The sequence below is a fragment of the Mucilaginibacter sp. P5_A6 genome (assembly GCF_056400585.1).
In genome coordinates, this window is record NZ_JBFUKZ010000006.1 from 173015 (window position 1) to 230685 (window position 57671).

Below are 57671 nucleotides of genomic sequence, written 5' to 3' on the forward strand. Positions count from 1 at the left end.
GAGTAGCGGCGACCATCCAATACACGGCCTGTTTGCTCATCAACAATTTTCACCTTGCCTTCGTCCAAAATGTATTCGGTATCTTTTTCGAACAAGGTATAAGCCTTTAATAACTGGTTAACCGAGTGGATCCGTTCAGATTTGATAGAGAAATCGCGCATCAGCTCATCCTTACGGGCAATTTTTTCTTCGGTGCTCAGGGTTGATTTTTCAATCTCAGCAATTTCGGTGCCTACATCAGGCATCACAAAGAAATGTGGATCCTCGCCGGATGAGGTGATCAGTTCGATACCTTTTTCGGCAAGTTCAACCTGGTTGTTTTTTTCGTCAATAACAAAGAACAGTTCGGCATCTACCTTAGGCATATCCTTACCCTGATCCTGCATATAGTGGTTCTCTACCTTTTGCAGGGTACTCCTGTTTCCGCCTTCACTTAAAAATTTTATAAGCGCCTTGCTTTTGGGTAAGCCCCTGTAGGCCCGCAATAAAGCCAAACCACCACCCTCTGCGTCGGTATTACCATCGTTAATCGCTTTTTTGGCTTCGTTTAATACGGTGTTTACATAAGCTTTTTGTGCGTTAACCAAACGTTCAATGCGTGGTTTCAGCTCATAAAACTCATGCTCATCACCACGTGGGATAGGGCCAGATATAATTAAAGGTGTACGGGCATCATCAATTAAAACTGAATCGACCTCATCCACCATTGCATAATGCAGTTTGCGTTGTACCAACTCTTCGGGGCTACGTGTCATGTTGTCACGCAGGTAATCAAAACCAAACTCATTGTTAGTACCAAAGGTAATGTCTGCAAGATAAGCAGCGCGGCGTTCTTCAGAATTTGGCTCATGTTTATCAATACAATCAACTGATAAGCCGTGGAACTCATATAAAGGGCCCATCCACTCACTATCCCTGCGTGCCAGATAGTCATTCACCGTTACGATGTGTACTCCCTGGCCAGCCAATGCGTTCAGGTAAGCAGGCAGTGTAGCTACCAGCGTTTTACCTTCACCTGTTGCCATTTCGGATATTTTACCCTGGTGCAAAACTATACCACCTATAAGCTGTACATCGTAATGAACCATGTTCCAGGTAACCTCGTTACCAGCAGCAAGCCAGGTATTCGCGTGAAATGCTTTTTCGCCTTTTATAGTAACATTGCTTTTACTTGCGGCAAGATTACGATCAAACTCGGTTGCAGTAACTTCAATGGTTTTATTTTCAGAAAAGCGCTTAGCAGTTTCTTTTACAACCGCGAAAGCTTCTGGCAATATATTGATCAATATGTCTTCCAGTTCTTTGTTACGGTCTTTTTCCAGCTTATCAAGTTGAGTATACAGATCAACTTTTTCGGCTACATCCATATCAAGTTCGTTTTCGGTACGATCTTTTATAGCCTGAATCTCGCTGTCGATGCCCGAAAGGCCTTCGGCGATGGTTTGTTTAAAACCTATTGTTTTAGCTCTAAGCTCATCATTACTGATGTTATCGAGTTTTGCAAATTCAGCCTTTACTTTTTCAACTATCGGCTTAATACTTTTTACATCCCGTTCTGATTTGCTTCCAAAAAGCTTACTGATAAAATCTAACATATTATTTTGATATGATCCTACAAACTCAATAATTACGCCACAGCGACAATTAGAGCCATATTGACAGGCAAAGGTACGAAACCCCCTCTAAACGGCGAAGCTTCATGAGCATCAATATCAATTAATTAATTACATAGCGAATAATCTCTCCCGGGTTGGTGAGACTTTAATTTTTCAGAAGCTTATTGGACCTGGTTTTATTAAGCCTTCGCTTTTAGAGAGGGGTGGGATGAGGCTAAAGCAGTGCCAGCACATCCACTTTATCCTGCCCTAACTGCATCTTAAGTTCATCAAGCGATGCAAACTTCACATCCCCGCGAACATAGTGATGAAATTCCATTTTAATGGGCTGATTGTAGATCTCCCGATCAAAATCAAATATGTTTACCTCGATATTGCGGGTAAGGCCATTTACCGTTGGGCGGCTGCCAATGTAGGCCATGCCTTTGTAGGTTTCGCCGGCAATAATTACAGTTACGGCAAAGATCCCATCGGATGGGATGAGTTTATATTTTTCTTCTACTACGATATTGGCTGTTGGATAACCTAATTGTCTGCCTATCTGGTCGCCGCGGATCACTTTACCGGTAATAAAGAAAGGGTAACCTAAAAAGGCATTTGCCAGGTCGATCTGGCCGTTTAACAGCGCCGTTCTGATGCGGGTTGAGCTAATGGCGACCTCATTGATATCCTGTTCAGGGATCTCTACAACATCAAACCCGTAAACCGGACCAAGTTTTAACAGATCATCCAGGCCACCCAGCCGGTCTTTACCAAAGCGATGATCGTACCCTATCACTATTTTTTTTGTGCCGATCTTGTTTACCAGCACATCACGGATGTAACCTTCGGCAGTTTGGTTACTAAAATCTCTTGAAAATGGAGTGATGATCAAATGATCTACGCCCAATTGCTCCATCAGCTGGGCTTTTTCGGTAATAGTGGTTATCAGCTTCAAACTTTCATCCTCGGGATGCAATATCATCCGTGGATGCGGAAAGAAGGTAAGAATAACAGTTTCGCCATTGATCTCGCCGGCAAGTTCTTTTATACCTGCAATAATTTTGCGATGGCCAATATGTACCCCATCAAATGTACCGATGGTGACAACCGCATTTTCTATCGCTGTAAATTCATCAATATTGTGATATATCCTCATTTTATGAGTAAAACGCAAATTTAGTTTTTTAATCTACCCGGCTATACCCGGCATAATATTTTGACCGGGAAATGGTTAATGATCAACCCTTATCATCTACCGGCTCAACCGGCGCTTTTAAAGTTCTGATCATATTTACCAGTTCCATCACTTCCCAAGCATCATCTATCCGGTAATTTCCGCTCCGTGTACGCCTTAATTTGGATAAATAAGCCCCGTTATTTAAAGCTGCTCCAAAGTCGTTCACCAGCGAACGGATGTAGGTCCCTTTACTGCACACCACCCTGAAATCAACTTCCGGCAATTCAATGCGTGTTAGCTCAAACGCGCTGATGGTTACGTTACGCAGGCGCAGTTCAACTTCCTCACCCCGACGGGCCTTTTCGTATAAACGTTCGCCATCAATTTTTATAGCCGAATGCGCGGGTGGATATTGCTGAATATCCCCGATAAACCGTTCGCAGTTATTACGCAGCTGTTCCCCGGTAAGTTGGCTGATGTCGAATTTATTATCGACGTCCGTTTCCAAATCGTATGATGGCGTGGTTGCGCCAAGCACCATAGTGCCGGTGTATTCCTTTTCTTCGGCCTGGAAAGTATCAATCTGCTTGGTCATTTTACCGGTACAGATGATGAGCAGGCCGGTAGCAAGCGGATCAAGCGTGCCGGCATGACCAACCTTTAACTTAAGCGGCTTAAACGAATTGCGGATTTTGCCCACCACATCAAAGCTCGTCCAGTTATAAGGCTTATTAACCAGCAAAAGCTGACCTTCGGCAAATTCTTCTAATTTAGTATAGGTATTCTTCAATTATTGCTATTAAAGCCGCAAAGGTAGGGAAATAACAGCAACAAGCCCCCTCTTAATGGCGAAGCGTGCATAAACGCCATTATTGTGTGATTAACTGTTGCGAATAATCTCTTCTGGTTGAGGAGACTTAAGAAAATCTTTAAAGCCCTCCCTTCAGGAGAAGGTTTGGGCGGCTGATCCTATATCGTTTCCAACTGATGTCCGCTCACTATCAAACCGATAATCACAATACCTATAACGATACGATACCAACCAAAGATCACGAAGCCTTTGCGCTCCAGGAACGTAATGAATGTTTTGATAGCCAGCATAGCTACCACGAAAGCTATAACATTACCTATAGCCATTAACTTAATTTCTTCGCCGGTGAAAGTGTGACCTTCCTTATAAAAATCATATAGTTTTTTTGCTGTGGCAGCAAACATAGTTGGTACAGCTAAAAAGAAAGAGAATTCGGCAGCGGCAGTACGGGTAAGCTTTTGCGACATGCCACCTACTATAGATGCAGCCGAGCGTGAAGTACCCGGGATCATGGCCAGGCATTGAAAAAAACCGATCTTCAATGCTGTTAAATAGCTGATATCTTCTTCTTCTTTTACTGTGGGTTTGTTAAACCATTTATCAACAAACAGCAAAATAACACCACCTATTAATAAGGTAATGCCCACCGTAAGTGCGCTCTCCAGCAAAGCATCAATTTTTTTGCTAAACAGCACACCAAACACTGCTGCCGGTATAAATGCCACCAATAGTTTAATATAGAAATTGACGGTTTGAAAAAACCGTTTCCAGTACAATACCACAACCGATAAAATAGCGCCTAACTGTACGGCGATGGTAAACAATTTTATAAAAGGATCAGCAGCTATACCCATTATGGATGAGGCTATTATCATGTGCCCGGTTGATGATACCGGTATAAACTCGGTTATTCCTTCAATTATAGCAAGTACAATTATGTGTATAAGTTTTATGGTATCCATTGTTTTTAGGGGAGCGGTTGGATTAGAGGATTGGTAGATTAAGTTGGAATGGCTATTAAGCTATCATGTTAAAATTGGGTTAATTAAGCCGGGAGTTGAAGGACAATCCAATCAACTACTCACTTAATCAACCTCATTAACTAAAAACCTTACTTTACTTCTGGTTTCTTTAATATCGCGTAAAAGCCCAACCCAAAGCCAGCCAATACTACTACAGGGGCAATAACTATTTTGGTGTTGCTATAAATATCTGTAGTACCAGACATCAGCACAAAGCCGAAAGCAACCACCAGTACACTGATGATTAAAAACTTGTAATTCCCCTTATCAAATATAAATTCAACCGGCGCGTTGCTGGTAGTTTTAAGTGTTGGTTTAGCTGCCTGTGCCGATGTTTTTAAAGGCGTAGTTGGTTTAAATTGCTGTGCCATGTATATTTTAATGATTGATTTATTGATTTATTGATTTAGCCCCAAAGTATAAAACCTTTCAGTTTTAACCTTTCGCCTTTAACCTATCTATACAGATCGTATATTTTTAAACGTAAAAACTTATTAACTGCCAGAAATGTACTGAATGCGGATATAAATATCCCAGCTCCGATAACGCCTAAAAATACGATGCCAAATTCTGTATAATCCTGCAGAATCACCAAATCCGGCACCTCCTTGTAGGCGAAGTATAGTGAGGCAATTAATATAATAATGGCTATTAAACCGCCTAACAAGCCATGCCAGATTCCATAAAATAAAAACGGCTTGCGGATAAATCCTTTTGTGGCCCCTACCAGTTGCATCGATTTTATCAGAAATCTTTGCGAGTAAATAGCAAGCCTGATGGTATTGTTTATAAGCGCTACCGAAAGCACAACAAATATGCCCGCAAATACCAGGATGATCAAACTGATTGATGTTAGGTTCTGATTCATCTGATCAACCAATGATTGCTGATATTTTACCTCTTTAACCAGGGGGTTCTTTAACAGATCGGCCTTAAATTTCTCAATATCCTTATTATTTGCAAAATCGGCCTTAAGGTAAACATCAAGCGATTGTGAAAGTGGGTTATATCCCAGGAACTTCACAAAATCCTCGCCCAGGTCCTTTTGAAGGTTACGGGCGGCAAGTTCTTTACTTACATATTGGGTTTGCTTAACTATAGGGTTACCATCCAATTGTTTTTGTAGCTGCAATACATCGGTTTCATGCGCGGCATCATCAACAAAAATATTCAGCACAATATTTTCTTTAACATAGCGCGAAAGATTTTTGGCATGCACCAAAAGCAGTCCCAGCAGCCCTATCATTAATAATACCATGGCAATACCAAATACGGTAGAAATGTATATGGTTTTGGTTTTTTTTGCCGATGCACTTGCTTCAAATTCTTCCATGTTGTTTAGATATGAGACATGAGTTTGAGATGTGAGATTAAAAAAACAGCCACATTTTGGAGCTTATCTTACGTCTCATATCTTAATACCTCACATCTATATTCGTGCGAAATTAAGAAACACGCCTTAAAGGTAAAAGTTTATTAGTTATAAATATTGTTTAATGGTGTAATAGTGTGGTGGTTTTAACATTTATTAACTATTGCATCAGAATTTACAGAAGTAAAGAATGAGCAGATTGCTAATCCGGCGACCGGGTCATTTCTGTAAATTTTAAAATCCGACAAATTCTGATTCAGGCGAAATAAACAAAAGCCAGCCACTACCTGTTATACCACTATGACAAAGCCAGCAAACGATAAAGGCAAACCATCACCTTCAGATACACCAACCCGCCGGCCAAACGATAACGGTGGTAAAAGCAAGGTAAAAACAGAAGACGAGCAATACCACGCCGATGAACCCCATGGTGGCGACATTGCCAAAAAACACGAAAAAGAAGAACAACCTGTACATTCGGTTAAAGCGGTTCCTAAAAATTGAGTCACGGGGAGCGGGGTTCGGGTTGCGGGTAGATGACAGTTAGCTGTCAGAATAAACATCCCGCCCCAGGCAACGTGCAACTTGACTACCTTGCTATCCCCGCCGAATTAAACTGCAGATCATACAGCTTTCTGTAATGGCCGTTCTCTATTTTTAACAATTCCTGGTGGGTACCGGTTTCCATGATCTCGCCATGATCGAGCACGATGATCCTATCAGCATTTTGGATGGTTGACAGGCGGTGGGCTATCACGATGGCTGTGCGGCCCTGCATTAATTTATTGATAGCGTTTTGGATCAGGATCTCGGTTTCTGTATCCACCGATGAGGTTGCTTCGTCTAAAACCAAAATTGCCGGGTTGTATACCAGGGCCCTGATGAAGGAGATCAGCTGAGATTGTCCTGCCGAAAGGGTTGCTCCACGTTCCATTACATTATAATCGTATCCGCCGGGCAGACGTTCAATAAATTCGTGTGCGCCTACGTCCTTAGCCGCAGCAATAATTTGCCCGCGTGTTATGGATTGGTTATTGAGGCTGATGTTATTAGCAATGGTATCGGTAAACAAAAACACGTCCTGTATAACGGTAGCGATTTGTGATCGCAGGAACTCTACCTCGTATTCGCGAATATCGTGTCCGTCAACCTTTACACTTCCCTGCCCTATTTCATAAAAACGGTTCAGGATATTGATGGTTGATGATTTACCGGCACCGGTAGCGCCAACCAGGGCCAAGGTTTCGCCGGGTTTTACGTGGAAACTGATATTTTTAAGCACCCAGTTTTCATCGTTGTAGGCAAACCAAACTTTATCAAACGCTATATCCCCTTTTAACCTGCCAGTTTTCAGCGTTCCGTTATCAACGGCCACTTCATCGGTATCCAGCACTTTAAAAATCCTGTCGGCCCCAACCATGCCCATTTGCAGGGTGTTGAATTTATCGGCCAGCTGACGAATAGGGCGAAAAAGCATGTTCAGTAACACAATAAACCCGGTAATTACCCCAGGAGTAATACCTTTTTTTGATGCCGATAAAGCTGCCAGCTGATTATCAGACAGCATCCGTTTACAGCCATACCATACCAGCAAACCAATACAAATGGCAAACAGGATCTCAACCACCGGAAAAAATATAGAGTAATACCAGTTTGAACGAATGTTTGCATCCCGGTATTTAAGGTTTACGGCTTTAAATTTGCGCATTTCCTGGTCTTCGCGCGCAAATAGTTGAATGATGCTGATTCCTGAAATATGCTCGGCCAGGAAAGTATTTAGCTGCGCCACCTGCGTGCGCACTTCCTGGAAGGAGGATTTAATGGCCTCCTTAAATACATAGGTTGATGCAAACAGGAAAGGCATCGGGATCAGGGTGATCAGGGCCAGTTTCCAGTCCTGGTAAAGCATAAAACCAATAACGGCAAATACCAGCAGCATATCGCCCATGATAGATATGAGCCCTTCAGAAAATATATCAGCAATGGTTTCCAGGTCGGATACCGTACGCGTTATCAGCATGCCAATAGGTGTACGGTCAAAATACTTTAACCGAAGACTGGTGATATGATTAAAAATATCTATCCGCAGATCGCGGATCACGGATTGGCCAAGCGAGTTGGTTAAGTAGGTTTGGTAATACTGTGCCACAGTTTGAATAAGCAACTGGGCTATCATCAGTGCCACCATAAAAACCAGTCCGTTGTAATCATCATTCAGGATATTAACATCCAGCGTGCGCTGGATCAGGATAGGCTGCAACAAGGCGCTAACTGCCAAAAAAACAGTTAAAAGCCCCGCCACAACAAACGTGGTGTTGTACGGTTTTACATAACGCATCACCCGCTTTAACAGTTTCCAATCAAGTGCTTTCCCGGTAACTTCAGACATATGGCCCCCCAGCCCCCTAAAGGGGGAGTTTTTTGATTTGCTAATCTATTACTAATTTATAAATCATTACTACACTTTCCTTCCCGCTATTGTTCCCCCTTTAGGGGGTTAGGGGGCTACTACTATATAAGGATACTTTACCTCCGTTAAATACAGCCCGCAGGCAGGTACACTCATACCGGCGTTTGAGCGGTTTTTGCTTTCAATTATCTCCCTGACAGTTTCAGGAGGTATTTCGCCTTTGCCAACCATCATCAGGGTACCAACTATTGCCCTTACCATGTTGCGTAAAAACCTATCTGCCGAAATATGGAACACCATACCCTGCTCCGTTTGCACCCATTCGGCCCGGCTAATTTTACAGTTGTTGGTTTTTACCTGTGTATTTGACTTACTAAAGCAGCTAAAATCAATATAATCCATGATCATAGCCGCTGCCTGGTTCATCAGCTCCAAATCGGGCACATCGCGTACCTGCCAGGAGTATCCCCTCAAAAAAGGATCTTTATTAAAATGAATATGGTACTGGTATGATCGCAGCGTGGCATCAAACCTGGCATGCGCATCCTCATGAACGGGGAGGATGTTTTTTATGGCGATGTCGGGGGGTAATATAGCGTTGAGCCCCCCCCGCCCCCTGAAGGGGGTGCTTTCTAACGCACTTACTCCCCCTTCAGGGGGTTGGGGGGCATCAAAATGTGCAAAAAACTCCCTCGCGTGTACGCCGGTATCGGTGCGGCCGCATCCTGTTGTTTCAATTGGCTGGCGTAAAATTGTTGCCAGCGCTTTGTTAAGCGCTGCCTGAACGCTGCGGGCATTTTGCTGCACCTGCCAGCCATGGTAGGCTGTGCCATCATAAGCCAGTTCAATAAAATAGCGTTGTTTACCCGTCACGCGGCAAAGTTAATTATTATGCCGGGCTTGGGAATTCATAATTTGGTCAAAGTATTCATGCTGTTTTGTCACTGGTATCGGTTTACAAAAGCGTTCCGCTGGAACACTGGTACGCCCCGAACGGCGTGGAACGCAATTTATGCTGACAGTCAACACTTTAGCTATTTTCAAAAACACAGCATGGAACACCTTTGTGCCTGATAATAAACAAGTTAGCGTATCGTAATTTTATGCCAAAATACTAAATTTACCCGCCTGAAGGTTCGCTGATATATTCTTTATAAATAGATTCAAACATAATTTTATCCTCCACAGCCTGGTTAAAGGGCTTATCTAAAAAAGTATTACTGTACCCTATGGCCCTGGCCAGGTTTTTTAAAACCTTAAAATAAGTAACCTCAATACCTTCAACCAACTGCAGGTAAAAAACTATAAAAACATCGCGTTCCATAGGAGTTTTACCGGCTTTAATAGCCGATAGGTATGCTTCTAGCGTCATGGCTTTCATCCCCAGTACACTTATTTTTGCCTGATCTTCATTAATGCTGTTAAATATACCTTCTATATGCTCTAATTGATTTTGGGCGTCATCGCAACAATCCTGTATGGCATTTTTTAAATACTGTAAAGATGCAAGCGCTTTTATCTCCTCAAAAAAAACCACCAGGTGCTGTTTACCACAGTAAATACTGTTTAAATGCTCCAGGAATATTTTTTTCAGATGGGCATCTTCAAACTTCACTTCCTGGGGGGATAAATTATTATTCTGGATCGGGATCATCGCTAAATGGTTAATTGGAAAATTAGTTTAAATATAGTATATTAATTATCATAAAAGGCAAATTTCACTGCCATTAAAAATAACCTAAGGGATGTAATAATGGATAGTACTGAGTTAAAAATCTCAAGTATTAATTGAGAAAAAATAAGAAATATCAACAAAAATCAGGAAAAAAAATAGGACTAACTTATAACTTGCTGCTACATACTTTTTAACTTAACAACACTATATTTGCGCTTATAATTTTAATATCATGTTACAACGAATACAAAGCATTTACCTGTTGTTTGCCGGCCTGGTGTTGTTTGCCCTTTACTTTTTTCCGCTGGCTCACAACGTATATGTTAATGATGTACCGGTAACCATTATGGTTACCGGCATTTTCCAGGACTTAAACGGCGCGCATAAAAATATAGAATCTTTCACGGCGCTTACCGCCGTTACTGCTATAGTGGCACTTATTCCATTGGTTATAATTTTCTTATTTAAAAACCGCAAGCAGCAAATAGCCCTTTGCTACAGCGCTATGCTGGTATTGTTTGGGTATAGTTTCTGGATGGCTCAAACCGTTAAAAAAGCTGTTGGCGAAGGCGTTCAACTGGGTACCAAAACAATGGGGGTTGGGCTTTTTCTTACATCAATAAGCATTGTTATGTTGCTGTTGGCTATTAAAAGTATCAAAAATGATGAAAAGCTGATTAAATCGGCAGACAGGTTGAGATAGAGTAATACCGGGCATCCGATTTTTTCTTCCCGTTTTTTCCCCTCTTCGCTTTTATTTGGCCAATCCATTGATGTGCAGAAACTTTATATGTTCATGTTAATGTAGTAACTTTGTTATGGCCCCTGTTTTCATCAGATTTAAAAAGGAGACTTTACAATGAGGATAACCATTGAAATAGCTAGTAAAACTGAATTAAATAAGCTATCTGCTTTATTAAAATCATTCAAAATAAATACAGTTAAAATCATATCTGCTGATACAGCAATACCCATAAACAAGGGTGATAAAAAAATAGATCCCAATAGCCTATTTGGTATTTGGGCAAATAAGCCGAGATCATTGGAAAATATCCGCAAAGATGCCTGGCAAAGAGACCAAGCTATTTAATTAATAATAACGGTTTTATGCGATACGAATATCATTATTCACGCCTTAGATTTTGACTTTTTGCCAGGTATTAGATTAATTTAATACTAAAGAAATTGTTTGAGGCTCGAAAGCCACTTATCCATATTAGCTTGTAGTGTGCCTATCTCCAAAATCACAACATTCTTACCCCTGTATTTACTAAAATGACGTTCATAAACATCAAAGTAATGAGCCCATTTATATATAATGCGTTCAGTATTATTCTTAAAATATATTTCCAGATCGTTCATTCCTGTGTCAATTAACGGCTTTAAACCTACATAAAAAACCTGTTCACCAAAAGGGATTTCAAAACAGCGCACCTGTTTACCGCATCAAAAGCTGTAACTATCAAATCTTCATGCAATTGCATATTTAATTTAATACCAGCCAAGTATTGCTTTTGCAAATATTAACGCTATCTTTGCGCCCGATTTGGCGATGTTGCCAAATTCGTTATTTTAATTCATGAACCCATTTATTCAACTGGGAATCCGTCATGATATTGTTAATGCCATCTCTGAGTTAGGGTTTGAAAACCCAACGCCAATCCAGGAACAGTCAATTCCGGTATTGTTAACAGGCAGCAACGATTTTGTCGGATTAGCCCAAACCGGGACCGGTAAGACTGCTGCCTTTGGCCTACCATTATTAGAACTGTTGGATTTTGAAGAAAATCATCCACAGGCACTTGTTTTATGCCCAACACGTGAACTTTGTTTACAGATCACGAACGACATTAAAAATTACTCCAAAAAAATGGACAACGTTCACGTTGTAGCCGTTTATGGCGGAGCAAGCATCATGGATCAGTTACGCCAGATTAAACGCGGCGTACAGATCGTTGTGGCCACTCCGGGCCGTATGCTTGATATCATTAACCGTAAGGCGATAGATTTTTCGAAGGTAAAATTTGTAGTATTGGATGAAGCTGATGAAATGCTCAATATGGGCTTTCAGGAAGACATTGATAATATCTTATCTACCACTCCGGACGAGAAAAAAACCTGGCTGTTTTCGGCCACCATGCCAACTGAAGTTCGCCGTATAGCGAAAAAGTACATGAATGAGCCATTTGAGCTTACCATGGGCACAAAAAACACCGGCAATGCCAACATTGAGCACGAGTACTATATTGTACGTGCCCGTGATAAGTATGCCGCTTTTAAACGTATTGTTGATTTTAATCCYGATATTTTTGGTATCGTATTTTGCCGTACCAAAATTGAAACACAGGATATTGCAGAAGCCCTGATAAAAGACGGTTACAATGCCGATTCTTTACACGGCGACCTGTCACAACAGCAACGCGATAAGGTAATGAAACGTTACCGCGAGCGCAGCCTGCAATTATTAATTGCTACCGATGTTGCCGCACGTGGTATTGATGTTAATGATGTAACACACGTTATTAACTACTCGTTACCAGATGAGGTTGAAAACTACACCCACCGTAGCGGCCGTACAGCCCGTGCAGGTAAAACAGGTGTATCTATCAGCATTATCAACGCCAAAGAATTAGGTAAAATACGCCAGATTGAGCGCACCCTGGGTAAACGCTTTGTTAAAGCCGAAATACCAACCGGGTTTGATGTTTGCGAAAAACAATTATTCTCAATTGTTCATAAAGTACATAACGTACAGGTTAATGAGCAGCAGATTGAGCAATACATCCCGCGTATTATGGATGAGTTTAAGGATATGAGCAAAGAAGAGTTTATAAAACGCTTTGCATCAATTGAATTTAACCGTTTCCTTGATTATTACAAAAACGCACCAGACCTTAACGCAAGCGTTGAGGAAGGCGGCCGCAGAGACAGGGACGATCGCGGTGAGCGTGGCGCACCAAGCGGACCATCTGCTTACACCCGTTTATTTATAAACTTAGGCTCTGTTGATGAATTTAACCGTGGCGATTTGTTAGGTTACATTTGCAACACATCAAAAATTAGCGGCCGTAGTGTTGGTAAAATAGATGTTAAGGGTGTTTATTCTTTCTTCGAAGTTCCTAACGAGGATGTAGAAAAAGTGAGCGCCGGCTTTAAGGATGCCGAATACAAAGGCCGCCCTGTAAGGATAGAAGTATCTGGCGAAGGCACAAGCGACCGTCGTGAAAGCGGAGGTGGTCACCGTGGTGGCGAGCGTCGCGAAGGCGGCGGCGGTTACCGTGGCGGCGAACGCAGAGAAGGCGGTGGCGGTTACCGTGGTGGCGAAAGAAGCAACTCAGGCGGCGGCGATCGTCGTAGTGGTGGCTTCCGTGACTTCTCGGGCAAACCCCGCGAAGATCGCCCGGAACGTAAAAGAAGATTTTAAAGTTAGTATCAAGTAGCAAGACAATAGAAAACCTATTGAAGCTGTCTTGATACTTGATACTAAATACTTACTACTAAGTAAAAGATAGTTTTCGTGAGCTTCCCCTGGTAGGGAAGCATTAGTTTTAGTTTAGTTTTGTTAACAAAGCCTTCAATTGCCGCCAGCAGTTATGAAGGCTTTTGTTTTTTAACGGTATTAGTTAAATCATTAGTCTGAGAAGCTGTTTAAAAACAAATAAATAGATCGTCGAGGCACGAAGCAATCCCCGACTTACAGCTACCATGTCTACGCATCTTTAGATCTCATCGATATTTAAAACCGATTGTCATTTCGACGGGCCAGAGTGGGAATTGAGCGCCAGGGGCAAGGAGAAATCTTCTGCACCCTACTCTAAACCATGCACAGTTTACTGCTTGTCGCATAAGATTTCTCTTTCGCGCCCGCCTCTTTCCCCCTTTTGCTCTCTCGAAATGACATTTTCTTTTATTAAAAAGATGTATACACACGATAGGATTTACAGAGTAGCCGTGCAAATCCGATCTGCATTTTGGGGATTATTAATGTTGTGTTTTTGTTTTTATAGATATTAATGAGCTCCCTGCGGTCGGTTATCTTCGTCCTACCTCCTCGCAATGACGATCACCAGGTGACTGTGGTATTCCATACATGTCATTACTGTTTTTCCAGCTCGGCTGGTCTGTACTCAACGAGTTTTCAAGTCTATGACTATCAGAACCTAATGCTCGCAACTTTAAACTTAGTTTTTAACGGGTAAACTCAACAATATCAGAGTCGGGGTAAAGGAGTGTAAGTTTATGATCGTCCAGGTTTTTTATCAGGAATTTGGTATATGGCCGGCTCCCCTCATACGATGTAAAAATTGTATCATTCGTCACAAAATAATCCTCGGTAACCGGCTTCCCGTCATCGGTGGTAAACCCTTTTTCGGTTATCTCCAGTTTTGTTTCACCATCCTTTGATTGCCACTTGCCCAGCAACTTTTTATTAGCCTGGTTGGTAGTGCACGCAAAGGAAAACAATATTAATGCGCAAAATGCATACGCAAAAATTAAAGGGTAATTTTTCATGACAGGGTTTTTAAACTTACATTGCTTTTACAGGGCAATGTAAGTTACTAATTTTTTATTGAGCAGGTTTATCAATAAGGGCCGTTTTTTTAACATAAACTCTGTGCCCTTTTTTGTTGATGTAATAGTAATATGAGTTTTTGTCGATATAAATAGTTTGACCACCCGGCGCTACCTTTCCTTCAAACTTTTTATCAACTACTGCCGATGCACCCTTAGCCGCTATCTCCGAGGTTTTATGCCCTACTTTTTTGGCGGTTGCACTTGTTTTATGGCCAACATCCTTAGCGGTTTTGCTTATTTTATGACCAAGGGTACTGTCCTTATGAGTTTGGGCAATAACCGGCGACATCATAAATGATCCGGCAGCGAATATTGCAATCCTGAATAAATTTTTCATGGTAAGTAAATTGAGTTATTAATAAAATAACTAACTCAATTTTTCTGCCAAAATCTTCATTTCAATTACCGGGGAGCGTTTCTGGTACAAAATAGCATAAACGGCATCGCAAATGGGCATATTTACCTTGTACTGTTTGTTAACCTGCTGTAGGCAATTTACTGCATAATATCCTTCGGCTATCATATTCATTTCCAGCTGGGCCGATGTTACCGTATAGCCTTTGCCTATCATATTGCCAAAAGTACGGTTACGGCTAAACTGCGAGTAGGCAGTAACCAACAAATCGCCCAGGTAGGCCGATTCCTTAATATCGCGGTCAATGGGGTGTACCTCGGCAACAAACCTTTCCAGCTCGCGTATGGCGTTTGAGATCAGCACCGCCTGAAAATTATCGCCGTAACCTACGCCATGGCAAATACCGCCTGCTATAGCATATACATTTTTTAAAACAGCGCCCCACTCGGTGCCATAAATATCGTCAGATACAATGGTTTTGATGTAACGGGTATTAATCATGCCGGCAAATTCGGCAGCCAGGGCGGCGTCGCGCGATGCTATGGTGAGGTATGATAGTTTTTCAAGCGCCACCTCTTCGGCATGGCAAGGCCCGCTAATTACCACAAAGTCATCAAAAGAAACACCCATTTTCTGGTTCAAAAACTCTCCGATAATTAAATTTTCATCGGGTACAATACCCTTTATTGCCGACACCATTTTTTTCCCGGCTAAATCTTCGGCGGTAATGCCCGTAAGCGCCTCTTTTAAAAAGGCGGCCGGCACGTTTAGTAAAATGAAATCAGCTACACGTATAAGCGATTTCAGATCGCTGGATATGTTTTCTTTGGGCAGTTTAATTTCAACCGAACTTAAATAATTTGGATTGTGCCCAAATTTATGCAGGTGCTCAACGGCCTGCGTGTTACGCATCCACCAAAAAATTTCCTTTTCGGTAGTATTATCAGCCAGCATTTTAACATTAGCCGTGGCCCAGCTACCTCCGCCAATAACGGCTATCTTTTTCTTTTGATTTAACATTAAGTAGAATTGCCAGGTTTTAATTGACATGGCAAATTAATGAAATATTATTTGTTTTGGACGAAGGACTTTTGGATGAAGGATTTTTGGACAAAGGATTTTTAGACAAGGGACAAAAGACTTTTGGACGAAGGATAAAAGATCAGGGGAAGAAGGTTAAATTAAATTAGTTAAGTTTGTTTATACACGTATTACAGCCCCACCCAACCCTCCCCGGAAGGGAGGGCTTAAAAAAAGTCTCCCCTTCCGGGGGAGATTTAGAGGGGGCTAATTGCTTTAACCTATGAACCCATCAGCCAGGAAAACATTTAACGCAGGTTTTACCAACCAAAAATATCAGCAGTTTTTAGATAAACTTAACAGCGGCCTGCACTCGCCGGTTGCTTTCCGTGTGGCCGAAACACCCGTTTTACTTACTGCCGGTTTCAGGGATAAACTGATGACTGCAGGCGATGATATTATCGCCACAATTTTACAACCCGGTTTTAAACAGCTTACCCAGCGTGCCATTCCCGATAAATGGCGGGTAGCCAACGAGAATGATCATCCGCATTTTATTGCCCTGGATTTTGGAATCTGTAAAGACGATGCAGGCAACATCGTACCCAAACTAATAGAGATGCAGGGCTTTCCCTCGCTGTATGGCTTCCAGGTTTTGCTGGGCGATACTTATAAAGAAGTTTTTGATATAGCCGATGATCAAACCATCTATTTTAACGGACTTGATAAAGTTAGTTACCTTAATCTGTTAAGAAAAACCATTGTAGGCCCCCATCTGCCCCAAGAAGTGGTACTAATGGATGTGAACGCGCCCGAACAAAAAACGGCTGTAGATTTTTATCTTACCCAAAAATACCTGGGCATAGCCGTAATATCATTAAGCGACCTGGTACAGGAGGGTAAGCAGCTTTTTTACAAGCTTAATGGCCAAAAGAAACAGGTTAAGCGCATATACAACCGCCTGATATTTGACGAGATAGATGGCGACGACATTTTATTTGACAACGTGGTTGATATAAGGCAGCCGCTTGATGTGGAATGGATAACCCATCCTAACTGGTTTTACCGCATCAGTAAATTCACTATGCCCTTTTTAAGCGGCAATTATATCCCCGAAACACAGTTTTTGCACAAGGTAGATCAAATACCTGCCAACCTGGAAAACTATGTCCTGAAGCCTTTATTCTCATTTGCCGGCCAGGGTGTTATTATTGATGTTACCGCTACCGACATCAGCAATATTACCGACCCCGAGAACTGGATTTTGCAGCAAAAAGTGCATTACGAGCCCGTAGTGCAGGCTCCCGACGGCGGTGTAAAGGCCGAGATAAGGCTGCTATACTTATGGCCCAACGGCGATGCAAGGCCCACGTTAGCCATAAACCTGGCCCGGTTAAGCCGCGGAAAAATGATTGGCGTACGTTATAATAAAGATTTTGACTGGGTAGGCGGAACAATTGCCTTTATGCCGCGTTAAACTATATACTATTAATTGCGTCTAAGCATATATATTAAAAATTAAGTATTTTTGCATCATGAATGTCCAGGTAATTTTAGTTATAATTCTTTTTACCGCCGCAGTGTTTTACATCGGTAAAATGATGTATAAAAGCATTACAGCAAAAAAAAGCTGTGGTGGTAATTGTAAATGCGGTGTTGATTTTTCGGATATAGATGCCGGTAAATCAAATAAATAACCGGCAATAGCCATTCATGATATCTTCATTTGTTACCCATACTTTTAACCAAAAAGTAATCTCACTTAATGTCTTCAAATAAGCAAGTTTTTCAGGCAGAATCACCCGGCAGATGGAACCGCTTTAAGTGGCTTAGCCGTGTGCTGCTTGCCGTACTTATAGTTGGGATAATAGCCGTAATAGTCACTATTAAATCAACGTATTACCCCAATCTGCCAAACCTCGATCCGGCACCAAAAAAAATGTCGAAGGAGGAGCTTGAACAGATAAAAAAATCAACCAAATACAGGTCGTTTAAAATACAAAAAGGCGAAATTGAAGCCCTTGAACGTGCAAAACGGATACACCAGCACAAGCACCCCAACAATAAAGACAGGTTAAATGTTGCCTTTTACCGCCCATGGGAGCCACAGGCGTATTATTCGCTTTTGGACAATATGGCCAGGCTGGATATGGTGGTAAGTGAGGGTTTTTCTATATTGCCCGGCGTAGATACCGTTGTAACCAAAGTTGATACCGGCCTTATAAACGTAAATAAAAAGTACAACAGGCCAATTATACTCACCTTATCAAACTATGTTAACGTAAATAACCAAACAGGCGGATATGACAGTAAAGATGTTGAGCGCATTTTTAAAAGCCCCGTTTTGCGTACGGGCTTTATCAACAGTATAACAAATGCCCTTACGAAATATAAATTCAAGGGTATAAATGTTGATCTTGATGAAATTAAGGATCGCAACAGCAAAAATTATATTGCCTTTCAAAACCAGCTTTATAAAACATTAAAGGCAAAAAATTTCCTGGTTACACAAAATGTGGTGCCCGAAGATGAATCTTATGATATTTCAAGGCTGCAGCATGTTAACGATTTCCTTTTCATTATGGCTATTGATGAGCATAATGAAGTAAGCAACGCCGGCGACTTATCAAACCAGCACTGGGTTGAACAGATCCTGGATGACGTGTGCAGCAAAGTGCCCAGCGAAAAAATTATTTTAACTTTTGCAGCAGGTGCGTATGACTGGCGGGAAAGCAGTGTAGGTAAATCCATAGGCTATCAACAGGCTATCAGTACAGCCGAAGAGAACCAAAGCAAGATCTCCTTTGATTCAACTTCGGCCAACTCGCATTTTACCTATATGGATAAGGACAGCCTTGACCATACCATTTATTTTGCCGACGCCGCTACCAACTTTAACGTTATCCGCATGGCCGATGACTGGGCAACCGGTGGTGTGGCATTATGGCGGATGGGCACCGAGGACCCGAGACTATGGTCGTTCTTCCAGAAAAACCTGTCTATTGATTCGCTGCGTAAAACCGGCGTCGACTTAAAAAAGTTAACCTCTGTAGGTTTAAATAACCGTAAAAACGTAGAGTATGATGGCGACGGAGAGGTACTCGACCTGATTACAACACCCCAAACGGGAGAAATTGCGGTAAAGCTTGATACCACCAATTTTAATATAACCTATCAGCAATATAAAAAGCTGCCTACCAAATACATGATCCGTAAGTATGGTTATAAGCCCAAAAAGGTGGTTTTAACCTTTGACGACGGGCCCGATCCCGACTATACACCACGTATTTTAGATATCCTTAAGGAAGAAAAAGTTCCGGCCTCCTTCTTCGTGGTAGGTTCCATGGCCGAAAAAAACATAGCCATCCTTCGGCGCATTTATGAAGAGGGCTACGAAATTGGTAACCATACCTTTTTCCATCCCGATATTTCAACCGTCAGCCTTGATCGTGTTGTATTGGAACTTAATGCCACCCGCAAAATCATCGAATCGGTTACAGGCCGCAGCACCATACTTTTCCGTCCGCCGTTTAATGCTGATGCCGAGCCGGAAACGCTTGCCGAGGTTATACCGGTTGCCGAAAGCCGCAGGCAAAGTTATATCACCATAGGCGAATCTATCGACCCCTGGGATTGGCAGCCCGGTGTAACAGCCGATAGTATTGTTGCACGCACCATAAGGCAGGCCAATAATGGATCAATGATATTGCTGCATGATGCCGGTGGTGATACCCGTGAAGAAACCGTAAAGGCATTGCCTGCTATAATTCATTACTTTAAAACGCACGGCTACCAGTTTACTACCATTGCCGATGTGCTTGATAAAACCAAAGACGACCTGATGCCACCCATAAAGGATGACCACACAGGAATTTTTGGCCCGATGTATGATTTTACAATACATAGTTATTACTATATCAACTGGGTATTGATCTATGTGTTTCTATCGGCCATATTCCTGGCAATCGGGCGTATTGTTTTAATTGGCATACTGGCGGTAAGACAAAACATCGAAAATAAGAAAACAACAAAGTTACGGGGCGATAATATCCCTCTGCCTTCGGTAAGTATCATTGTACCGGCTTATAATGAAGAGGTTAATGCCGTTGCTACGATACAAAGCCTGTTAAAAACCGAGTATCCGGCGTTCGAGATTATTTTTGTAGATGACGGATCGCAGGATAAAACATTTGCGGTAGTAACCGCAGCTTATGAAAACAATCCGCTGGTTAAAATATTAACCAAACCAAACGGCGGTAAAGCATCGGCCTTAAATTTTGGTATTACCCATGCTAATAGCGATTTTGTGGTTTGTATTGATGCCGATACCCAGCTTAAAACCGATGCAGTTTATCACCTCATGAGCTACTTTACCGATGAGGAAATCGGCGCGGTTGCAGGCACGGTAAAAGTAGGTAACGAAACCAATATCATTACCCGCTGGCAATCTATAGAATACATTACGGCGCAAAACATGGACCGCCGCGCTTTTGATCTTATAAACAGCATAACCGTGGTGCCTGGTGCCATCGGTGCATTCCGTAAATCGGCTATTTTCCGTGCCGGGGGCTTTACTTATGATACCCTTGCCGAAGATTGCGATCTCACTATGCGTATCCTGAAACAGGGCTATATCATAAAAAATTGTGCCGAAGCTATTGCCTACACCGAAGCACCGGAAACTATCAGTATGCTATTGAAACAACGTTTCCGCTGGAGTTTTGGGGTAATCCAAAGCTTTTGGAAAAACCGGGACGCGCTGTTCAATAAAAAATATAAGTTTTTCGGGATGGTAGGGATGCCCAACATCCTCATTTTCCAGATCATATTGCCACTATTCTCGCCATTAGCCGATTTGATGATGATTTTTGCACTGTTTGGCGAAAAGCCCGAGAAGATGCTGGTGTATTATGTGGCTTTTGTTATAGTTGATTTTATTGTGGGCATCATAGCCTTCCGCATGGAAAAAGAGGATTACAGGAAACTCATCTACATTATACCGCAGCGATTCCTTTGGAGGCAACTCATGTATTACGTACTGTTCAAATCTATCAGGCGGGCATTAAAAGGCGAGCTGAGCGGATGGGGTGTATTGAAGCGCACGGGTAACGTGAAGGTGGAAGCAGAAAAAATTCAAAAGTAAAAAGGGAAACTGCGAACCCTGATTTTAAAACTCTAAAAAATGGTGTTGTTGGCGATGTTCGACAGCACCATTTTTACTTTATAAGGCAATCTCCCCTGAAGATTCATGATGAAGCATAAAATGGGGTAATCTTACTAATCCCGCTCAATCAAACAAACCGCGTAAGCCACAACGCCTTCCTCGCGGCCTATAAAGCCTAATTGCTCGTTGGTGGTAGCTTTAATGGATATATCATCCTCACTGATAGAGGCCGCTTTGGCAATATGCGTTTTCATAGCCGAGATGTGCGGATTTATCTTGGGGGCCTCCAGGCATACCATAGCATCTATGTTGCCAATGCTGAAACCTTTTTCTTTTATTAACACAACAACATGCTGCAACAGGATAAGGCTGCTGATGCCTTTCCACCGGTTATCTGTATTAGAAAAATGAAAGCCTATATCGCGCAGGTTGGCGGCGCCAAGCAGTGCATCGCAAATGGCGTGCAGCAATACATCAGCATCCGAATGACCATAGGCCCCTGCATGATGCTCCAGGTTAACTCCTCCCAAAACAAATGGATGCTGCTCTTTTAACTGGTGAACATCAAAACCAAAACCTACTTTTATTTTACCCATTACCGTTTAGATACATTTGAGGTACCGCCAAAATTTGCCGATAATGTAAAACGAAGCGTATTAGCCAGGGGGCTGTTTTGCTGGCTGGCTGCCAGGTACGAAAAATCGAACTGAAAAACATCATATTTAACACCAAAGCCAAGGGTTACATAACGCCTGTCGCTTTTATTGGGATTTTCATACAAATAGCCGGCCCTTATAGCAAATTGATTATTATACCAATATTCGGCACCCGGAGAAAGGCTGTATTCTTTCAATTCCTCTTTAAAACCTCCCGGAGCATCACCAAACGACTGGAAAATACCCGAAGGCACCGATACATCATCGTTTTTGCCACTTATTATAACACCATCTGCATCCCTTATAGGCGGGGAAGGCGTTAGCTGCTTATTTATATCAAAGGCAAGGGTTATCTGGTTACTTTCATCAAGGTTCCAGGTATTGGCAACGCCAAATTTTAAATTAGCAGGTAAAAAATATTTAGGTCCGTTATCGCTGTAACTTATCTTTGTCCCAATGTTTGATATATTGGCGCCGAAGGCAAACAGGTTGTTATCGCCGTATGGGGCTTTATAAAACATAGATACATCGGCAGCAAAAGCATTCCCTGCCCTACCGGTTTGATTTGACCCGGCAGTAGCAAATGACACGCTGGATATACTGGAATGAATATAACGGGCGGTTAAACCCAATGAAAAATTATCGCCAAACTTACGGGCATAGGAAACATCCAGCGAAAATTCATTCGGGGTATAAGTGCCCTGATCGTTAGTATTATCATCTGTTAGTTGCAACGATCCATAATTAAAATAACGCAGGGATGCCCCAAGCGTATTACGATCATCTATTTTGTGCGCATAACTAAGGTACGACAAGCTTATATCCGGAACCAAATGCCTTAACCATGGGCTATATGAAAGCGACAACGCATCATTACTTTCTATAAAAGCAAGTTTTGAAGGGTTCCAGAAACTGGCATTAACATCTGGCGATAAAGCTACACCCGCCTCGCCCATAGCACCCGACCGTGAATCGGGTGTAATGTTTAAAAAGGGCACCTCCACCCGTGATCCCCTAAAAGTACTTCCATCGGTGCTTGTTTGCCCAATAACTGCAACGGGTAATAAATAAACAATTACGAACAGAATATTGTGAAAGGTAAAAAACTTCATTGGGTGCAATTTAGCTTTAATATTTTAATTGATAAATATACGTTCTTAATTTACTTTGGATTTTTAAAGGGATGTTTTAAATTTACAATCGGCAAAAAAAACAGAATACTGTAACTAATATTACCAATATTCCGTTAAAACAACCGATAATTGTTTGATTTATTTAGAATAATGAGCTGTCTGCATTAGCATTATACCCATTTTTTTCTAAATTTACGTCATTAATATATTTGTAAAATTATGAAAATACTTTTTACTAAAACTGCTTTAGTGCTGGTGGCTGCAGGTGCATTGGTAAGCAGCTGCAGTAAACGCCCGCAATCGTCAAAAACGGGTTTAACTTATAATGACAAAAACAATGGCGGTTATGAGCGTTACAGGAAAGTTCACCCATCACCCGGCCCCGGTCTGGTTCCTATTGAGGGCGGTACTTTTGTAATGGGCGGCAGTGCAGACCAGGATGTTACTTATGACTATAACAACGTTCGCCGCCGGGTAACCGTTCCGTCGTTTTATATGGACGAGACTGAAGTATCTAACCAGGATTGGCTGGATTACCTGCACTGGATCAACATCACCTTCCCCCAGGATCATGAATTGTACTACAATGCCGTACCTGATACTTTGGTTTGGCGTAAACCACTATCATATAACGACCCATATGTAGATAACTACCTGCGCCACCCTGCCTTCCAGGATTATCCGGTTGTAGGTGTTACTTGGGATCAGGCACAGGAGTATTGCTCCTGGCGTACCGATCGTACCAACGAAAATATTTTACGCGAAACAGGCAGATTAGTTGCCTGGAAAGATCAGAACGGCAAAGGTAAAAATGCTGCCCCTGCTGCTACAACAGCATCCGGGCAACCCTTTAACACCGATATCTATTTGAACGGACAAATACAGGGCCAGGGCGTTAATGGAAAAAAAATGTTGCCAAACCTAAGCCCCAACGCGGCCGCCGGTACCGGCAAAAATAACAAACCAGTACGTCCTGTACGTATGGAGGATGGTATTTTGAAACAGGGATACCGCCTGCCATCAGAGGCCGAATGGGAATATGCTGCATTGGCCCTGGCCGGTAATACCCAATTTGAAAACATCGACGATGGCAAAATGTACCCATGGAACGGAATGGGTGTACGTTCTGCTAAAAGCAAAACACGAGGCTTAATTTTAGCCAACTTTAAACGTGGCAATGGTGATAACGCAGGTGTTGGAGGTTATCTGAATGATAAGGCCGACATTACTGCACCCGTACGCTCATACGCTCCAAATGATTTTGGGTTGTATAATATGGCCGGTAATGTTAATGAGTGGGTACAGGATACGTACCGCCAAACTTCATTTGAAGAATTTGAGGATTTTAACCCTTTCCGCGGTAACCAGTATGCTAATAAACGTTTGGCCGATCCAACAAAAGGATTATACGCAAAGGATAAATATGGCAAACCAATTAAAGATCCTGCAGTATCAAACAAAAAGCTAAAATACGCCGATCTTATAGCCTTGCAACAGGCACAGCAAAACCCTAATACAGTTAATAACGCTGCCAATCCAAATGGCGTGCCTGCTGCACCTGGTAATGCAGCACCGGCAATACAAAATTCAACAGACCCTTTATCACCCAAAAATTCGGGCAAGAAATACGATCCTGATTTCAGGGGCGAAAAAGATACAGTGAATACCGCGCTTTATGGTACTACAACACTGGTTAACAACCATTCAAAAGTGTACAAAGGTGGTTCATGGAATGACCTGGCATTCTGGCTAAACCCATCCACCCGCCGCTTTTTGGACGAGGATGAAGCAAGTGCCCAGATTGGTTTCCGTTGTGCAATGACATTGGTAGGCGCACCAGAAATTTATCCAAATGGTAAACCACATTATGGTGTTAAAAAAGCAAAGCCTTTTAAAGCTAAATAAGATCCAATTTTAAACTTAAAATACAAGGCCGTTCAGTGATGAATGGCTTTGTTTGTTTAAGGAAGAATCAGAGTTGAATACGACTGACCTGGTTCAAATAACCTTTATTTGCAAAGTATTTCGTGGCACAATTAAACTGCTTTAATAATCTACATGTGGGAGTGCCGGATTCGTACCGATTATTTAACTGTTATGTTTACCTACTTTCCGCGTGTTCAAGCTATAATGACCAAACAATAACTGATACGGATGCTGACTCTTAAATTTAAAGCAGGCAAATTAAAACTTACCGGTTCAATTTGAGTATCCCTGTAAACGTTTATTTCATATAAATTATATTGCGCTTTTAAATGAATAAATAGATAGCTATTTTCAATAATTCCTGATAGCAGGTATCGCTACTAAAAAGACACTAAAAACCCGGGAAGTTTTTACACCTCCCGGGCTTTTATCTATTTTAACAAATTAAATTCAATTAATAACCATCATTTTGTACCAGGTTTTTATTGGCATTCATTTCTAACAAAGGTATCGGGAACACCAGTTTAGACGAATTCCAATTCAATGCGCCAGCTTTTTGTTGTAAACGCTTGGCATCATGCAAAAAGAATCCTCCTTCAAAAGCCAGTTCTAATTTTCGTTCATTAAGTATTTTGGCAAGTGTTACCGTAACCAACGGATCTAAGCCAGCCCTATCTCTTATCACATTAATATCTGCAACGGGTGTGGCGCCTGTTGTTGTACTTAATCGGAAGTTTGATTCGGCGCGTATAAGGTACATCTCAGCAAGGCGTATTATTCGTACATTGCCATATAAATTATCAAATTTATCAACCCTTAACGATCCGTCAGAATCTTCATTATACACAGAAAGGCGTTCATCACCATCTTCAAAATCATCAAGGAAACTACTTTTTAAATAAATATCACCACGACCTCCGTAATCAGCAGATCCATAAAAAGTGTTGAGGTCATTTACACCTTGTTGTGAGGTTACCTGTATAGAAAATATATCTTCCGAAGTATTATCTACGTGAACAGCACTTTGATTAGGAAAAGGAAATTCATCTGCATAGTTATCAACCAAGCTATATTTACCGCTGCTTATAACTTTTGTGGCTTCGGCTGCCGCTTTTGAATACTGCCCCTGTTGCAAATACAACCTTGCCAGTATTGCAGATGCAGAATAACTGTTGGCATAAAAGCTTACACCTGTACCAAGCTTAGTTTCAGCATCTGTAAGATCGGATATTGCCTGAGCATATACCTGGGCCACCGTTGAACGGGCAGGATATGACTTGTCATTAATTTCGGCAGTAGGTGTAAGTACAATAGGCACAGCCAAATTTGTAGTTGGCGATCCATCGTTCCAGTCCTTTCCAAATAAGCGGGCCATATCAAAATACATAAGCCCGCGCAGAAACTTCGCCTGCCCTTCAACCGAATTTTTATTGGCAGCTGTTACTTTATCCAAATTAGCCAGTACGTAATTGGCCTGGTTATTTATCCTGTATGCGTTAAGCCACAACAGATTCACAAACCCATTATTAGTAGGTATTTGCTGACTAACCATCTGGGTAAGATCCTGATAGGTACCTGCCCAATCAAACACATTTTGAGTGGCCATCAAATCTGGCATTAAAAATATGTCGCCGCCATATACATATGAGTTCCCTGCACGGTTATATGCACCTATAAGCGTGCTTTGCACATCTGTTTCAGTAAGGATAGCCTGACTTCCATCTATCTGGTCATATGGCTTTAAGTCCAATTGCTTTTTACAAGCTCCCAATGTAATCAGGATACCAAAAGCTGTGATATATTTTATATGTGATCTAATTTTTTTCATCTTCATAATTATTAATAATTACAATCCTATGTTTACACCAAAAGTAATTGTACGTGGCTGTGGGGCCGAGTAAAAATCAACACCAAGGTTGATGTTACTTGCCTGGTAATCGGCATTAACCTCAGGATCCCATCCTTCATATTTAGTTATCAGAAACAGGTTGTAGGCATTAACAAATACTCTTGCCCTATCCAGTTTTATTTTTGACAGAATATCTTTAGGAATATTATACCCTAATGAAACTGTTTTACAACGCACATACGAACCACCAGACAGGTAGCGGCTTGAGGCATTGGTTCCGTTTGCGTAAAACAAACGTGGCTCTGGTACATTCGTTATGTCACCTGGTTTATTCCAGTAAGTCAGCTGATCAAGCGTTTGGTTATCAAAACCGTTACTCGCATTGGCACTCATGTATTGGCCGCCGCCATTATAAATTTTATTACCAAAAGATCCCTGGAAGGTAACTGCAAGGTCGAAACCTTTATAAGAGAAGTTGTTGGTGATGCCACCTGTGAATTTTGGCGTTGGGCTACCCAGTACAACGCTTTGGGCAGCATTGTAATCATTGGTTTTGGTACGATCGTAACTACCATTAGCATTCTTGGTATTGGTATAATACAAAGCATCGCCATTAGCAGGATCAACACCTGCATATTCGGGCCCATAAAATACACCTATTGGCTGGCCTTCAATAACCCTGTTTAAATCGTTGGTACCAATAATTAATCCGCCTACATCAGTTACTACGTTTTTATTATAAGCAATGTTAAATGCGGTCGACCATTTAAACTTTCCCACAAAGTTATCCGAAGATATGGTTACCTCATAACCCTCGTTGTACAGCTTGCCCTTATTTTGAAGCTGTGATGGAAAACCTGTAGTTTGAGGTACATTTACATCAAGTAATAGGCCTGTTGTATTTTTACGATAATAATCGAAAGTGGCACTCAAACGGTTATTAAAGAACCCTAATTCAATACCAGCGTCAAACTGCTTGGTGCTTTCCCAGGTAAGGTTAGGATTGGCTATCTGATAAGTACGTTGACCCGGCACGCCGTTATAACCCGCATCCCCATAAAACAATCCTAATGATGCATAAGGGTCTATTTCGGCATTACCTATCAAACCGTAACTGGCTTTCAATTTTAAATTACTGATGGTATTTGAGTTCTTTAAAAAGTCCTCTTGGCTAAGCACCCAACCTACTGATCCTGCCGGGAAGAAAGCATATTTATGATTTGCACTGAATCTTGATGATGCATCGGTACGGCCGCTAACCGATAAAAGATATTTGCTTTTATAAGCATAGTTGGCTCTTGCAAAATAAGAAACAAAGCTATATTCTTCCTGTTTTGAATAGCCTCCCGATTTTACAGCAGCATCGATTATTTGCTTGTAAGCATCAGATGGAAACTGTTGGCCCTGAATGTCATTCCCCTTTTTATTGGCATATTCATAACTTGTTCCAAGTGTTGCATCTAAAGTGCTGTTTTCGCCAAAGCTGTTTTTGTAAGTAAAATAATTGTTTACTGTGTAATGAACAACGGTTGTATTTGTATTTTCTCCAAATCCATTTGGTTGACTGCTATTTCTGAAAGTTAACCGGCCAGAGTAGCTATCTTCGTTTTGATTAGTTTGATCTACACCAAACTCCGATCTGAAAGCCAGGTGTTTGAGTATTTGCCAGTTTCCATAAATATTACCCAAAGTTCTGTAAACATTTGTATGGTAATATGCATTGTCAACATTTAGCAACGGATTATAATATAACGGATAGTTACTGGCCGCACCAGGTAAGCTTCCGCTTAATAAACCGCTTCGCGGATCGATTACAGGCGTTATTGGCGATAAGGCGACAATTTGCAGTGGTGTACCAAAAGAATTATCATTATCAATACGTTTATTTAATGAGTGGGTAAAATTCAGATTCATACCTACATCCAAATTTTTATATACTTTGGTATTAAGGTTTATGCGACCTGACATCCTGGTAAAATTATTACCCTTGAGTATACCCGTCTGATCAAGGTATTGGCCGGCAATATAATAAGTAGTTTTATCATTGCCGCCAGATAAATTCAGGTCGTATTGTTGTTGAGGCGCATGCTGGAAAGCTTGTTTTTCCCAGTCAACATCAGTTTTAGCATAATCAGTACTTCCGGCTCCGTAGCGAACAAACCGGCTTTCTACATATGAAGCATAGTCGTCCACAGCCTCCTGTAGCGTATCATAGAAACCGGCAGCATAATCCTGTGTTGCTGCGCCTACACCTGCACGTTTTTCCATCGCAATCCATTGCTGAGTATTTAAAAATTTACGGTGACGGGATGGGTTGCTTGTTCCGTACTGCGCAGTAAAGTTGATTTTAGCATCTCCGGCCTTTCCCTTTTTAGTTGTTATAATTATAACACCATTTCCTGCCCTGGCACCATATATAGCCGATGCCGATGCATCTTTTAACACATCAACTGATTCTATATCGTTAAAGTTGAGATCAGCAAGAGGATTTGTGCCCGCGGATGTAGTAGAAATGTCAGTGCTCGTAATCACAATACCATCAAGAACCACAAGCGGTTGTGTACCTGCCGAGATTGAAGAAGTACCACGTATACTTATTTTGATGCCCTGCCCAAGTTTACCATTATTGGCCTGTATATTAACACCGGCAGCTTTTCCTTGTATGGCTTGTTCAAATGTAGTGACAGGAGTATTCTGGATTTCCTTTGCAGAAACAGATGCAATTGAACCGGTAATTGCCTGCCGCCTTTGTGTACCATAACCTACAACCACAACTTCGCTAAGTTGCTTTGAGTCCTGCTCAAGCTGTGTGCTTAAGGTATTACCCGAAATAGATATTTCAGCAGGTTTAAAGCCTATAAATTTAAAAACCAAAACTTTTGCGGTTGCCGGAACAGAGAGGCTGTATGATCCGTTGATATCGGTTTGAGTGCCTATACCGGCAACTCCTTTTACGGTTACACTTACCCCAGGTAAGGGTGACCCATCTTTTTGATCTGTTACCTTACCTGTTATCACACGGTTTTGCCCGAAAACGAATGACATGCAGGAAAATAACAACAAAATTGTTAGTAGATTTTTCTTCATAAGGTTAAAATATTAATTAAAAAAGTAAGTTATTAACAAAAAGGCACTAAAACAATAGGAACAGTAATATATGTTTTTATTTATTAAATAGTTGCTATAAAAAACAAAGCCTCAAAAAAAGCAGCTTTTTTAAAACTCAATCAGGATCTGACCTTTTTCAACCTTATCGCCTGCTTTTATTTTTATTTTTTTGATGATCGCATCAGCCGGAGATTTGATGATGTTCTCCATCTTCATCGCTTCAAGCACAAAAAGGTTATCCCCTTTTTTTATTTCTTCGCCATCGGTTACGTAAACCTTTAGCACCATCCCCGGCATCGGCGCTTTTATTTCGCTCAACCTTGCACTGTTTAAACTACTGAGGCCCAATTTATCAAGTAAAATATCAAACTGATCTTTAGCGCTAATTATATAGGAGTTATTGTTGACCTTAATTTCAGCAGTTTTTTCGGCACTGTTAAAATATACCACATCTATATTATAGGATTGGTTGCCTTCTATAATGTGATAAATATTCCCGCCAATATGTTTTATATCAGCCTGGGTTTTGGTTTTATTTAAAAGCAGCTCGTCACTATTTCTTTCGGTTTCAAAAATATACTGGTCGTTTACTTTTAGCTGATACATCTGTGGTGTTTTTTCTGCGGATAGGTTTATGTTGCGAGGTCAGCGCTTCTTTTTTGTTACAGGCTTTGTGTATACTAAAGTTAGCAAATATTTCTGCATTGAGAAGCGTTTAATTAAAAACTTGCCAACGTAAAAACTACTGCGTAAATATGTACTGTATCATATTGGCGCCCATTTTAAGCGCTTTTAACCGACTTTCCTGGCTATCACCGGCATAAGTGCCATAATCTTCCCAGCCGTTGCCAAGGTCGCATTCATAGTCATAAAAACACACCAACCTACCTTTGTATATCAGGCCGAAACCTTGCGCACGGGTGCCATCATGCTCGTGTATTTTAGGCAAGCCATTAGGAAAGCTATATTTCTGGTGATAAATTGGATGATCAAGCGGAAGCTCTACAAACTCAAGTTCGGGGAAAACCTTTTTCATCTGGGGGCGAATAAATTTATCCAGCCCGTAATTATCGTCGATATGTAAAAAGCCACCACCGGTAAGATACTTGCGCAGGTTATGTGCTTCCTGATCGCTAAAAATCACGTTACCGTGCCCTGTCATAAAAACAAACGGGTAATTAAATATGGATGCACTGCCAACTTCTACCACCTCGTCATCGGCGTCAAAGTTAGTTTTAAGGTTTTCGTTACAAAACTTAATAAGGTTGGTTAAAGCCGTACGGTCGCCATACCAATCGCCCCCGCCCGCATATTTAAGCCGGGCTATTTTATATGATGGCGCATTAAAACTGCTCATTACTATAAATGCGGCAAAAGCTGTTACTATGTATCTTACCCTTTTCATACCCGGTTTATAAAGTTAACCTCGAAACAGGCTTCCAATGCAGCGGTTTCGGTACGCAGCCTGGCTTCACCTAAAGTTATGGGTTTAAAACCGTTTTCCAAAGCAAGTGCTATTTCGGCCGGTGAAAAATCTCCTTCGGGGCCTATCAATATCAAATACCTCCCTTTTAGATTTATCTCTTTGCGCAAATCAAGCTTTTCGCCCGGCTCACAGTGGGCAATGAATTTTTGTCCATCAAATGGCTCAACTAACAGTTGATTCAGCTTAACAGCATCATTTAAAACGGGATGGTAAGCTTTAAGAGATTGTTTAATTGCTGCGGTAATGATTTTATTGAGCCTGTCAACCTTTACTTCTTTCCGTTCAGATCGTTGGGTAACAATGAGTGTAACCTCGTCAATCCCAATTTCGGTGGCTTTTTCTAAAAACCATTCCAGCCGTTCAATATTTTTTGTAGGGGCTACCGCTATCTGCAGGTAATGATTCCGTTTATTAAAGTTTGGGGTAACCGAAGTAATATTAAGGATAGTGCGTTTAGGATGCGCATCCTGGATTTTAGCGTTATAAAAACCACCGCGACCGTCAATCAGCTGAACTTCGTCGCCTGTCTCCAACCTCAATACCCGTATGGCATGCTTGCTTTCATCTTCGCTAAGAAAATACTGCGGGTGCGAGGGTTCAATATCGGGTGTATAAAAAAGTTGCATTTTGCTAAGCAGATTAATGTAAATCTACTGCATCTTCTTCATTTATCAGTAACTCGAGCTTAACAGATTCTATATTCTGGTCTGATTTTCTTAATACGGTAATATTATAGCCATTAGATTCCTTTTGCTCCCCAACGTCGGGGATCTTACCAAATATATGGCCAAGCCAGCCCGATACGGTATCAAAGTCGCCATCCTCGGGTAGGTCATGAGGCAAATGCTCATTTACATCGTAGATGGGCGCAAGGGCGTTTACAATAAATTCCCGTTCGTTCACTTTTTCAACTATCGGCTTTTCTTCATCGTATTCATCCTGTATCTCGCCTACAAGCTCCTCCACAATATCCTCCAGGGTAACCATGCCCGCGGTGCCGCCAAATTCATCAAGCACAATAGCTATCTGGATTCGCTTTTGCTGCAACTCGGCCATCAGATCGTTAATCTTTTTGGTTTCGGGGATAAAGTAAGGTTTGCGAATAATATCCTTAAGCACAATCTCCTGGTTTCGGGCCAGTAGCGGTAAAATATCTTTGGCGTGTACTATACCGATGATCTTATCTATCACATCATCAAAAACAGGCATCCGCGAATAACCCTCATCTATGATCATATCCAGTAGCTCGAGCGTGGTTGAATTGATATCTATACCTGATATTTTGGTACGCGGAACCATGATGTTTTTAACCACCCGTTCATTAAAATCAAACACATTCTGGATCAGTTCATGCTCATTTGAGTCGAGCGCACCGGTCTCTTTACCCTGCTCAAGCAGGTATTGCAATTCTTCGGAGCTGTGATGCGCTTCGCCACCTTCTAAAGTACTTATTCCTAACAGCCTTAAAATAAAATTAGCAAAGCCGTTTAATATCCATATTAGTGGCTTAAAAAAAACAAAGAAGAACCTAAGCGGAAACGAAACTGCCAACACCGTACGTACCGACTTTTGTATAGCTATTGATTTTGGTGCAAGTTCACCAAATACTATATGTAATATAGTGATAGAAGAAAATGCCAAAACATGGCTTGTGGTTATAAAAACAGGTGTAAGCTTAATACCAACTGCTAAAAAAGCCCGCAGTACTATGTTGGTAACAACTCCCTCGCCCACAACACCTAAACCAAGAGAGGCAATGGTAATACCCAGCTGAGTAGCAGCCAGGTAACCATCTAAATTATGTAAAATACCCCTTGCAACTTTAGCTACTGCGCTTCCGCCTTTAGCCTTAATCTCTATTTGCGAACCTCTTACCCTAACCATGGCAAACTCTGCAGCTACAAAAAAGCCGTTGAGCAAAACCAGAGATATGGTAGCGATTATATAAAAGACACTTATTTCGTAATGCGCAGGGTCCATCTATTAATTATTGGTAAACAGGAAATGTAGACTTATACAATTCCAAACTTTCATTTATTACCTTATGCGCGTAACGCACCCCTAATAAATGTTCTATGGTTACATTTTTGCCTTCCAGCTTTTTGTAATCCTTGAAAAAACGAACAATTTCGGTCATGGCGTGCGGAGGAAGCTCATTCAAATCATTTATGTAATTTACCGACATATCGTTTTTGGCAACAGCAATAATCTTATCATCCTGTTCGCCATTATCAACCATGTGCATCACACCTACTACCTTTGCCTCGATGATCGACATCGGGAAAACATCAATTGAACAAAGTACCAATATATCTAATGGATCTTTATCATCGCAGTAAGTTTGTGGAATAAAGCCGTAGTTGGCCGGGTACATTACCGACGAAAATAAAACCCGATCTAATTTTAGTAAACCAGAATCCTTATCAATTTCATATTTGGCTTTGGAGCCTTTAGGGATTTCAATTATAGCGTTAACAATCTCGGGGATGTTTTCACCGGGAGAAACCTGGTGCCATGGGTGTTGTGTACTCATTGGTATTTGTTATGTATTTTTATGTGTTACTCTTTTCTTTATTCTCTGCTAACTTTTTCCGGATGTAAGCTGTAATAAGCGGAATGGTAGTAATAACTATCAGCCCCAAAACTATATACTGCATATAATCCTTTATTTGCGGAAATCTTTTCCCTAAGAAAAATCCGCCTAAAGTAAAGGTACATACCCAGGTTACACTCCCTATCAGGTTATATAAACCGAATTTTTTTATGTCAACCCTTACAACACCTGCAAATATAGGGGCAAATGTTCTAACTATCGGGAAAAATCTCCCTAAAATCAAGGCCATTCCGCCGTACTTATTATAAAAATCGCTGGCCAGTACCACATACCGCTTTTTAAAAAACAGTGAGTCGTTCTTATTAAATAGCACAGGCCCTGTTCGGTAACCAAACCAATAACCCGTAAAATTTCCTAATATGCCAGCTGCAATGAGCGATAGCACCAACGTAGATATGCCTACATCCACCTTTCCTGCCGAACACAGCAAACCCGCCATGAATAGCAGATAATCTCCTGGTAAAAAAAAACCAAAAAACAGGCCGGTTTCAGCAAAAACAACAACAAGCAGGAAATAAAAGCCTCCCCTGCTTATGATGGATTGAGCGTCCGTTAAATTTTGAAGGTAATCCCAAAAACTTTCCATTCACTATATCTGTAAAACTACAAATATTATATCAATTTGCAGTACCCAGTTATTATTAAATGAAACGGGAGATAAAATCGGGATAAACACCGATAATAACAGTTGCTAATGCCGATACAGCAAAAACAAGCTTATAATATGCCGGTATGGTAACTTCGGCCCTATCTGCCGGGCGGAAATACATGGCAACTATAACCCTGAAATAATAAAAGATACTGATAATGGCATTTACAACGGCTATAATAACCAGCCAAAACTGGTACTTTGACAGCGCACCCGAAAACATGAAAAACTTTCCAATAAACCCTGCAGTAAGCGGGATACCAGCCAATGACAGCATAGATATTGTTAATACAAAGGCAAGGAAAGGATTGTTTTTTGCAAGGCCGTTAAAGCTTTCAAAGCTATCGCTGCCGCTTTGCTGATGCACCAATATTAAACTGCCAAAAGCAATAATTGAAGCAATTGAATAAGCAGTAGCGTATATAAATACCGAATTAGCCGAGGCCGAACCTAAAGCCACAATAGCAAAAAGCAGGTAGCCCGCATGTGATATGCTTGAAAACGCCAGCATTCGTTTAAAGCTTTGCTGATACAGCGCGGTGATGTTACCTATAAATAAAGTTGCTACTGTAATAACAAGTAAAACCGGCATCCAAAAATCAGACAGTGGAGCAAAGCAGACCGAAAATAAACGCAGAAATGCTGCAAAACCGGCAGTTTTCACAACTGTAGACATGAATGCGGTTATAAGGGTAGGTGAACCCTCGTATACATCAGGGGTCCAGAAATGGAATGGCGCGGCGCCAACCTTAAAGCAAAGCCCGACAATGATCAACGCGATACCTGTGTAAAACATAGGATCGATGTGCGGATGTGCCAAAACCCAATCGCGGATAACTTCTAAACTGAATGAGCCTGTTGAACCGTATATTAAAGTGATGCCAAACAATAAGAAACCGGTTGAGAATGCCCCCATCAGGAAATACTTTAAAGCGGCTTCGTTTGATGCGAAATCACTTTTCCTGATACCCGCCAGGATATATAAACTTACCGACATAATCTCAATACCAATAAACATCATGGTAAGGTTATAATAAGATACCATTACAATGATACCCGTTAGCGAGAACAATATAATAGCATAATACTCGGCCACATGCTTACTGATCCTCTCAAAATATCCACCTGATAACAGCAGGATTAGGATTGTGGTAATAATAGCAACCGACGAAAATACAACAGAGAAGTTGTTGAACAACATCATACCTTGATAAATTGGAACAGTTGTATCCGGGGTTTTATATTCGGCAACGGCACAAACCAGCGCGGCAATTAAGCCGATCACAGTAACAGGTAATAATGCCTTTGCAGCCTTGTATAAACCAAGATACAGCAACACTATTGGTAAAACAGATATGATGATTAAAGTACTCATTTAAATATTTTATTTTCTTTTTAGAATTTTGGATTTAGAGTTTGGAATTTCATCCTAATACGTCAACTTTCCATTCAAAGTGCCTAACAAATTATTAACTGCCGCCTCAGATATATGCATTATTGGCTGCGGATAAACGCCTATAGCTATTATTAGTATACAGATGATAGTCAGTACCAATTGCTCAGATCCACTTATATCCTTAAAAGTTGTTGTCAGTTCATTAAGCTCGCCCTGCATAACATTTTTGTACATCCGTAACATGTATACAGCGCCAAAAATGATAGTTAAACCCGCCGCTATTACCAGTGCTAAATTCATATAGTGATAAGCGCTATATTGAAAAACACCATCAAGTAATAAAAACTCGCCCACAAACCCATTGGTAAGTGGTAAACCTACCGTACCCAATACTATAATTAAAAACGCTATTGAAAATTTAGGAGCTACCAGCGCAATACCGCCAAGCTGCCCGATGTTACGTGTATTTAAACGCCTGCTGATGATATCCCATATAAAAAACAAGCCAACCACATTTATACCGTGATTAAGCATTTGTATCATTGCGCCTTGTAAACCTTGGGCGTTCCAGGTAAAAATTGCAGCAGCAATAAGGCCAACGTGCGCTATAGATGAATAAGCTACCAAACGCTTGCCGTCTGTTTGTTTAAACGCTATGATGGAAGCATACACAATACCTATAACTGCAAGTATAATAGCAAGGCTTTGCCAATGAGCCAAACCAAGAGGCGCACACGGTATTAACCACCTGATGACACCATAGATCCCCATTTTGAGCATGATTCCTGATAACATCATGGTACCGCCGGTAGGTGCCTCGGTATAAGTATCGGGCTGCCAGGTATGGAAAGGGAATAAAGGCATTTTAATGGCAAAGGCCAGGAAAAATGCCAAAAATACCCACGATTGTTGCGGGGCAGTAAGCTTTAAAGCGTAAAAGCTGTGAATATCGAAAGTTCTATCCGGCGATTGTAAATAAAGGTAGATGATAGCTACCAGCATAAATAACGAACCGGCAAATGTATAAATGAAAAATTTAAGGGTAATACGGATACGGTTTTCGCCACCCCAAAGGGCGCATATAAAGTAAATAGGGATTAGCGCGGCTTCCCATCCAACGTAAAATAAAAACCCGTCTAACGCGGTAAACACTACCAGCAAACCGGCCTGCATAAATAATATTAAACCATAAAAAGCACCGGCATTTTTATATTCATGCTTATAGGTGGTTAATATAATAAGCGGCACAAGCAACGTGGTAAGCAGTACCATGATCATGCTGATACCATCAATACCGGCGCTAAAATAAATACCTAATTTTGCTATCCACGGAACATCAATACCAAATTGTGTTGTTGCATCGGGTACAAAACGGCTTAAAAACAGACCGGCTATTACCAGCTCGGCAACAGAGAAAAATAATGCGGCGTGTTTGGCAGCCCCGTTTTTTAATAAGGCTACTATAACTGCGGCAACTACCGGTAAAAAAATTAATATACTAACGGTCATTTTATATTTTAAACGCTATCGTTTATACTTTAGTTAATCCAAATACACTGTAAACCAATATGGCTATAATACCCAGCACCATTACAAATATGTAGAAACCTACATTGCCGGTTTGCAATAAACGCAGGCCCTTACTGGTTTCAATAGTTCCTTTACCCAGGCCGTTCACTAAACCATCAATACCCATCTTATCCACTACATTGTAGAAAAAGGTTGACAAGAAATCCAATGGTTTGCGGATCAGGAAATCATAAAGCTCATCTACATAAAATTTCTGATAGGATAAGCTGGTCAATGCCGGGCGTTCCTCGGTATCTGCTACCGGAAGGCTGCCGTTTTGAACATATTTAAACCAGGCATAACCCATAGCTACCAAGGCAACTGCTACGGAAATAATCATCAGTAATTTTTCGGTACCGGCAGATAACTCACCTGAAGGCAGGATCGCCGTTGATGCTTTAAATACTGGAGCCAGGTAATGGCCAAGCTCATGGTGACCACCTAAAACCTCGGGCACGCCAATTAAACCGCCGATAATAGAAAGTATTGCCAATATGATCAATGGGATGGTCATGGTTGCCGGCGACTCATGCAAATGATGTTCCTGCTCATGCGTGCCACGGAATTTACCCCAAAAAGTAAGGTACATCATCCTGAACATATAGAACGAGGTTAGCATAGCCGTAAATACACCCACTACATAAAAGGTAGTGCTGTGCTCAAAGGCATGAGCCAGAATTTCGTCTTTTGAAAAGAAACCGGAGAACGGTGGTATTCCCGAAATGGCGATAGTACCAATAAGCATGGTAGCAAATGTAACAGGCAGCTTGCCTTTTAAGCCTCCCATTTTGCGCATATCCTGCTCGCCGCTAACCGCATGGATAACAGAGCCTGCACCAAGGAATAACAGGGCTTTAAAGAAAGCATGTGTTAATACGTGGAAGAAAGCGCCGGTATAGGCACCCACACCTAATCCTAAAAACATATAGCCCAGTTGCGATACAGTTGAATAAGCCAGTACCTTTTTAATATCAGTTTGCGTAAGGGCAATTAACGCGGCAAATAACGCGGTAGCCAAACCTACTATAGCCACAACCTCCATTGCAAATGGCGACATGCTGTAGAATATGTTTGAGCGGGCAATCATATAAATACCTGCTGTAACCATGGTTGCAGCGTGGATCAATGCTGATACGGGAGTTGGGCCGGCCATTGCATCTGGTAACCAGGTAAACAATGGTAACTGGGCCGATTTGCCTATAGCGCCAACAAACAACAATAGGGCAATAACTGTAAATGGCGCGGCACCTATTTTCATTGCTGCCGCTTTAGGGAATAGGGTAGCAAATTCAATACTTCCAAACGCGTAGATCATTAGGAACACTCCCAATAAAAAGCCCAAATCGCCGATACGGTTCATGATGAAGGCCTTTTTTGCAGCATCGGCGTAGCTTGGGTTGGTATACCAGAAACCAATAAGCAGGTATGAGCATAAACCTACGCCCTCCCATCCTATAAACATGATGATATAGTTTGAACCCATCACTAATAGCAGCATGAAAAATACAAACAGGTTTAAGTAAGCGAAAAACTTACCAAAACCTTTATCATCGTGCATATAACCAATAGAATACAGGTGTATAAGGAAGCCAACACCCGTAATAATGAGCAGCATAATAGAGCTCAACTGATCAACCAAAAAAGCGAAGGGTATATGAACCGGACCTGCGTTGATCCAATCAAAATAAGTAATATTGATAGGGTTGCCGGTTGATTTGATCTGGAAGAATGCTGCCAGGCTTAACCCAAAAGATACCAGTACGAGTAAGCTGCCAATAAAGCCTATTATTCCTTTTGATAATGAATTACGGCCAAATCCGTTAATAATAAAACCGGCTAACGGTAATATGGGAATAAGCCAGATGTATTGATTCATGTTTTCAGTTATACGTTTTACGTACTACGTTATACGCTTTAATTTATTTAATCGTCATTGCGTCGAACTAAGCAATCTCTTCACTTGCAATGACGGTGTGTTATGTATTCATTTTCTTTAAATCCGAAATCATAGTTCAGAATTCCGAAATCATCTTACCACTTCAGCCTGTTCAGCACGTTAATATCTATCGAATTGGTATTACGGTAAATCATCACAATGATGGCCAGGCCCACAGCTACTTCGGCGGCCGCAAGTGCCATAATAAAGAATACAAAAACCTGCCCGGTAGCATCGCCCCTGTAAACAGAGAATGCTGTTAGCAAAAGGTTCACCGCGTTCAGCATCAGTTCAACCGACATAAATATCACGATGGCATTGCGGCGGATCAATACGCCCATTACACCTATCGAAAAAATAATGCTGCTTAATAAAATGTAATGATTAAGCGGTACCGCCTGTATTGTATTTGTTAAGCTTTCCATTATGCAGTTTTAGTGTCTTTTGTAGCCAGTAAAACAGCACCCACCATTGCCGATAACAGCAATACTGACGATATTTCAAATGGCAGTAAAAATTCGTTAAACAATACTTTACCCAGGTTTTTCACCAGGCCCAGCTCCGGGTTCTGCAATACAACCGGATTAGATATTCCGATTGATTTTAAGGAGGCTGCTAAAGCCACCATCAGAATGCCACCACCAAATACACCTGCAAATTTCACCATAAATGGCTTAACAGGTTCGCTATCTTTATTAAGATTGATAAGCATCAGTGTGTACAGGAACAATACCAGGATAGCGCCCATGTACACTATAAAATTAACTATCGCCAAAAACTGGGCGTTCATTAATATATAGTGAATGGTGAACGTAAAAAAGGTAAGTATAAGATAAAGGATACTATGTACCGGATTTTTGGCCGTGATCACCAATATCGAAAAGAATATGGACAAAAATGCGATGAAGTAAAATGTACTCATATTTATATTTACAAAATACCCTTGCCCTTTTTAAGAGTTGCGCAAAGGTATAAAACTTCTTTATTGATTTAAGGGTGGTTCTACTAATTTGTCTTTGCCGTAAATAAAATCCTTCCTCAAATAGTCGGCAGGCACAATATCTCCGTCAAGATATATGGCCTCCTTGGGGCAGGCTTCTTCACAAAGGCCACAAAAAATGCAGCGCAGCATGTTTATTTCGTAAACTGCCGCGTATTTTTCTTCCCGGTATAAATGCTCTTCGCCTTTCTGTCGTTCGGCAGCAACCATGGTTATAGCTTCTGCAGGGCATGATAATGCACATAATCCACAGGCAGTGCAGCGTTCTTTGCCATCCTCATCGCGTTTAAGCGAGTGCATGCCTCTAAAGTTTTCAGAAAACTCACGTTTCTCTTCAGGATAACTGATAGTTACCGGTTTCCTGAAAAAATGCTTCATTGTAGTGGCCAGGCCGCCAATAATGGCGGGCAGGTAAGCACGCTCCAATAAATTAAGCGGCTTTACTTCCAGTACTTTTCGTTTATTGCTTAATGATTCCATTTAATTAAAATCCAAAGTGTGTAAGTGCTGCACTAACTACGCCGGTAAGCACAATATTAGCAATGGCCAAAGGTATCAATATCTTCCAGCCCAGGTCCATCAACTGGTCGTAGCGAAAACGAGGGATTGTCCAGCGTACCCACATAAAAAAGAAGATGAATAAGAATACCTTGGTGAATAATACCACTACGCCAATAATTGGTGCAATAGTTGGGCCGGTATGTGCAAGCATCCAATCCATACCCGGATAGTTATAACCGCCCCAATATAAAGTAGCCATTACAGCCGAAGAGATGAACATGTTGATATATTCGGCAAACAGGTAAAAGCCCAATTTCATCGATGAATATTCCGTATGGTAACCACCCACCAGCTCGGTTTCGCATTCCGGTAAATCGAATGGCGTACGGTTAGTTTCTGCAAATGCACATACAATAAATATCAAAAACCCAAGTGGCTGGCGTATTATATTCCAGTTAGCTCCATGCTGTTGCTCAGCAATCTCACGCAGGCTTAAAGTACCTGTTAGCATCAGCAAAGCGATAATGGATAAACCCATCGAAATCTCATAGCTGATATTTTGTGATGCTGCACGAATTGCGCCTAATAATGAGTATTTATTATTTGATGCCCAGCCGCCTATCATTACCCCATAAACGCCTAATGACACCACACCAAAGATGTATAAAACTCCTACATTGATATCGGTAACCTGCAGATCAACTACGTGGCCGCCAATAGTTATGGTTTGCCCCCATGGAATAACAGCAGAGCCAATACAGGCTGTAAGGATTGCCAGTGAAGGGCCAACTATGAACAGGAATGGCGTTGCGTTGGTGGGGATGATCTCTTCTTTTAAAAACATTTTGGCACCATCTGCCAAGGGCTGTAAAAGACCAAACGGCCCGGCGCGGTTAGGGCCTATCCTATCCTGGAAAAACGCGGCAATCTTGCGCTCGGCATAAGTCGAGTACATGGCTACAACCAAACTGATCACAAAAATGATCAATATCAGGCCAAATTTAAATGCTATATCTACTAATCCCATTATAAGCGTGTGTCTCTTTCAAATTGTTCTTTATTCGCTTCCATCAATACCGGGTTGGTTTTAACAACCGGCAACGGCGTAAACTCATAGTGATTTGAGCTGATAACCGATTTATGCGATACCTTGCGGGGTCCTTCAATCACCCAGTCGGCAGTTTTCTTTTTATCAAAGCGGCAGGTATTGCAAATAAATTCTTCAACCTCGCCATAAACATCCTTGCGGCCTGTTACCCTTATCACATCCTCGCCTTTGTACCATAAAGTCACTTTACCACAGCATTTATCGCAATCGCGGTGCGCTTCAACAGGTTTGGTGAACCAAACACGGTTTTTAAAGCGGAAGGTTTTATCGGTTAATGCGCCTACCGGGCATACATCAATCATGTTTCCAGAAAAATCATTATCAACGGCTTTGCTGATGTAAGTTGAGATCTCGGAATGATCGCCCCTGTTCAGGATGCCGTGTAAGCGGGTGTTGGTAATCTGATCGGCAGTGAATACGCAACGGTAGCAAAGGATGCAACGCGTCATGTGTAGCTGGATTTTATCGCCAATATCAATCTTTTCGAATGTACGACGGTCAAATTCATAACGGGTTTTAGCAGCACCATGCTCAAAACCTAAGTCTTGCAGGTGGCACTCGCCGGCCTGGTCACACACAGGGCAATCAAGCGGGTGGTTAATCAATAACATTTCCACTACACCTTTACGGGCTTCTACCACTTCGGGCGAGGTGATGTTTTGCACTTCCATGCCATCCATAACACCGGTACGGCAGGATGCAACCAGTTTAGGCATAGGGCGTGGATCCTTTTCAGATCCTTTGGTCACCTTAACCAAACAGGTACGGCATTTACCGCCACTGCCTTCCAGCTTGGAGTAATAGCACATAGCAGGCGGAACAATATCGCCACCTATCTGCCTTGCGGCATTAAGTATGCTTGTTCCTGGTTCTACTTCAACGGGTATTCCGTCAATCGTTACTTTCATCGACATTTGTATATAACGTCCTTGTATAAACTCTAAATCCTAATTTCTAAATCCTAAACTCTAATTTTAATTCTAAGTTTAAGAGTTCCGTCATTGCGAGGTACGAAGCAATCCCAAATTTGCAAATCCGCTCTGCATAGTCGGGGATTGCTTCGTACCTCGCAATGACGCGTGGGTATTACACCGTCGCCGCCACGGCATTCAACGGATCAGCGTAATGTGCCAAACCGAAATTACGGGTTGTAGCTTCCGCGCCATTAGTTACATGCCATTCAAATTCATCTCTGAAGTGACGGATAGCACTGGCTACAGGCCAGGCTGCGGCATCTCCCAACGGACAAATAGTATTTCCTTCAATTTTTTTAGATACATCAACCAGCAGGTCCATGTCGCTCATTTTGCCATGGCCATATTCTAAACGGTGCAATACCCTTTCCATCCAGCCGGTACCTTCACGGCAGGGCGAACATTGTCCGCAGCTTTCATGGTGATAAAAACGGGCAAAGTTCCAGGTATTACGTACTATACAGGCATCCTCATCATAAGCGATAAATCCACCCGAGCCTAACATGGTACCGCTTACAAAGCCACCATCACTTAATGATTCATAGCTCATCAGGCGCGGCTCGTTGTTAATGGTTTTTAATATCAGGTTTGCAGGTAAAATTGGCACTGATGAACCTCCTGCAACAACTGCTTTTAAGCGTTTACCGTTGGCGATACCACCGCAATACTCGTCGGAGTAAATAAATTCTTCAACCGGTAAACCAAGGTCAATTTCATAAACACCAGGCTTTTTAAGGTTACCCCCAGCCGAGATCAGCTTGGTACCAGTGCTGCGGCCTACGCCTAATTTTGCATATTCATCGCCCCCTTCGTTGATGATTGGCACAACTGCAGCTATCGATTCTACATTGTTTACCACCGTTGGGCAACCATACAAACCAGCAATAGCCGGGAAAGGTGGCTTTATACGTGGATTACCCCGTTTGCCTTCCAATGATTCCAACAATGCGGTTTCTTCTCCGCAAATGTAAGCACCACCACCTGGTTGTACATATAATTCAAGATCGTAACCCGATCCTAATATGTTTTTACCTAAAAATCCTTTTGCTTTGGCCTCTGCGATGGCTCTTTCCAGGATACGGATCTGCGGCATCATTTCGCCGCGAACGTAGATGTACGATGTTTTGGCCCCCAGCGCAAAGCTGGCTACAATCATTCCCTCAATTAATAAGTGAGGGATGTAGGTCATCAAATACCTGTCTTTAAAAGTGCCGGGCTCAGATTCGTCGGCGTTGCAAACCAGGTAGCGTTCTACCCCTTCTGGTTTTGCCAAAAAGCTCCACTTCATACCGGTAGGGAAACCCGCACCGCCACGACCGCGCAAGCCCGATTTTTTAACCTCTTCCACAATCGCCTCGGGCGACATGGTTTTTATAGCCTTTTCAACAGAAGCGTAACCACCCTTTGAGCGGTAAACATCAAATGTATTGATGCCTGGTACGTTTATATGTTCAAGTAAAAGTTTGCGTCCCATTGCTTTAATTTTTTGCTTTCGCCCTTAAATCGCTAACCAGTTTATCAACCGACTCGTTAGTTAAGTTCTCGTAAAAAGTATATTCGGGGCCAATTTGTAAAACCGGGCCATAGCCGCAGGCAGCAAGGCATTCTACACCGCGCCAGCTAAATAAACCGTCGGGAGTAACTTCGCCTTCTTTTACACCTAAAGTGTTTTCAATATGATCCATTATTTTTTCGGCACCTACCAGGCAGCAACCGCTGGTACGGCAAACCTCCAAAACATATTTGCCGGATGGACGCAGCAGGTACATGGTATAAAATGTAGCTACCTCATACACCTCAATTGGCAAAATATCTAAATACTCGGCTACTTTATCCATTGCCTGCGGACTAACCCATCCAAACTCGGCCTGTACATAGTGCAGTATTGGCAGCAAACCCGATTTTTGTTTTCCTTGCGGATAGCGGCTAACCACGTCATCAAATTTACTGATCAGCTCCGGCGAAAAATCAACCGAAACCTGAGCATCTTCAACTCTAAGCATCTAACTCTCCGGCTATAACGTTTAAACTACTCATATTAATAATCGCATCTGATAATAACATACCGCGGCTCATTGGCGCATACATCTGGTAATTGATAAAGCTCGGCCTGCGGAAATGCAAACGATACGGGCTACGCCCGCCATCATTCACCAAATAGAACCCCAATTCGCCATTGGCGCCTTCAACCGAGTGATAAACCTCGGTATTAGGGGTAGGGATCTCACCCATCACAATTTTAAAGTGATAAATAAGGGCTTCCATGTTATTATAAACTTCTTCTTTCGGCGGCAGGTAAAACTCAGGTACATCAGCGTGAAAAATATCTGATGGTTCTTTTTCCAGTTTTACAAGTGCCTGCTCAATAATGCGCAAACTCTGCCACATCTCTTCGTTACGCACMAAAAAACGACTGTAAACATCGCCATTGGTGCCAACTGGTACCTCAAATTCAAAATCTTCATATGATGAGTATGGGTTCATGGCCCTTACATCATAATCAACACCGGCAGCACGTAATATCGGGCCTGTCCAGCTATAGCTTAAAGCATCCTCGGCAGTAACAGCGGCCACATCTTTTGTCCTGTCAACAAAAATACGGTTACGGTTAAACAGCGATTCAAATTCTTTAAGCGTTTTAGGGAAATCAACTAAAAACTTACGCAGTTTGGCAAAGGCTATGGTGTTGAAATTACGTTCAAAACCACCTATACGGCCAATATTTGTGGTAAGGCGGCTTCCGCAAACCTCTTCATAAATTTCATAAATAGCTTCGCGGAATTCCATCATATAAAGGAAACCGGTAAAAGCGCCGGTATCAACACCCAATACCCCATTACATACAATATGGTCGGATATACGGGCCAATTCCATCACTATCACTCGCAGGTAATCAACACGTTTTGGTGTGGTTATACCTAATAGCTTTTCAACCGTCATATGCCAGCCCATGTTATTAATGGGCGATGAGCAGTAGTTTAAACGATCGGTAAGTGGGGTAATCTGGTAAAACGGACGGTGTTCGGCAATTTTTTCGAACGCGCGGTGAATATAGCCTATGGTTGATACGCCGCTCACAATTCTTTCGCCATCTAACTGCAGCACATTTTGGAACACACCATGGGTTGCAGGGTGAGTTGGGCCGAGGTTTAAGGTTGAAAGCTCGTTTTGCGGATCGTTATCTGTATATACAGGATGGTTTTGCATCAGTATAAATTATTTTCTTTTTATGGTGATGCCGTAAAGGTTTCCCCATACGGCATAATATTATCTTCCGAAAAAGTAATCCTTTTTATCAACACGGTTCGGGTCTTCCAGCGGAAATTCCTTGCGCATCGGGAAAGCCGTCATATCGTCAACATTTAAAATGCGACGGAGATCGGGGTGACCGTCAAATATAACTCCGAAGAAATCATACGTTTCACGCTCCATCCAGTTGGCGCCTTCCCATAGCACGGTGGCAGTAGGTATATGTACATCGCCATCAACCAAAAACACCTTTATCCTGATACGGGTATTGGTGGTAAGGCTATGCAAATGGTAAATAACTCCAATTTGCTTTTCCTGCTCAGGATAATGTATAGCGGTAATATCTGTTAAAAATATAAAGCGAAGCGCGGCATCGGTCTTTAAAAAGGTCAACAGATCAATGATCTGCCCACGACCGGTTTCTACGGTAAGTAAACCGTAGGGTTCGCCTACCAATGTTACCTGCTCGCCGAATTTTTCACCGATTCTTTTTAAAAGCTCTTCGTTGGGTATCGTAGCCATTATTGGATTCCGTATTTAGCTAATAATTCCTGGTACTTGGGCTCATTTCTTCTGCGAAGCGATTCTGTTTGTACCAGCTTTTGAATGTTGATAAAGCCATCTATAATAGCTTCGGGGCGGGGCGGGCAACCTGGTACGTAAACATCCACCGGGATAACTTCATCTATACCCTGCAATACAGAGTAAGTATCAAATATACCACCGCTTGATGCACAGGCGCCCACAGCCATAACCCAGCGAGGCTCGGCCATTTGCAGATAAACCTGGCGCAATACCGGGGCCATCTTTTTGGCAATGGTACCCATAACCATCAAAAGATCGGCCTGACGTGGCGAAAAGCTTAAACGCTCGGCGCCAAAACGCGAAAGATCATAATGAGAAGCCATAGTGGCCATAAATTCAATACCACAACATGAAGTAGCAAATGGCAGGGGCCATAATGAATTTGAGCGGGCTATACCTATTACTTTATCAAGCGAGGTAGCAAAAAAACCGGCGCCTTCTACACCTGCAGGGGCATCAACTATTTGAATATCACTCATTGAACAATTTTAATAGAAAATCACTCCCTGATCAATACAGGTAATGAAATGCAAATTTACAATAATAAGATGTAAAAGGTACACTATGCGTTTGCGAAGACCATATTTAGAATCAGTCTAATTTAGTCCCAATCTAAAGCACCTTTTTTAATAACGTAGATAAAACCTAATAAAAGCGTGGCCATGAATATGAACATTTCTATCATGCCCTTTTCGCCCATTGCTTTGAAATTTACTGCCCAGGGATACATAAATATTACCTCCACATCAAACAATACAAATAGTATTGCTACCAGGAAATATTTGATGGATATAGGTGAGCGGGCATTCCCGACAACCTCTATTCCTGATTCAAAGGGGGTAAGTTTATCTTTGGTAGCGCGCTTGGGGCCTATTTTATGTGTTACAAACATAGTAGTTACCACAAACCCTAAAGCCACCAGCATTTGAAATATGATGGGCAAATAATTAACCGGTAAACTTTGTACTTCCATGCTGCAAATATACTAATGGAACAATAATAAAAAAGCCTCTTTTTCAAGAGGCTTTCTTTTATTTTAAGAGGCAAAGTTTAAAAATCAAGAGTTAGACAAAAACGCTAAGCTACTTTTTTCAACTCCTTATTCTATTCTACAAATTATTTGCTCTTACCGGGTCCGCCGGCTTTACGTGCAAAGAATGCAACTACTTGTTTATTAGTAGGATCATTATCCCTTGCCTTTGTATAATTGTCAGTAGCCTTGGCTAAGTCCTTTTCTTTAAATTCGGCATAAGTACCTAAATAAACATAAGCTTCTGCAAGGTTCTTCTTAGTTTTATCATCGGGTGAACCTTTAGCGTTTACCAACTCGATATATTTTTCATAAAACGGCTTAGCGTAACCTACAATATTATTACGGTCTTTATCTTTTAACTCGTTAACACGTGCACGATAAACATAAGCATCTGAAGTAGTCGGAGCTTTTTGAGTAACATAACTAAATGCAGAATCGGCTTTAGCAATTACAGAATCGGCACCAGGTTTCTTTTCGTCATATCCGTAGTAGTAGCTGATACCTTCGTAAAAATAGTCGGTAAGTTTTACACTGCGGCCACCTTTTTGAGTAACCAATTTGTATGCATCACCAGCCTGAAGATATTTTTTACCACGGAACAATGATTTGGCAATTTCACCATACACATCGGTCTGCGTAGAATCCAAAGCAAGAGTTTTTCTTAAAGTATTGATACCAACAGAATCCTGACCAGATGCCATTTGCAAACGGCCAAGGTATAGGTAATCACGTGGTACTATTCTTTTTGGATCAGCTTTGCTCAACCAGGTATTCATAGCGGTTAATCCGGCAGGGTAATCCTTATTTTCTAAAGCTGCGTAGGCTAAATAACGGTATGCCCTTAAATTTGATTTCGAAGACTTTGACAGATCGGCAGCAACAGCTTGCAGCTCCTGGAATTGGCCCGCACTGATTAAAAAGTCGGCATAACGCATTTGTGATTCAACCGAAAGATCTGTTAAGCTCAGGTATTTTTTGTATTCCTCAACGGCTTGTTTAATTTTAACAGATGCCATTTTAGGATCAGCATTTGCCCAGCGGTTATCTGTTTCGGCCCATTCACGGTAAGCGGGACCGTAGTTAGGGTCGATCGCTAAAGCTTCCTGGAATTGTTTTTCTGAATCCTCAAAGTTGTTTGCATATCTCCACAAAACGCCGGTTGCAACTTTAGCTCCCGGGTTTTTGGGATCAGCTGTATTTGCATCAGAATAAGCCTGGTAAGCTTCGTTACTTTTTATTTGTGAAGCATAAGCGTCTCCTAAGGTGATCAACAACTCAACATCCTTGGGGTTAATTGCTTTGCCCTTTGATAACACAGCAATGGCTGCGCTGGCATCGTCAACTGATATTTTACCATCTGATGTGGTAGGCAACAAATATGCTTTCCCTACATATACATAAGGCTTGCTATTTTTACCTGCAAGCGACACAGCCTGGTTAAAGCTGGTGGTTGCACCTGCTTTATCTTTATCTAAACGGGCAACGGCGCCTAAACCAGCATAATTTAAACCTGATTTTGGATTTACAGCAATACCTTTATTGAAAGCTGTTTTTGCCGAATCGGTATAATCCTGTTTAAGATATACCCAACCCAGGTAAAAGAAATTTTCGTCCTTATCGGCCTGTGTAACCGTAAGGTTTTTAAGCATCGATTTGGCTTTTTGATATTGTTCGGCGTCAATAGCTTTTTTGGCGTCGGCTAGACTTTGCGCAAAAACTGATGATGAACCTATAAATACCAGTCCCAATGTTGCCTTAGCTATTTTACTGATCATTTTCATCTTATTTAGTTATAATTTACTTTTTAAATTTATCTCTCTTGGCGGTATCGAATCTGGCAATAAACCTGATTTTAATATTATCTTCTGGCCTATATTGCCTCCTAAAAATGTAGCAAAACCGATAGCTAAACCAATTTTGCTTGAACTGTTAACCAGGTACAATCCCCTGCTTAAGGGATACTGTTTTAAGACAAGTGTTTCCTGTGATGGTTTAAAATACTGGTTAGGATATGTTTTATTAGCTTCATCCTTAACCCCAACAATCTTTACTTTCTTCACATAATCAACCAAATCAACATCCGGATTGTTCAACCAGCTAAAACCTGTTATGCCCAAAGCGCCCGGATGTTCACTAACGTATTTAATAACCTCTTTATTTGATTTAAGCGCATAAATGTTTTTATGCTTAAACTCTTTATTACCAGAGAAGTCCTTCAAATATCTTACCAAACTTGAATTGGGATTGTCAAAAACAACTGTTTTGTTTGGATCACCCAGCCCGTTTAACATCCTTTTTAACGTACTTATAGTAATAGTAGTATCATTTGATTCTTCATTTACGATCAATGTAACCGCGTCAATAGCAAAACGCTGTACTTCAACGCTTAAAGAACGCCTGATTAAGATGTTTCTTTCTGCCGTGTCTAAATCACGAGCCAATATGGCCATCCGCACACTGTCATTTAACAGCATATTTACAGCCTGGTTTTCTGTGCGGTATAAAAAAGTTGGCTCAGCAGCAGGATACCTGCTCTTATAAACATATTCTTCCTGACCGATGATAGGGGCAAAAGATTCATCAGCAACAAAAGTTGCTTTGCCTGCGTTAAAAGTATCTTCTGATACAGATTTTACCGTTTTTTGCTTACACCCTTCTAAAGCTGCACCTAAAAACAATACAAAAAAAACTAATTTAATGTGATAACTAATCTTCATACCGATCTTTCCTGAACACCCTCGAGAACCGTAAAACTGCATATCCAATAATAAAAGCACCGAAAAGCTTGCGCTGGTATGGCTGTAATTGCAAAGGAAGGCCTTCCCAAAACATTATCATTAAACCTAAGATAACGAAACAAATAAATGCAGCCGTTCCTAAAATAAGCAAAAACCGCCTTTTGGGCGATTTTTGCTCTTCATTGAAATTAAATGACATTATTTTAATTATCACCAGCTAAAGTAAAGCTTACCGGTACACTGTATTGTACACGAACCGGCCGGCCATTTTGAATACCGGGCTTCCATTTTGGTGAACCTTTTAATGCCCGAACTGCTTCCGCATCTGTACCCGGGCTAAGGCTTCTTGAAACCTTAATATCAGTTAATGATCCGTCACGTTCCACTACGAAAGTAAGGATTACGCGCCCTTGTGTCCCATTTTCACGGTCGACTGCAGGGTACCTGATGGTTTTGCTCAAATAAGCGCCGAATTTCTCAACGCCACCTGGGAACTCAGGCAAATTCTCAACCGATGCAAAGATCTTATTTGGATCTTCTTCAACAACTTGTTTAATATCTGAGTTACCTACCGGCTCATCAATCCTGATATCCTGATTAGGATCACCTTTTTGATCTTTCTGACCCGGATCGGCTACAGCAAGTTCCTTAACCGTTGGTGGATCTTTTTCCTTAACCTCGTTGTCTGGTTTTACAACCGGAGGAGGGAAACGAACCTGGTCAACCTTTGGTTTTGGTGGTTCTGGTGGCGGTGGAGGTGGTTTTTTAGTTTGATCCACCGGTGGTGGGGGTAACAGCACTACGTCTGTTATCTTTACTTTTTCATCAGCTTTGGGGATAAATCCCTTGATCTTAGCTATTATAGTAGGCAATGAAACAACAAGTACAAAAAATACTATCGCGTAAATAAGCGCCTTTGATGTATTTTTTGAGTTATCTCTTCTCAGTTCATAAGCTCCGTAAGCTTTGTTCCTGCTACTAAAAACAACGTCGATCCATTTCTGATCTAATATGTCTAATTTTGATCCGAACATTTGTTAGGCTTTAATAGAAATTAAAAACGTTATTTATATTATTTAATATCCTGGTACAGGTTTTCCCTTTTCAACAACTCAATTTCAGGTGCGCTGATATCAACTATACCATAGCTTTGAATGTTGGCGATAGCTATCTCATCCAATACACTTACCATGTTTTTGTATTTTGATCTATCGCTTGGTTTTATTACAACAAACATAAATTTGCCTGTTTTTGCCTGTACATCTTTACTTTTTTCAATCAGCAATTTACGTAAACCATCTGGTTTGTAATTTGTAACCTCAGGAGCTGATTTTCCCGGTTCGCCAAGGTACCACTCCAGCTTGTCATCGCTACCCAATAAAAGGGTTAATGAACGTGAAGCAGCAATAGGTAACTGATCTTTAGTTTTCTCATCCTTATCAGGCATTGCAAGGTCCATAGCTTTTGACTTGGCCAATGTAGTTGTCATGATAAAGAAAGTAATCAATAAGAAAGCCAGGTCAACCATCGCGGTTAAATCTACACGGGTTGATTGCTTTTTACTTCTAACCTTCCCGCCTTTGTGTTTGCCTCCCCCGGAGGTATCTAATTCTGCCATGATTCTTTATTTTTTAGGGGCAGTACCACCGCCGCCAAGATCTGTTATTAAACTAAACTTGTTAACTTTTTGCTTTTGCAAAATAGTTATAACATCCTTAATCACCGGGTATTCTTCCTTGCTGTCACCTTTAATGGCCACACGTAACTGCGTATTATGTAATGCAACCGTAGCTTTACGCGCTTCGCGAATCCAATTAAACAACTCGTTGCTTACCGAATCTCTTGGGATACCAGGTGGAACAAATTTCTTTTGCTGATCTGCAGATAAAGCAATAAACTGCTTTATCTGGCTCATAGGCACACCAACCGAAGTAACTGTTGAAAACCGGTTAAGCTCTTCGGGGGTGAAAGGTATTTTATATATTTCGCCCATTTGAGTTAAGGTTTGTTTACGTATGTCGGTTCCTTCTACACCAAAAAATGCTTTCTGAGATCCTACAGAAATTGTAGCAAAATCAGCTTCAGGTACTGGCTGCTGGATGGAAGATTTCGGTATATCGATCGGAACCGGATCTTCGGTTTTTGGTTTTGCAGTTAATATAAAGAAAGTTAGCAACAGGAATGCCACATCGCACATGGCGGTCATGTCAATTGCTGTACTCTTCCTTGGAACTTTTATCCTTGCCATATTAAAAATCTTTTAAAAATATATAGTGTATGATTATTAAAATTCTGCCTTTACAACCGTGCATTAGGCAGAAGCACTACTATATTTTTATTTGTTTTTGTGTGATGAAGCAAATGTTTGTACAATGCTAAATCCAGTTTCGTCAATAGCGTAGGTCAGTTTATCAATTTTTGATGTAAATACGTTGTACATTATAATTGATACAGCTGAAGTACTGATACCGAATGCAGTGTTGATCAAAGCTTCAGAAATGTGAGCAGAAAGTTCAACCTGATTTGGCACACCTGAAGTTGCTAATGCAGAGAACGCACCGATCATACCCACAACCGTACCTAATAAACCGGTTAATGTACCGATAGATACCAATGTAGCGATGATGGTTAAGTTTTGCTCCAACATAGGCATTTCTAAAGCAGTTGCTTCTTCAATGTCTTTTTGGATAGCCAAAGTTTTTTGATCAACATCTAAATTAGGCTCTGCTTCCATTTCGCCATATTTTTTCAACGCCGATTTGATAACGTTTGCCACTGAACCTTTTTGTTTATCGCACTCAGCTGATGCTGCTGCAATGTTACCTGCGTTTAAAGAGGCCTGAATTTTTCTAACAAAAGAATCTACACTACCTGTACCTGATGCCTTACCAATTACTACGAAACGCTCAATAGAGAACACGATAACCATTAACAGGAATGACATGATCAATGGTACGATAACACCACCTTTGTGAACTGTACCGTAGATGTTTGCAGGATACCCGTTTTGTACGTCGCCGCCTTTAAAGTTACTTTGATCGCCTAATATGAATACAAAAATACAAATTGCTACTACTATACAAATTGGAATTGCTAAAGAAGCAAACATGCCCGATGCACTTGAGCTTTCTTTCTTAACAGGAGTAGTTGGTTTTGTTGGTGCGTTTGCCATTACTTTTAATTTTTAGTTTTTAGTTTTTGTTTATATTATAAGTTAGTTAAATGTGCTCTAAAATGGGAATAACAAAAATAGAATTTTATTGAAATAAAAAAATCATTTATATTATTCTTTACAATTTTTTAATACCAAATTACATTTTGTGTACAATTGGATATAAATAACGTAATAATGTCCTGTTATTGTGTGTTGCCACTACAATTATTTGCAATGAAAACCATTTTTTTTAATATTATCAAGCAATACTGATAAAATTTATGCTACTATTTCGTTACACTTCCATTTAGGCCGGCATTTATTATCTCTGTAATGCAAAACATCCGCAGCATGTCTGAAATGTTTTAGTGTACAAAATACGCTATTACTTAACTTAATATTCTGTTTATGAGTGCCTTAAAATCAAAGTTATCCGCCGGCTTTTTTTGCTTTGTAGCCATCCGTTTGCAGCAGGGTTAATATTTTATCCCTGAAATCGCCCTGGATCAATATTTCGCCCTCCTTTACCGAACCACCCACCCCGCATTTTGTTTTTAGCTTTTTGCCAATAGCCTCCAGGTCGGTGTTGGCGCCTACAAAACCTGTTATACGGGTAACAAGTTTACTGCCCCCCTTACGGTCAAGATATATTTTAAAGTTTTGTTGTTGAGGCGGCAAAGTTCGGGCATCATCCCGGCCGTTTTCCTGGTATTCAAAATCCGGATCGGTTGAATAAACTACACCGGTAAAATTCTTCTTTGCCATAGTGATCAATGTTAAAAGCCCGGGCCAACAATTACTTTTAATGAACCCGGTATTATATTAATATGTATATGGGTATCCATTACCTGCGGCTCGCCATCGAGGTGAATAGGACCTGCACTTTGCCTGGTAATTTTAATGTCCTTTCCCCTTATAATTTCAATGTACCCAGAGGATTCAATTGTTTTAAGCATGAGGCGTACGCCAATCTCGGGCAGGCGCCATATCGGAAATTTACGAATAATACATACATCCAGCAAACCATCCTTCACCGATGCTTTAGGCGAAATATGCACATCATTGCCCCACTGCGATGAATTAGCTATACTTATTATGAATGCTTCCCGCTCGTACACATTTCCGTCAATTTCAATTTGGTACTCTTGAGACTTGTAAGCTACAATCTCCTGCATACTTGATTTGATGTAAGTTAAAAAACCCCGCTTTTTGCCGTGTGAGAATACTTCTGCGATATGGGCGTCAAAACCCATGCCTGCCATATTAAAAAAAGGCAGCCCGTTCATTTGTCCCGAATCAATGGTTTCAACTTTATAAGCGCTTAATGTTTTTATAGATTCGGCAGTATTCATCGGAATTCCTAAAAAACGTGCCAATCCGTTGCCAGATCCGAAAGGAACTACCCCCAGGGCTGTGCTACTGCCTACTATAGCCGATGAGATCTCGTTCACCGTACCATCGCCGCCAACCGCTACTACCACATCAAACTTATTTGCGGCCTCGCCTGCTATTATACGGGCATGCGATACGCCATCACTATAAACAATGCTGGCATCAAACATATTCTTATCAAGGTTCTGGTCTATCAGCTCTGGCACACCATCCTTCTTCTTCCCCCCCGATATAGGGTTTATTATAAATAACGCTTTACGTTTCAACTATCTGTATTAAATAATAAAGTATCAAAAGTAAATGTATTTTCGGCTTTGTAAAATTTGTTTTATTTTTGCCACCCGAAAGTGGACTGATTTAATTGTCTTTATTTAAAAGGCATCGGATTGCAACCACGTAAAAAAGTGCTAAAACCAATGCTTCTTTTTACTACGATGCCTTTAAATCTCCACTCTGCTGTTTTACTTTAGTAATTGTATAAAAAATTTATATGTCATATTTATTTACTTCCGAATCCGTATCAGAAGGACACCCGGATAAAGTTGCCGATCAGATCTCAGACGCGCTGATAGATCATTTTTTAGCATTCGACCCCAATTCAAAAGTTGCCTGCGAAACACTGGTAACCACCGGGCAGGTATTTTTAGCCGGGGAAGTGAAATCAAAAGCTTATTTAGATGTACAAAAAATAGCCCGCGAGGTGATCAACAAAATTGGGTACACCAAAGGCGAATACATGTTTGATGGCAGCTCATGCGGTGTGCTATCGGCCATTCATGAGCAATCGCCGGATATTAACCAGGGCGTTGAACGCAAAGCTCCTGAAGAGCAGGGCGCCGGCGACCAGGGCATGATGTTTGGCTATGCTACTGCCGAAACTGAAAACTATATGCCGCTGGCATTGGATATCGCCCACGCCCTATTAATCGAGCTTGCTGCTATCCGCCGCGAAAACAGCGAGATCAAATATCTTCGCCCCGATGCAAAATCGCAGGTTACATTAGAATATAGCGATGATAATAAGCCACAACGTATAGACGCCATCGTTATCTCTACCCAGCATGACGATTTCGACGAAGAAAAGGCCATGCTGACCAAAATCAGCGCTGATATTATCAGCATCCTTATTCCACGGGTAAAAGCCAAATACCCAACGTACGCCCACTTTTTTAACGACCAGATAAAATACCACATTAACCCAACCGGCAAATTTGTTATCGGTGGGCCACATGGCGATACGGGCTTAACCGGACGTAAAATTATTGTGGATACCTATGGTGGTAAAGGCGCGCATGGCGGTGGCGCATTTTCTGGCAAAGACCCTTCAAAGGTTGATCGTTCTGCTGCTTATGCAACCCGACATATTGCCAAAAACCTGGTGGCCGCCGGCGTTTGTGACGAAGTTTTGGTGCAGGTATCATACGCTATAGGCGTAGCCCAGCCAATGGGTATTTACGTAAATACCTATGGCACAGCCAAAGTTGAATTACATGATGGCGAGATTGCCCAAAAAGTAGAGGCCGTTTTTAACATGACGCCATATGCCATTGAAACCCGCTTTAAACTACGCAACCCCATTTATAGCGAAACTGCGGCGTACGGTCATTTTGGTAAACCAAGCGAGACGGTAACCAAAACCTTTATAGCCCATGACGGCAGCGAGCTTAAACGCGAAGTAGAACTGTTTACCTGGGAGAAACTGGACTATGTAGATAAGGTAAAAGCAGCCTTCGGGTTGTAGGTTGTACTAATATATTTATTGCACAATAGCGACTGGTAAAAATCAGTCGCTATTTTTGTTTTGGGGGGAGGATTGGGATGAAGAATAAATGGACAAAAGCCCGAACTTCATTTTAGGCGGGAAATATTTAGCTATAGATAACATTTGTACAATAAATAACGAGAAAAGTTAACAATTAGCGATAAATATTGAACCTGCATATCATCCACTCAACCCTACCCTAAAGTTACCCTGCGGACCACCTTACTCTCTCCTTCCTTACCCCTGCCATCCCGCTTTATAACTTACCTGCTACCCCTGCGAAGTACTGACAAAACAGTGTCACCATATGTTTGGCGGGAGCTGCGTAACTTTGTTTGTATCCCGGTTACGGGGGAGCCTATCACGAAGTTTTGAATTAAACATATCACCTAAATTTTTTAAGAAAAAATGTTAAAGGCACATTTTATATTAAATAAAATATATTATTTTTATCACCAAATAAAACTATAATATAATTTATAAATACCTTTTACCTAAAACCTATTTTACCACCTCAACCCTATCACAATAACATGAAAATTATCTCATCAGTAGCTCCTTAAGATACATCTCACACAATTCCTGATTTTAACTTATTCAGCATAGCCGTAACGCGGCTGTTATGCCTGGTATGTTAATTTTTTTGAGCGGAACAAAGCTCTAATAACATTTTT

The 57671-nt window shown here is 41.3% G+C and carries 53 protein-coding genes (1 of these 53 cut by a window edge); 9 read left to right on the plus strand and 44 right to left on the minus strand.

Features of this window, described 5'->3' with window-relative positions; translation table 11 throughout:
* The 6 genes from secA to AC1DO4_RS08565 all read right to left on the minus strand — a co-directional run.
* Positions 1-1595, minus strand: partial view of a preprotein translocase subunit SecA gene (secA, locus tag AC1DO4_RS08540; RefSeq protein WP_477414805.1) — the 5' end (the start) only. It extends 1714 nt beyond the left edge of the window; only the first 1595 of its 3309 coding nucleotides appear in the window; the start codon lies at positions 1593-1595; its stop codon lies beyond the left edge, outside the window.
* A gap of 235 nt (positions 1596-1830) precedes the next feature.
* Entirely contained in the window at positions 1831-2754 is a 924-nt protein-coding gene (locus tag AC1DO4_RS08545) for a bifunctional riboflavin kinase/FAD synthetase (protein ID WP_477414807.1), read from the minus strand.
* A gap of 82 nt (positions 2755-2836) precedes the next feature.
* On the minus strand, positions 2837-3565 hold the full coding sequence (truB, locus tag AC1DO4_RS08550; protein WP_477414809.1) for a tRNA pseudouridine(55) synthase TruB: 729 nt from the start codon (positions 3563-3565) through the stop codon (positions 2837-2839).
* 179 nt (positions 3566-3744) lie between these two features.
* Positions 3745-4539 (minus strand): undecaprenyl-diphosphate phosphatase, encoded by a 795-nt coding sequence (locus tag AC1DO4_RS08555; protein ID WP_477414981.1) that lies wholly within the window; start codon positions 4537-4539, stop codon positions 3745-3747.
* 158 nt (positions 4540-4697) lie between these two features.
* Complete coding sequence (locus AC1DO4_RS08560) at positions 4698-4979, minus strand: DUF3098 domain-containing protein (protein WP_477414811.1); 282 nt, start codon at positions 4977-4979, stop codon at positions 4698-4700.
* 83 nt (positions 4980-5062) lie between these two features.
* On the minus strand, positions 5063-5941 hold the full coding sequence (locus AC1DO4_RS08565) for a cell division protein FtsX (protein ID WP_477406805.1): 879 nt from the start codon (positions 5939-5941) through the stop codon (positions 5063-5065).
* A 339-nt stretch (positions 5942-6280) separates the two neighbouring features.
* Here AC1DO4_RS08565 and AC1DO4_RS08570 point away from each other — a divergent pair, with 339 nt between their 5' ends.
* Positions 6281-6484, plus strand: coding sequence for a hypothetical protein (locus AC1DO4_RS08570; protein ID WP_477414813.1), 204 nt, complete (start codon positions 6281-6283; stop codon positions 6482-6484).
* A gap of 85 nt (positions 6485-6569) precedes the next feature.
* Here AC1DO4_RS08570 and AC1DO4_RS08575 read toward each other — a convergent pair whose 3' ends face one another.
* From AC1DO4_RS08575 to AC1DO4_RS08585, 3 genes are all read right to left on the minus strand, one after another.
* Positions 6570-8369 carry an ABC transporter ATP-binding protein gene (locus AC1DO4_RS08575; RefSeq protein ID WP_477414815.1) on the minus strand — a complete coding sequence of 600 codons (1800 nt, stop codon included), beginning with the start codon at positions 8367-8369 and terminating at the stop codon, positions 6570-6572.
* A gap of 108 nt (positions 8370-8477) precedes the next feature.
* Entirely contained in the window at positions 8478-9263 is a 786-nt protein-coding gene (gene truA / locus AC1DO4_RS08580; protein ID WP_477414817.1) for a tRNA pseudouridine(38-40) synthase TruA, read from the minus strand.
* 247 nt (positions 9264-9510) lie between these two features.
* On the minus strand, positions 9511-10044 hold the full coding sequence (locus AC1DO4_RS08585) for a DUF892 family protein (RefSeq protein WP_477414819.1): 534 nt from the start codon (positions 10042-10044) through the stop codon (positions 9511-9513).
* Between the two features lie 253 nt (positions 10045-10297).
* On the opposite strand from AC1DO4_RS08585, the gene AC1DO4_RS08590 reads away from it, so the two are divergent.
* The 3 genes from AC1DO4_RS08590 to AC1DO4_RS08600 all read left to right on the plus strand — a co-directional run bounded on the left by AC1DO4_RS08590 (position 10298) and on the right by AC1DO4_RS08600 (position 13489).
* Positions 10298-10768: a DUF4293 domain-containing protein gene (locus AC1DO4_RS08590; RefSeq protein WP_477414821.1), complete on the plus strand. Its 471-nt coding sequence runs from the start codon at positions 10298-10300 to the stop codon at positions 10766-10768.
* 156 nt (positions 10769-10924) lie between these two features.
* Complete coding sequence (locus AC1DO4_RS08595) at positions 10925-11155, plus strand: hypothetical protein (protein ID WP_477414823.1); 231 nt, start codon at positions 10925-10927, stop codon at positions 11153-11155.
* Positions 11156-11644: 489 nt separating this feature from the next.
* Positions 11645-13489, plus strand: a complete 1845-nt coding sequence (locus tag AC1DO4_RS08600; protein ID WP_477414825.1) for a DEAD/DEAH box helicase — start codon at positions 11645-11647, stop codon at positions 13487-13489.
* A gap of 764 nt (positions 13490-14253) precedes the next feature.
* Here AC1DO4_RS08600 and AC1DO4_RS08605 read toward each other — a convergent pair.
* From AC1DO4_RS08605 to AC1DO4_RS08615, 3 genes are read right to left on the minus strand one after another with little or no spacing between them, the layout of a single operon-like run.
* A complete protein-coding gene (locus tag AC1DO4_RS08605) occupies positions 14254-14577 on the minus strand; it encodes a hypothetical protein (RefSeq protein ID WP_477414827.1) in 324 nt (107 codons plus the stop codon).
* Positions 14578-14632: 55 nt separating this feature from the next.
* Complete coding sequence (locus AC1DO4_RS08610; RefSeq protein ID WP_477414829.1) at positions 14633-14977, minus strand: hypothetical protein; 345 nt, start codon at positions 14975-14977, stop codon at positions 14633-14635.
* 30 nt (positions 14978-15007) lie between these two features.
* The gene (locus tag AC1DO4_RS08615) at positions 15008-16015 is read right to left on the minus strand and encodes an NAD(P)H-dependent glycerol-3-phosphate dehydrogenase (protein WP_477414831.1); all 1008 of its coding nucleotides are present in this window, start codon (positions 16013-16015) and stop codon (positions 15008-15010) included.
* A 283-nt stretch (positions 16016-16298) separates the two neighbouring features.
* Here AC1DO4_RS08615 and AC1DO4_RS08620 point away from each other — a divergent pair, with 283 nt between their 5' ends.
* The 3 genes from AC1DO4_RS08620 (at position 16299) to AC1DO4_RS08630 (ending at position 21158) form a co-directional block, all read left to right on the plus strand.
* A complete protein-coding gene (locus tag AC1DO4_RS08620) occupies positions 16299-17492 on the plus strand; it encodes a hypothetical protein (protein ID WP_477414833.1) in 1194 nt (397 codons plus the stop codon).
* A gap of 58 nt (positions 17493-17550) precedes the next feature.
* Positions 17551-17712 (plus strand): FeoB-associated Cys-rich membrane protein, encoded by a 162-nt coding sequence (locus AC1DO4_RS08625; protein WP_477404880.1) that lies wholly within the window; start codon positions 17551-17553, stop codon positions 17710-17712.
* 68 nt (positions 17713-17780) lie between these two features.
* Entirely contained in the window at positions 17781-21158 is a 3378-nt protein-coding gene (locus tag AC1DO4_RS08630) for a trifunctional glycoside hydrolase family 18/polysaccharide deacetylase/glycosyltransferase family 2 protein (RefSeq protein ID WP_477414835.1), read from the plus strand.
* Positions 21159-21292: 134 nt separating this feature from the next.
* Here AC1DO4_RS08630 and ispF read toward each other — a convergent pair whose 3' ends face one another.
* Together ispF and porV are read right to left on the minus strand one after the other, a co-directional pair.
* Complete coding sequence (gene ispF, locus AC1DO4_RS08635) at positions 21293-21775, minus strand: 2-C-methyl-D-erythritol 2,4-cyclodiphosphate synthase (protein WP_477414837.1); 483 nt, start codon at positions 21773-21775, stop codon at positions 21293-21295.
* Complete coding sequence (porV, locus tag AC1DO4_RS08640) at positions 21775-22947, minus strand: type IX secretion system outer membrane channel protein PorV (protein WP_477414839.1); 1173 nt, start codon at positions 22945-22947, stop codon at positions 21775-21777. The genes ispF and porV overlap by 1 nt, the downstream gene beginning before the upstream one ends.
* A 240-nt stretch (positions 22948-23187) precedes the next feature.
* Between porV and AC1DO4_RS08645 the strand changes: the two genes are divergently transcribed.
* Positions 23188-24873 (plus strand): SUMF1/EgtB/PvdO family nonheme iron enzyme, encoded by a 1686-nt coding sequence (locus AC1DO4_RS08645; RefSeq protein WP_477414841.1) that lies wholly within the window; start codon positions 23188-23190, stop codon positions 24871-24873.
* Positions 24874-25348: 475 nt separating this feature from the next.
* Here AC1DO4_RS08645 and AC1DO4_RS08650 read toward each other — a convergent pair whose 3' ends face one another.
* The 30 genes from AC1DO4_RS08650 to AC1DO4_RS08795 form a co-directional block, all read right to left on the minus strand.
* Entirely contained in the window at positions 25349-26722 is a 1374-nt protein-coding gene (locus AC1DO4_RS08650) for a RagB/SusD family nutrient uptake outer membrane protein (protein WP_477414843.1), read from the minus strand.
* An 18-nt stretch (positions 26723-26740) separates the two neighbouring features.
* On the minus strand, positions 26741-29830 hold the full coding sequence (locus AC1DO4_RS08655; RefSeq protein WP_477414845.1) for a SusC/RagA family TonB-linked outer membrane protein: 3090 nt from the start codon (positions 29828-29830) through the stop codon (positions 26741-26743).
* Positions 29831-29959: 129 nt separating this feature from the next.
* Positions 29960-30457: an acyl-CoA carboxylase biotin carboxyl carrier protein subunit gene (locus tag AC1DO4_RS08660; RefSeq protein ID WP_477414847.1), complete on the minus strand. Its 498-nt coding sequence runs from the start codon at positions 30455-30457 to the stop codon at positions 29960-29962.
* Positions 30458-30593: 136 nt separating this feature from the next.
* On the minus strand, positions 30594-31256 hold the full coding sequence (locus tag AC1DO4_RS08665) for a DUF4159 domain-containing protein (RefSeq protein ID WP_477414849.1): 663 nt from the start codon (positions 31254-31256) through the stop codon (positions 30594-30596).
* Complete coding sequence (locus AC1DO4_RS08670; protein WP_477414851.1) at positions 31253-31963, minus strand: 16S rRNA (uracil(1498)-N(3))-methyltransferase; 711 nt, start codon at positions 31961-31963, stop codon at positions 31253-31255. The genes AC1DO4_RS08665 and AC1DO4_RS08670 overlap by 4 nt, the downstream gene beginning before the upstream one ends.
* Positions 31964-31976: 13 nt before the next feature.
* A complete protein-coding gene (locus AC1DO4_RS08675) occupies positions 31977-33317 on the minus strand; it encodes a hemolysin family protein (protein ID WP_477414853.1) in 1341 nt (446 codons plus the stop codon).
* A 7-nt stretch (positions 33318-33324) separates the two neighbouring features.
* Positions 33325-33870, minus strand: coding sequence for an inorganic diphosphatase (locus AC1DO4_RS08680; RefSeq protein WP_477414855.1), 546 nt, complete (start codon positions 33868-33870; stop codon positions 33325-33327).
* A gap of 19 nt (positions 33871-33889) precedes the next feature.
* Positions 33890-34537 carry a DedA family protein gene (locus AC1DO4_RS08685; RefSeq protein ID WP_477414857.1) on the minus strand — a complete coding sequence of 216 codons (648 nt, stop codon included), beginning with the start codon at positions 34535-34537 and terminating at the stop codon, positions 33890-33892.
* Between the two features lie 55 nt (positions 34538-34592).
* Positions 34593-35975, minus strand: a complete 1383-nt coding sequence (locus AC1DO4_RS08690; RefSeq protein WP_477414859.1) for an NADH-quinone oxidoreductase subunit N — start codon at positions 35973-35975, stop codon at positions 34593-34595.
* A 54-nt stretch (positions 35976-36029) separates the two neighbouring features.
* Positions 36030-37505, minus strand: a complete 1476-nt coding sequence (locus tag AC1DO4_RS08695) for a complex I subunit 4 family protein (protein WP_477414861.1) — start codon at positions 37503-37505, stop codon at positions 36030-36032.
* 22 nt (positions 37506-37527) lie between these two features.
* Positions 37528-39441: an NADH-quinone oxidoreductase subunit L gene (nuoL, locus tag AC1DO4_RS08700; RefSeq protein ID WP_477414863.1), complete on the minus strand. Its 1914-nt coding sequence runs from the start codon at positions 39439-39441 to the stop codon at positions 37528-37530.
* 155 nt (positions 39442-39596) lie between these two features.
* On the minus strand, positions 39597-39926 hold the full coding sequence (gene nuoK / locus AC1DO4_RS08705; RefSeq protein ID WP_477406163.1) for an NADH-quinone oxidoreductase subunit NuoK: 330 nt from the start codon (positions 39924-39926) through the stop codon (positions 39597-39599).
* Positions 39926-40423, minus strand: coding sequence for an NADH-quinone oxidoreductase subunit J family protein (locus tag AC1DO4_RS08710; protein WP_477406161.1), 498 nt, complete (start codon positions 40421-40423; stop codon positions 39926-39928). Before AC1DO4_RS08710 ends, nuoK begins: the two co-directional genes overlap by 1 nt.
* 60 nt (positions 40424-40483) lie before the next feature.
* Positions 40484-40981: a NuoI/complex I 23 kDa subunit family protein gene (locus AC1DO4_RS08715; protein WP_477414865.1), complete on the minus strand. Its 498-nt coding sequence runs from the start codon at positions 40979-40981 to the stop codon at positions 40484-40486.
* Positions 40982-40985: 4 nt separating this feature from the next.
* Positions 40986-42029 (minus strand): NADH-quinone oxidoreductase subunit NuoH, encoded by a 1044-nt coding sequence (gene nuoH, locus AC1DO4_RS08720; protein WP_477406453.1) that lies wholly within the window; start codon positions 42027-42029, stop codon positions 40986-40988.
* Positions 42029-43018: an NADH-quinone oxidoreductase subunit G gene (locus tag AC1DO4_RS08725; RefSeq protein WP_477414867.1), complete on the minus strand. Its 990-nt coding sequence runs from the start codon at positions 43016-43018 to the stop codon at positions 42029-42031. The genes nuoH and AC1DO4_RS08725 overlap by 1 nt, the downstream gene beginning before the upstream one ends.
* A gap of 178 nt (positions 43019-43196) precedes the next feature.
* A complete protein-coding gene (gene nuoF / locus AC1DO4_RS08730) occupies positions 43197-44558 on the minus strand; it encodes an NADH-quinone oxidoreductase subunit NuoF (protein WP_477414869.1) in 1362 nt (453 codons plus the stop codon).
* A gap of 4 nt (positions 44559-44562) precedes the next feature.
* Complete coding sequence (locus AC1DO4_RS08735; RefSeq protein WP_477414871.1) at positions 44563-45087, minus strand: NADH-quinone oxidoreductase subunit NuoE family protein; 525 nt, start codon at positions 45085-45087, stop codon at positions 44563-44565.
* Positions 45080-46291 (minus strand): NADH-quinone oxidoreductase subunit D, encoded by a 1212-nt coding sequence (locus tag AC1DO4_RS08740; protein WP_477414873.1) that lies wholly within the window; start codon positions 46289-46291, stop codon positions 45080-45082. Before AC1DO4_RS08740 ends, AC1DO4_RS08735 begins: the two co-directional genes overlap by 8 nt.
* A 60-nt stretch (positions 46292-46351) precedes the next feature.
* Positions 46352-46855 carry an NADH-quinone oxidoreductase subunit C gene (locus AC1DO4_RS08745; protein WP_477406443.1) on the minus strand — a complete coding sequence of 168 codons (504 nt, stop codon included), beginning with the start codon at positions 46853-46855 and terminating at the stop codon, positions 46352-46354.
* Positions 46855-47397: an NADH-quinone oxidoreductase subunit B gene (locus tag AC1DO4_RS08750; RefSeq protein ID WP_295712790.1), complete on the minus strand. Its 543-nt coding sequence runs from the start codon at positions 47395-47397 to the stop codon at positions 46855-46857. Before AC1DO4_RS08750 ends, AC1DO4_RS08745 begins: the two co-directional genes overlap by 1 nt.
* Positions 47398-47519: 122 nt before the next feature.
* Complete coding sequence (locus tag AC1DO4_RS08755; protein ID WP_477409264.1) at positions 47520-47891, minus strand: NADH-quinone oxidoreductase subunit A; 372 nt, start codon at positions 47889-47891, stop codon at positions 47520-47522.
* A gap of 143 nt (positions 47892-48034) precedes the next feature.
* Positions 48035-49732 carry a tetratricopeptide repeat protein gene (locus AC1DO4_RS08760; protein ID WP_477414875.1) on the minus strand — a complete coding sequence of 566 codons (1698 nt, stop codon included), beginning with the start codon at positions 49730-49732 and terminating at the stop codon, positions 48035-48037.
* A 9-nt stretch (positions 49733-49741) separates the two neighbouring features.
* Positions 49742-50668 carry a PstS family phosphate ABC transporter substrate-binding protein gene (locus AC1DO4_RS08765; protein WP_477414877.1) on the minus strand — a complete coding sequence of 309 codons (927 nt, stop codon included), beginning with the start codon at positions 50666-50668 and terminating at the stop codon, positions 49742-49744.
* 224 nt (positions 50669-50892) lie between these two features.
* Positions 50893-51723, minus strand: a complete 831-nt coding sequence (locus AC1DO4_RS08770; protein ID WP_477414879.1) for an energy transducer TonB — start codon at positions 51721-51723, stop codon at positions 50893-50895.
* 38 nt (positions 51724-51761) lie between these two features.
* Positions 51762-52307: an ExbD/TolR family protein gene (locus tag AC1DO4_RS08775; RefSeq protein WP_477414881.1), complete on the minus strand. Its 546-nt coding sequence runs from the start codon at positions 52305-52307 to the stop codon at positions 51762-51764.
* A gap of 6 nt (positions 52308-52313) precedes the next feature.
* A complete protein-coding gene (locus tag AC1DO4_RS08780) occupies positions 52314-52937 on the minus strand; it encodes an ExbD/TolR family protein (protein ID WP_477414883.1) in 624 nt (207 codons plus the stop codon).
* Between the two features lie 87 nt (positions 52938-53024).
* A complete protein-coding gene (locus tag AC1DO4_RS08785; protein ID WP_477414885.1) occupies positions 53025-53861 on the minus strand; it encodes a MotA/TolQ/ExbB proton channel family protein in 837 nt (278 codons plus the stop codon).
* Positions 53862-54272: 411 nt separating this feature from the next.
* Complete coding sequence (locus AC1DO4_RS08790) at positions 54273-54608, minus strand: translation initiation factor (protein WP_477414887.1); 336 nt, start codon at positions 54606-54608, stop codon at positions 54273-54275.
* A gap of 11 nt (positions 54609-54619) precedes the next feature.
* Positions 54620-55501 (minus strand): diacylglycerol/lipid kinase family protein, encoded by an 882-nt coding sequence (locus tag AC1DO4_RS08795; protein ID WP_477414889.1) that lies wholly within the window; start codon positions 55499-55501, stop codon positions 54620-54622.
* Positions 55502-55725: 224 nt separating this feature from the next.
* Here AC1DO4_RS08795 and metK point away from each other — a divergent pair, with 224 nt between their 5' ends.
* Positions 55726-56976, plus strand: a complete 1251-nt coding sequence (gene metK / locus AC1DO4_RS08800) for a methionine adenosyltransferase (protein WP_477414891.1) — start codon at positions 55726-55728, stop codon at positions 56974-56976.
* The last annotated feature ends 695 nt before the right edge of the window (positions 56977-57671 follow it).

Excerpts from the sequence above, each read along its gene's own strand:
- AC1DO4_RS08545 (WP_477414807.1), bottom strand. The coding sequence starts at position 2,754 with ATGAGGATATATCACAATATTGATGAATTTACAGCGATAGAAAATGCG.
- AC1DO4_RS08560 (WP_477414811.1), bottom strand. The coding sequence starts at position 4,979 with ATGGCACAGCAATTTAAACCAACTACGCCTTTAAAAACATCGGCACAG.
- AC1DO4_RS08565 (WP_477406805.1), bottom strand. The coding sequence starts at position 5,941 with ATGGAAGAATTTGAAGCAAGTGCATCGGCAAAAAAAACCAAAACCATA.
- AC1DO4_RS08570 (WP_477414813.1), top strand. The coding sequence starts at position 6,281 with ATGACAAAGCCAGCAAACGATAAAGGCAAACCATCACCTTCAGATACA.
- AC1DO4_RS08575 (WP_477414815.1), bottom strand. The coding sequence starts at position 8,369 with ATGTCTGAAGTTACCGGGAAAGCACTTGATTGGAAACTGTTAAAGCGG.
- AC1DO4_RS08585 (WP_477414819.1), bottom strand. The coding sequence starts at position 10,044 with ATGATCCCGATCCAGAATAATAATTTATCCCCCCAGGAAGTGAAGTTT.
- AC1DO4_RS08590 (WP_477414821.1), top strand. The coding sequence starts at position 10,298 with ATGTTACAACGAATACAAAGCATTTACCTGTTGTTTGCCGGCCTGGTG.
- AC1DO4_RS08595 (WP_477414823.1), top strand. The coding sequence starts at position 10,925 with ATGAGGATAACCATTGAAATAGCTAGTAAAACTGAATTAAATAAGCTA.
- AC1DO4_RS08605 (WP_477414827.1), bottom strand. The coding sequence starts at position 14,577 with ATGAAAAATTACCCTTTAATTTTTGCGTATGCATTTTGCGCATTAATA.
- AC1DO4_RS08610 (WP_477414829.1), bottom strand. The coding sequence starts at position 14,977 with ATGAAAAATTTATTCAGGATTGCAATATTCGCTGCCGGATCATTTATG.
- AC1DO4_RS08615 (WP_477414831.1), bottom strand. The coding sequence starts at position 16,015 with ATGTTAAATCAAAAGAAAAAGATAGCCGTTATTGGCGGAGGTAGCTGG.
- AC1DO4_RS08620 (WP_477414833.1), top strand. The coding sequence starts at position 16,299 with ATGAACCCATCAGCCAGGAAAACATTTAACGCAGGTTTTACCAACCAA.
- AC1DO4_RS08625 (WP_477404880.1), top strand. The coding sequence starts at position 17,551 with ATGAATGTCCAGGTAATTTTAGTTATAATTCTTTTTACCGCCGCAGTG.
- AC1DO4_RS08630 (WP_477414835.1), top strand. The coding sequence starts at position 17,781 with ATGTCTTCAAATAAGCAAGTTTTTCAGGCAGAATCACCCGGCAGATGG.
- ispF (WP_477414837.1), bottom strand. The coding sequence starts at position 21,775 with ATGGGTAAAATAAAAGTAGGTTTTGGTTTTGATGTTCACCAGTTAAAA.
- porV (WP_477414839.1), bottom strand. The coding sequence starts at position 22,947 with ATGAAGTTTTTTACCTTTCACAATATTCTGTTCGTAATTGTTTATTTA.
- AC1DO4_RS08645 (WP_477414841.1), top strand. The coding sequence starts at position 23,188 with ATGAAAATACTTTTTACTAAAACTGCTTTAGTGCTGGTGGCTGCAGGT.
- AC1DO4_RS08650 (WP_477414843.1), bottom strand. The coding sequence starts at position 26,722 with ATGAAAAAAATTAGATCACATATAAAATATATCACAGCTTTTGGTATC.
- AC1DO4_RS08655 (WP_477414845.1), bottom strand. The coding sequence starts at position 29,830 with ATGAAGAAAAATCTACTAACAATTTTGTTGTTATTTTCCTGCATGTCA.
- AC1DO4_RS08660 (WP_477414847.1), bottom strand. The coding sequence starts at position 30,457 with ATGTATCAGCTAAAAGTAAACGACCAGTATATTTTTGAAACCGAAAGA.
- AC1DO4_RS08665 (WP_477414849.1), bottom strand. The coding sequence starts at position 31,256 with ATGAAAAGGGTAAGATACATAGTAACAGCTTTTGCCGCATTTATAGTA.
- AC1DO4_RS08670 (WP_477414851.1), bottom strand. The coding sequence starts at position 31,963 with ATGCAACTTTTTTATACACCCGATATTGAACCCTCGCACCCGCAGTAT.
- AC1DO4_RS08675 (WP_477414853.1), bottom strand. The coding sequence starts at position 33,317 with ATGGACCCTGCGCATTACGAAATAAGTGTCTTTTATATAATCGCTACC.
- AC1DO4_RS08680 (WP_477414855.1), bottom strand. The coding sequence starts at position 33,870 with ATGAGTACACAACACCCATGGCACCAGGTTTCTCCCGGTGAAAACATC.
- AC1DO4_RS08685 (WP_477414857.1), bottom strand. The coding sequence starts at position 34,537 with ATGGAAAGTTTTTGGGATTACCTTCAAAATTTAACGGACGCTCAATCC.
- AC1DO4_RS08690 (WP_477414859.1), bottom strand. The coding sequence starts at position 35,975 with ATGAGTACTTTAATCATCATATCTGTTTTACCAATAGTGTTGCTGTAT.
- AC1DO4_RS08695 (WP_477414861.1), bottom strand. The coding sequence starts at position 37,505 with ATGACCGTTAGTATATTAATTTTTTTACCGGTAGTTGCCGCAGTTATA.
- nuoL (WP_477414863.1), bottom strand. The coding sequence starts at position 39,441 with ATGAATCAATACATCTGGCTTATTCCCATATTACCGTTAGCCGGTTTT.
- nuoK (WP_477406163.1), bottom strand. The coding sequence starts at position 39,926 with ATGGAAAGCTTAACAAATACAATACAGGCGGTACCGCTTAATCATTAC.
- AC1DO4_RS08710 (WP_477406161.1), bottom strand. The coding sequence starts at position 40,423 with ATGAGTACATTTTACTTCATCGCATTTTTGTCCATATTCTTTTCGATA.
- AC1DO4_RS08715 (WP_477414865.1), bottom strand. The coding sequence starts at position 40,981 with ATGGAATCATTAAGCAATAAACGAAAAGTACTGGAAGTAAAGCCGCTT.
- nuoH (WP_477406453.1), bottom strand. The coding sequence starts at position 42,029 with ATGGGATTAGTAGATATAGCATTTAAATTTGGCCTGATATTGATCATT.
- AC1DO4_RS08725 (WP_477414867.1), bottom strand. The coding sequence starts at position 43,018 with ATGAAAGTAACGATTGACGGAATACCCGTTGAAGTAGAACCAGGAACA.
- nuoF (WP_477414869.1), bottom strand. The coding sequence starts at position 44,558 with ATGGGACGCAAACTTTTACTTGAACATATAAACGTACCAGGCATCAAT.
- AC1DO4_RS08735 (WP_477414871.1), bottom strand. The coding sequence starts at position 45,087 with ATGCTTAGAGTTGAAGATGCTCAGGTTTCGGTTGATTTTTCGCCGGAG.
- AC1DO4_RS08745 (WP_477406443.1), bottom strand. The coding sequence starts at position 46,855 with ATGGCTACGATACCCAACGAAGAGCTTTTAAAAAGAATCGGTGAAAAA.
- AC1DO4_RS08750 (WP_295712790.1), bottom strand. The coding sequence starts at position 47,397 with ATGAGTGATATTCAAATAGTTGATGCCCCTGCAGGTGTAGAAGGCGCC.
- AC1DO4_RS08755 (WP_477409264.1), bottom strand. The coding sequence starts at position 47,891 with ATGGAAGTACAAAGTTTACCGGTTAATTATTTGCCCATCATATTTCAA.
- AC1DO4_RS08760 (WP_477414875.1), bottom strand. The coding sequence starts at position 49,732 with ATGAAAATGATCAGTAAAATAGCTAAGGCAACATTGGGACTGGTATTT.
- AC1DO4_RS08765 (WP_477414877.1), bottom strand. The coding sequence starts at position 50,668 with ATGAAGATTAGTTATCACATTAAATTAGTTTTTTTTGTATTGTTTTTA.
- AC1DO4_RS08770 (WP_477414879.1), bottom strand. The coding sequence starts at position 51,723 with ATGTTCGGATCAAAATTAGACATATTAGATCAGAAATGGATCGACGTT.
- AC1DO4_RS08775 (WP_477414881.1), bottom strand. The coding sequence starts at position 52,307 with ATGGCAGAATTAGATACCTCCGGGGGAGGCAAACACAAAGGCGGGAAG.
- AC1DO4_RS08780 (WP_477414883.1), bottom strand. The coding sequence starts at position 52,937 with ATGGCAAGGATAAAAGTTCCAAGGAAGAGTACAGCAATTGACATGACC.
- AC1DO4_RS08785 (WP_477414885.1), bottom strand. The coding sequence starts at position 53,861 with ATGGCAAACGCACCAACAAAACCAACTACTCCTGTTAAGAAAGAAAGC.
- AC1DO4_RS08790 (WP_477414887.1), bottom strand. The coding sequence starts at position 54,608 with ATGGCAAAGAAGAATTTTACCGGTGTAGTTTATTCAACCGATCCGGAT.
- metK (WP_477414891.1), top strand. The coding sequence starts at position 55,726 with ATGTCATATTTATTTACTTCCGAATCCGTATCAGAAGGACACCCGGAT.